This is a genomic window from Myxococcales bacterium (assembly GCA_016706225.1).
Lineage (GTDB): Bacteria > Myxococcota_A > Polyangia > Polyangiales > Polyangiaceae > JADJKB01.
The window spans coordinates 229,481-286,841 of the sequence record JADJKB010000024.1 but is presented as its reverse complement, the minus strand read 5'-3'; the positions used below and the strand labels follow the sequence as shown (position 1 = coordinate 286,841).

General features: G+C 67.5%; 52 protein-coding genes and 1 pseudogene (2 of these 53 cut by a window edge). 34 read left to right on the top strand and 19 right to left on the bottom strand.

What is annotated here, in order from left to right:
- Positions 1-745: the 3' portion of a cystathionine gamma-synthase family protein gene (locus IPI67_37115; GenBank protein ID MBK7585796.1), read on the top strand. The gene continues 536 nt to the left of window position 1, outside the view; only the last 745 of its 1,281 coding nucleotides appear in the window; the start codon falls outside the window, past its left edge; the stop codon is at positions 743-745.
- Between the two features lie 39 nt (positions 746-784).
- Here IPI67_37115 and IPI67_37110 read toward each other — a convergent pair whose 3' ends face one another.
- The 4 genes from IPI67_37110 to IPI67_37095 all read right to left on the bottom strand — a co-directional run bounded on the left by IPI67_37110 (position 785) and on the right by IPI67_37095 (position 4,785).
- The gene (locus IPI67_37110) at positions 785-1,372 is read right to left on the bottom strand and encodes a hypothetical protein (GenBank protein MBK7585795.1); all 588 of its coding nucleotides are present in this window, start codon (positions 1,370-1,372) and stop codon (positions 785-787) included.
- A gap of 47 nt (positions 1,373-1,419) precedes the next feature.
- Positions 1,420-2,202 (bottom strand): murein L,D-transpeptidase catalytic domain family protein, encoded by a 783-nt coding sequence (locus IPI67_37105; protein MBK7585794.1) that lies wholly within the window; start codon positions 2,200-2,202, stop codon positions 1,420-1,422.
- Positions 2,203-2,454: 252 nt separating this feature from the next.
- A complete protein-coding gene (locus IPI67_37100) occupies positions 2,455-4,197 on the bottom strand; it encodes a hypothetical protein (GenBank protein MBK7585793.1) in 1,743 nt (580 codons plus the stop codon).
- An 84-nt stretch (positions 4,198-4,281) separates the two neighbouring features.
- On the bottom strand, positions 4,282-4,785 hold the full coding sequence (locus IPI67_37095) for a hypothetical protein (GenBank protein MBK7585792.1): 504 nt from the start codon (positions 4,783-4,785) through the stop codon (positions 4,282-4,284).
- Between the two features lie 137 nt (positions 4,786-4,922).
- Here IPI67_37095 and IPI67_37090 point away from each other — a divergent pair, with 137 nt between their 5' ends.
- Positions 4,923-6,452 carry a VWA domain-containing protein gene (locus IPI67_37090; protein MBK7585791.1) on the top strand — a complete coding sequence of 510 codons (1,530 nt, stop codon included), beginning with the start codon at positions 4,923-4,925 and terminating at the stop codon, positions 6,450-6,452.
- Positions 6,453-6,477: 25 nt separating this feature from the next.
- Here the strand turns inward: IPI67_37090 and IPI67_37085 are convergent, their stop codons facing one another.
- The gene (locus IPI67_37085; GenBank protein MBK7585790.1) at positions 6,478-7,872 is read right to left on the bottom strand and encodes an acyl-CoA/acyl-ACP dehydrogenase; all 1,395 of its coding nucleotides are present in this window, start codon (positions 7,870-7,872) and stop codon (positions 6,478-6,480) included.
- A 105-nt stretch (positions 7,873-7,977) separates the two neighbouring features.
- On the opposite strand from IPI67_37085, the gene IPI67_37080 reads away from it, so the two are divergent.
- From IPI67_37080 to IPI67_37055, 6 genes are all read left to right on the top strand, one after another.
- Complete coding sequence (locus IPI67_37080; protein ID MBK7585789.1) at positions 7,978-8,700, top strand: acetoacetate decarboxylase family protein; 723 nt, start codon at positions 7,978-7,980, stop codon at positions 8,698-8,700.
- Between the two features lie 124 nt (positions 8,701-8,824).
- A complete protein-coding gene (locus IPI67_37075; GenBank protein ID MBK7585788.1) occupies positions 8,825-9,451 on the top strand; it encodes a class I SAM-dependent methyltransferase in 627 nt (208 codons plus the stop codon).
- A 53-nt stretch (positions 9,452-9,504) separates the two neighbouring features.
- Positions 9,505-9,789, top strand: a complete 285-nt coding sequence (locus tag IPI67_37070) for a hypothetical protein (GenBank protein ID MBK7585787.1) — start codon at positions 9,505-9,507, stop codon at positions 9,787-9,789.
- 43 nt (positions 9,790-9,832) lie between these two features.
- A complete protein-coding gene (locus IPI67_37065; protein MBK7585786.1) occupies positions 9,833-10,162 on the top strand; it encodes a hypothetical protein in 330 nt (109 codons plus the stop codon).
- A gap of 135 nt (positions 10,163-10,297) precedes the next feature.
- A complete protein-coding gene (locus tag IPI67_37060; GenBank protein MBK7585785.1) occupies positions 10,298-11,140 on the top strand; it encodes a hypothetical protein in 843 nt (280 codons plus the stop codon).
- Positions 11,141-11,286: 146 nt separating this feature from the next.
- Entirely contained in the window at positions 11,287-12,756 is a 1,470-nt protein-coding gene (locus tag IPI67_37055; protein MBK7585784.1) for a hypothetical protein, read from the top strand.
- Here IPI67_37055 and IPI67_37050 read toward each other — a convergent pair whose 3' ends face one another.
- Positions 12,757-13,200 (bottom strand): FixH family protein, encoded by a 444-nt coding sequence (locus tag IPI67_37050; GenBank protein MBK7585783.1) that lies wholly within the window; start codon positions 13,198-13,200, stop codon positions 12,757-12,759. It abuts the gene before it with no gap.
- A 100-nt stretch (positions 13,201-13,300) separates the two neighbouring features.
- Between IPI67_37050 and IPI67_37045 the strand changes: the two genes are divergently transcribed.
- Positions 13,301-14,650: a hypothetical protein gene (locus IPI67_37045; protein ID MBK7585782.1), complete on the top strand. Its 1,350-nt coding sequence runs from the start codon at positions 13,301-13,303 to the stop codon at positions 14,648-14,650.
- A 221-nt stretch (positions 14,651-14,871) separates the two neighbouring features.
- On the top strand, positions 14,872-15,840 hold the full coding sequence (locus tag IPI67_37040) for a dienelactone hydrolase family protein (protein MBK7585781.1): 969 nt from the start codon (positions 14,872-14,874) through the stop codon (positions 15,838-15,840).
- 189 nt (positions 15,841-16,029) lie between these two features.
- Here IPI67_37040 and IPI67_37035 read toward each other — a convergent pair whose 3' ends face one another.
- Positions 16,030-16,527 (bottom strand): hypothetical protein, encoded by a 498-nt coding sequence (locus tag IPI67_37035; protein ID MBK7585780.1) that lies wholly within the window; start codon positions 16,525-16,527, stop codon positions 16,030-16,032.
- Positions 16,524-16,673: a hypothetical protein gene (locus IPI67_37030; GenBank protein ID MBK7585779.1), complete on the bottom strand. Its 150-nt coding sequence runs from the start codon at positions 16,671-16,673 to the stop codon at positions 16,524-16,526. Before IPI67_37030 ends, IPI67_37035 begins: the two co-directional genes overlap by 4 nt.
- A gap of 269 nt (positions 16,674-16,942) precedes the next feature.
- On the opposite strand from IPI67_37030, the gene IPI67_37025 reads away from it, so the two are divergent.
- The gene (locus IPI67_37025) at positions 16,943-17,755 is read left to right on the top strand and encodes a hypothetical protein (GenBank protein ID MBK7585778.1); all 813 of its coding nucleotides are present in this window, start codon (positions 16,943-16,945) and stop codon (positions 17,753-17,755) included.
- Positions 17,756-18,276: 521 nt separating this feature from the next.
- Here the strand turns inward: IPI67_37025 and IPI67_37020 are convergent.
- Positions 18,277-22,290 carry an AAA family ATPase gene (locus IPI67_37020; GenBank protein ID MBK7585777.1) on the bottom strand — a complete coding sequence of 1,338 codons (4,014 nt, stop codon included), beginning with the start codon at positions 22,288-22,290 and terminating at the stop codon, positions 18,277-18,279.
- Position 22,291: 1 nt separating this feature from the next.
- Positions 22,292-22,750 carry a hypothetical protein gene (locus IPI67_37015; GenBank protein MBK7585776.1) on the bottom strand — a complete coding sequence of 153 codons (459 nt, stop codon included), beginning with the start codon at positions 22,748-22,750 and terminating at the stop codon, positions 22,292-22,294.
- 423 nt (positions 22,751-23,173) lie between these two features.
- Here IPI67_37015 and IPI67_37010 point away from each other — a divergent pair, with 423 nt between their 5' ends.
- From IPI67_37010 to IPI67_36975, 8 genes are all read left to right on the top strand, one after another.
- Complete coding sequence (locus IPI67_37010; GenBank protein MBK7585775.1) at positions 23,174-24,199, top strand: hypothetical protein; 1,026 nt, start codon at positions 23,174-23,176, stop codon at positions 24,197-24,199.
- 35 nt (positions 24,200-24,234) lie between these two features.
- The gene (locus tag IPI67_37005) at positions 24,235-24,798 is read left to right on the top strand and encodes a sigma-70 family RNA polymerase sigma factor (GenBank protein ID MBK7585774.1); all 564 of its coding nucleotides are present in this window, start codon (positions 24,235-24,237) and stop codon (positions 24,796-24,798) included.
- Complete coding sequence (locus IPI67_37000; protein MBK7585773.1) at positions 24,795-25,511, top strand: hypothetical protein; 717 nt, start codon at positions 24,795-24,797, stop codon at positions 25,509-25,511. Before IPI67_37005 ends, IPI67_37000 begins: the two co-directional genes overlap by 4 nt.
- Before the next feature lie 66 nt (positions 25,512-25,577).
- On the top strand, positions 25,578-27,479 hold the full coding sequence (locus tag IPI67_36995) for an IgGFc-binding protein (GenBank protein ID MBK7585772.1): 1,902 nt from the start codon (positions 25,578-25,580) through the stop codon (positions 27,477-27,479).
- Between the two features lie 449 nt (positions 27,480-27,928).
- Positions 27,929-28,078, top strand: coding sequence for a hypothetical protein (locus IPI67_36990; GenBank protein MBK7585771.1), 150 nt, complete (start codon positions 27,929-27,931; stop codon positions 28,076-28,078).
- 385 nt (positions 28,079-28,463) lie between these two features.
- A complete protein-coding gene (locus IPI67_36985) occupies positions 28,464-28,925 on the top strand; it encodes a thrombospondin type 3 repeat-containing protein (protein ID MBK7585770.1) in 462 nt (153 codons plus the stop codon).
- A gap of 250 nt (positions 28,926-29,175) precedes the next feature.
- Positions 29,176-29,418 (top strand): hypothetical protein, encoded by a 243-nt coding sequence (locus IPI67_36980; GenBank protein ID MBK7585769.1) that lies wholly within the window; start codon positions 29,176-29,178, stop codon positions 29,416-29,418.
- Positions 29,411-29,914 carry a nucleotidyl transferase AbiEii/AbiGii toxin family protein gene (locus IPI67_36975; protein MBK7585768.1) on the top strand — a complete coding sequence of 168 codons (504 nt, stop codon included), beginning with the start codon at positions 29,411-29,413 and terminating at the stop codon, positions 29,912-29,914. Before IPI67_36980 ends, IPI67_36975 begins: the two co-directional genes overlap by 8 nt.
- A 171-nt stretch (positions 29,915-30,085) precedes the next feature.
- On the opposite strand, the gene IPI67_36970 is transcribed toward IPI67_36975, so the two are convergent.
- The gene (locus IPI67_36970) at positions 30,086-30,235 is read right to left on the bottom strand and encodes a hypothetical protein (protein MBK7585767.1); all 150 of its coding nucleotides are present in this window, start codon (positions 30,233-30,235) and stop codon (positions 30,086-30,088) included.
- A 148-nt stretch (positions 30,236-30,383) separates the two neighbouring features.
- On the opposite strand from IPI67_36970, the gene IPI67_36965 reads away from it, so the two are divergent.
- A complete protein-coding gene (locus IPI67_36965; GenBank protein ID MBK7585766.1) occupies positions 30,384-30,899 on the top strand; it encodes a hypothetical protein in 516 nt (171 codons plus the stop codon).
- A 392-nt stretch (positions 30,900-31,291) separates the two neighbouring features.
- On the opposite strand, the gene IPI67_36960 is transcribed toward IPI67_36965, so the two are convergent.
- Positions 31,292-32,089: an ATP-binding cassette domain-containing protein gene (locus IPI67_36960; protein MBK7585765.1), complete on the bottom strand. Its 798-nt coding sequence runs from the start codon at positions 32,087-32,089 to the stop codon at positions 31,292-31,294.
- 178 nt (positions 32,090-32,267) lie between these two features.
- On the opposite strand from IPI67_36960, the gene IPI67_36955 reads away from it, so the two are divergent.
- From IPI67_36955 to IPI67_36945, 3 genes are all read left to right on the top strand, one after another.
- Complete coding sequence (locus IPI67_36955) at positions 32,268-33,002, top strand: hypothetical protein (protein MBK7585764.1); 735 nt, start codon at positions 32,268-32,270, stop codon at positions 33,000-33,002.
- A 234-nt stretch (positions 33,003-33,236) separates the two neighbouring features.
- The gene (locus tag IPI67_36950; GenBank protein ID MBK7585763.1) at positions 33,237-34,535 is read left to right on the top strand and encodes a hypothetical protein; all 1,299 of its coding nucleotides are present in this window, start codon (positions 33,237-33,239) and stop codon (positions 34,533-34,535) included.
- 99 nt (positions 34,536-34,634) lie between these two features.
- Complete coding sequence (locus IPI67_36945; protein MBK7585762.1) at positions 34,635-35,282, top strand: ankyrin repeat domain-containing protein; 648 nt, start codon at positions 34,635-34,637, stop codon at positions 35,280-35,282.
- 469 nt (positions 35,283-35,751) lie between these two features.
- On the opposite strand, the gene IPI67_36940 is transcribed toward IPI67_36945, so the two are convergent.
- Positions 35,752-36,120, bottom strand: a complete 369-nt coding sequence (locus IPI67_36940; GenBank protein ID MBK7585761.1) for a hypothetical protein — start codon at positions 36,118-36,120, stop codon at positions 35,752-35,754.
- Positions 36,121-36,753: 633 nt separating this feature from the next.
- Between IPI67_36940 and hflX the strand changes: the two genes are divergently transcribed.
- Positions 36,754-38,109, top strand: a complete 1,356-nt coding sequence (gene hflX, locus IPI67_36935; protein MBK7585760.1) for a GTPase HflX — start codon at positions 36,754-36,756, stop codon at positions 38,107-38,109.
- A complete protein-coding gene (locus IPI67_36930) occupies positions 38,106-39,515 on the top strand; it encodes an ABC-F family ATP-binding cassette domain-containing protein (GenBank protein MBK7585759.1) in 1,410 nt (469 codons plus the stop codon). Before hflX ends, IPI67_36930 begins: the two co-directional genes overlap by 4 nt.
- Here the strand turns inward: IPI67_36930 and IPI67_36925 are convergent.
- Positions 39,512-39,985, bottom strand: coding sequence for a cupin domain-containing protein (locus IPI67_36925; GenBank protein MBK7585758.1), 474 nt, complete (start codon positions 39,983-39,985; stop codon positions 39,512-39,514). The two genes, IPI67_36930 and IPI67_36925, sit on opposite strands and share 4 nt — an antisense overlap.
- 115 nt (positions 39,986-40,100) lie before the next feature.
- On the opposite strand from IPI67_36925, the gene IPI67_36920 reads away from it, so the two are divergent.
- Both IPI67_36920 and IPI67_36915 read left to right on the top strand, forming a co-directional pair.
- Positions 40,101-40,703 carry a TetR/AcrR family transcriptional regulator gene (locus IPI67_36920; GenBank protein ID MBK7585757.1) on the top strand — a complete coding sequence of 201 codons (603 nt, stop codon included), beginning with the start codon at positions 40,101-40,103 and terminating at the stop codon, positions 40,701-40,703.
- 360 nt (positions 40,704-41,063) lie between these two features.
- Positions 41,064-41,999 (top strand): annotated as a pseudogene (locus tag IPI67_36915) (IS630 family transposase).
- 42 nt (positions 42,000-42,041) lie between these two features.
- Here the strand turns inward: IPI67_36915 and IPI67_36910 are convergent.
- The 3 genes from IPI67_36910 to IPI67_36900 are packed head-to-tail and all read right to left on the bottom strand — an operon-like array spanning position 42,042 to position 47,881.
- A complete protein-coding gene (locus IPI67_36910) occupies positions 42,042-43,547 on the bottom strand; it encodes a hypothetical protein (protein MBK7585756.1) in 1,506 nt (501 codons plus the stop codon).
- A gap of 55 nt (positions 43,548-43,602) precedes the next feature.
- Positions 43,603-45,330, bottom strand: coding sequence for an Hsp70 family protein (locus IPI67_36905; protein MBK7585755.1), 1,728 nt, complete (start codon positions 45,328-45,330; stop codon positions 43,603-43,605).
- 13 nt (positions 45,331-45,343) lie between these two features.
- Entirely contained in the window at positions 45,344-47,881 is a 2,538-nt protein-coding gene (locus IPI67_36900; GenBank protein MBK7585754.1) for a J domain-containing protein, read from the bottom strand.
- Between the two features lie 137 nt (positions 47,882-48,018).
- On the opposite strand from IPI67_36900, the gene IPI67_36895 reads away from it, so the two are divergent.
- Positions 48,019-48,333, top strand: a complete 315-nt coding sequence (locus IPI67_36895) for a hypothetical protein (protein ID MBK7585753.1) — start codon at positions 48,019-48,021, stop codon at positions 48,331-48,333.
- Between the two features lie 82 nt (positions 48,334-48,415).
- Here IPI67_36895 and IPI67_36890 read toward each other — a convergent pair whose 3' ends face one another.
- A complete protein-coding gene (locus tag IPI67_36890; GenBank protein ID MBK7585752.1) occupies positions 48,416-50,131 on the bottom strand; it encodes a peptidase S8 in 1,716 nt (571 codons plus the stop codon).
- 115 nt (positions 50,132-50,246) lie between these two features.
- Here IPI67_36890 and IPI67_36885 point away from each other — a divergent pair, with 115 nt between their 5' ends.
- From IPI67_36885 to IPI67_36860, 6 genes are all read left to right on the top strand, one after another.
- The gene (locus IPI67_36885; protein MBK7585751.1) at positions 50,247-51,086 is read left to right on the top strand and encodes a hypothetical protein; all 840 of its coding nucleotides are present in this window, start codon (positions 50,247-50,249) and stop codon (positions 51,084-51,086) included.
- A 3-nt stretch (positions 51,087-51,089) separates the two neighbouring features.
- A complete protein-coding gene (locus IPI67_36880) occupies positions 51,090-51,872 on the top strand; it encodes an HAD hydrolase family protein (GenBank protein MBK7585750.1) in 783 nt (260 codons plus the stop codon).
- A 119-nt stretch (positions 51,873-51,991) separates the two neighbouring features.
- Positions 51,992-53,194, top strand: coding sequence for an acetylornithine/succinylornithine family transaminase (locus IPI67_36875; protein MBK7585749.1), 1,203 nt, complete (start codon positions 51,992-51,994; stop codon positions 53,192-53,194).
- Complete coding sequence (gene argF / locus IPI67_36870) at positions 53,191-54,108, top strand: ornithine carbamoyltransferase (protein ID MBK7585748.1); 918 nt, start codon at positions 53,191-53,193, stop codon at positions 54,106-54,108. Before IPI67_36875 ends, argF begins: the two co-directional genes overlap by 4 nt.
- A gap of 46 nt (positions 54,109-54,154) precedes the next feature.
- Positions 54,155-56,404 (top strand): cation-translocating P-type ATPase, encoded by a 2,250-nt coding sequence (locus IPI67_36865; GenBank protein ID MBK7585747.1) that lies wholly within the window; start codon positions 54,155-54,157, stop codon positions 56,402-56,404.
- A 123-nt stretch (positions 56,405-56,527) separates the two neighbouring features.
- Positions 56,528-56,965, top strand: coding sequence for a transcriptional repressor (locus IPI67_36860; GenBank protein MBK7585746.1), 438 nt, complete (start codon positions 56,528-56,530; stop codon positions 56,963-56,965).
- Here the strand turns inward: IPI67_36860 and IPI67_36855 are convergent.
- Positions 56,931-57,361, bottom strand: partial view of a 5-formyltetrahydrofolate cyclo-ligase gene (locus tag IPI67_36855; GenBank protein MBK7585745.1) — the 3' portion only. The gene runs 208 nt beyond the window's last position; the window shows 431 of its 639 coding nt (coding positions 209-639); its start codon lies beyond the right edge, outside the window — the gene reads right to left on this strand; its stop codon occupies positions 56,931-56,933. The genes IPI67_36860 and IPI67_36855 overlap by 35 nt on opposite strands.

Sequence of the window (57,361 nt, the reverse complement as noted above, 5' to 3'; positions counted from 1 at the left end):
CGTCGAGACGCCGGCCAATCCGACCAACGCACTCGTCGACATCGCGGCCTGCGCGGCCCTCGCGCGTCGACACTCGAACGAAACCCGCCGGGTCGTCGTGGCCGTGGACAACACCTTCCTCGGACCGCTCTGGCAGCATCCGCTGAAACACGGCGCCGACCTGGTGCTCTATTCGGCGACCAAATACATCGGGGGGCACAGCGACGTGATCGCCGGGGTGTGTCTGGGCGACCGGGCGCTGATGACCGAGGTGCGCGCGATGCGCACCTTCCTCGGCACCATGTGCGGCCCGTGGACGGGATGGTTGCTGCTCCGGAGCCTGGAGACGCTGAAGCTCCGGATGACGAGCCAGATGAAGAACGCGCGCTACGTGGCGGACTTCCTGGCGGACCACCCCAAGGTCGAGGCCGTGCACTACCTCGGGCATCTGGGCGAGAACGAGCCCGGGCACGCCATCTACAAACGGCAGTGTGTGGCGCCAGGCGGCATGGTGAGCTTCTCGATCCACGGCGGCGAGCTCGAGGCGTTTCGCTTCTTGAACGCGCTCCAGCTGTTCAAGCTGGCGGTGAGCCTGGGCGGCACCGAGTCACTGGCCGAGCACCCGGCCAGCATGACCCACTCGGACATTCCTCCGCCGGAGCGGGCGCGCATGGGCATCGGCGAGAACATGGTGCGGCTCAGCATCGGTGTGGAGCACCCCGAAGATCTGATCGCGGATCTGTCCCAGGCGCTCGACGGCGTGTGACGGTTCCCCGCGTTACTCGCGGCCGAGCGTGCTGGCGCTTCAGGGCAGCACGATCGAGCGGCAAACGTCGAGCGCTTCCTTGGCTGGCGGACTCTTCGTCTTGAACGTGAACGAGCACTTCAGGCTGAGGGGCGGCTTGCCCTTCACGACCGTGAGGAGTCGCGAGTATTCCTGGTGCGTTCCTTCGTACCACTTGCCGCCACCAGGCAGGTTGCCTTGCTTCGAGATCTTGTCCCCACCGAACTTCATCTCGCTCTCGGCCTCTTTGCTCTGCTCCGCGACGGACTTCGAGTCGTAGGAGATCATGAGGCTCTCGGTGGGCGAGCCGGTCTCGTAGGAGATCGACCCGCGCTCGGGCAGCGTGCGGGCGTCTTTGACGGCGTAACCGCCGGGCAGCTTGATGCAGTACTCGGGGAGCGCGTTGCCCGTGAGCCCCGCCGGACACTTGGGCAGATCTGCCGCAGCGCTCGCGGAAGGCGCCGCAGTGGCGCTTGGTTTCGGAGCCGCGGCGGTCGCGGCCGGTGTAACGGTCGCGGTGGCGGTCGGCGCCGCGGCCTTCGGTTTTTCGTCATCACAACCGAACAGGGGGACACAGATCAGCCAGGTGGCAACGAGGGCGAGGCGCATGGTGGCAGCGAGCCTAGCATGGGTTCTTCTGCGCTTTGTGGCGGACCTCAGTGCTCCGCCCTCTCGGCGTAGATCAGGCTGCCGGCTTTCAGCTGTGTGATCACCGCGTCGCGGTCGGGCATCGGGATCGCAGGGCAACCCCACGAGCGTCCCTGCTTCGATTTCCCATCGACGACGTAACTTGCCCCATGCATCACGATGGCCCGCGGCCTCGCGTCCGAGTTCGTCTCGGAGAGGCCATCCAGCTTCAACGAGAGCCCCCACTTGCCGCTGTAGGTCTCGGCCGTGAGGTAGAAACCGAGCGAGGACTGGTGCGAGTTGTTCAAGTTGCTGAAGCTCGACGGGATGCCGTCGTCGTCCGGGTCACTGCCCGACCCATGCGCCACGACGTGTCGTTCGAGCTCTCCGCTCTCCATGTCGACGAGGTAAAGGCGCCGCTTGGATGAGTGCTGCGAGAAGTCGATGACGGTGACGAAGCGTGGATTCTCCAGGAGCTCGAGGTTCAAGTCGTAATAGAAGAGCGCGCGCTCCAGCAGCACGCGGGGGACTTCGTGACCCGTGTCGATGTGCGAGTATCGCCCCAACACTTCCTCGGCCTCGGCGTCCGTCAGCGCCGGCTGCTCGAACTTCGCGGCCAGCGCCCTGCGAGCCGCGAGCAGCTCATCCGAGCTCGAGCTGTCCGCCTTGCCGAGCGACTGTTCCCCCCCGCTCTCGTCTGCTTCGTCGCCCGCGACTTCGTCGCCATCCGCGACCGACGCAGTGCAGCCGGACACCACGCTGGCGATGGTCAAGGTCGCCGCAAGAGTTCCAGCACGCAGCAGAGCGCTCATTCGAAGACCTCACCAACGGCAGCAACCACGCGCACCAACAACGCAAGGCGCGTGCCGTTTGCGCGCCGCGACGACGTCCGCGCACAGCGCCAGGGATCTGCGACAAAAGGCGCACCTCGGGAGCTGAAATGGACGCACCAGCGCTCTGCTCGCTGTCCTTCGATTCCGAGGCCGTCCGAATTCCGTCCGGACGTGCTCCGGCGATTCGAGGCGAGCGGGGTGGGCGTGGCCCGAGAAGCAAGAGCGCGGCGGCTACTTGGCCAGGTCAGCCAGGTACTCTTCGAGGTTGGTGTAACCGTCTCCATCCAGGTCGCCGTTACGGTCGGCGGCGTTGGTCGGGTCGAGGCCGGCTGCCAGCTCCCACGCGTCCGCCATGCCGTCCCGGTCCACGTCGGCCACCGGTGTGCCCGACTGCAACTTCGGAAAGCCCCCCACCTCTGCCTGGGAGTGCAGGTAGTTGCTCCACTTGCGGTTGACCACATTCTGGACGATGCGCTGATCCACGGCGTCTCGTTTCTTCCACGCTCCCACCTGCTGGAGGATGGCGTCGTACGCCGCCTGGGGTGATTGCTCCGTCACCGGGACCGGTGGCGTGAACAGGGCAGTATTCGACATCTGCGCCTTCACGTTGCTGGCTGCGCTCGTGATGACCGTGCTCGGGTTCGTGTTGTCCGTCCAGACCAGCGACCACTCGCTACCGGAGTCGCTCGGCCGATGCGGCCCGATGTTGCCCGCGACGTGCACCTTCACCTTGCTGGCCACCCCGTGTTTCAGCTCTGTGTGGATCTCGGCGCGCGGCGAGCCGGTCGGGTCGTACAGGTACAGGTTCTTCCGGAAGTGGAAGGAGAAGTTGATGTTGCTGGCCGCACTCGGGTTGGTCTCGATGCCGGCCGTGTAACGCGACCCCGAGCGCTCGTAGTCGAAGAAGACGTTGTTCACCGCCTCCATTTGCACCTGATAACCCTGGTTGTTCGTGGCATCGTTGGCCTCGAACTGGGGGCCGCGCATGACATAGTTCGCCAGCAGCGAGTGGTGCAGACTCAGCGTGTTTGCGCTCAGGTTGAGTCCGTAGGCGTGCTCGTCCCCGTAGGGGTGTAGCTTGGGATCTCCCAGCGGCTCGGCCATGAGCGCCCACTGGATAGTGACGTTCTGGTTCTGAACCACGCCGAATAGCTCGTCGCAGCTCCACGACAGCGACACGTGATCCAAGATGACATTGGCGGAGTCGTCGATGGACACGGTGTCCAGACCAATGGAGCCCGTCGGTTTGCCGCTGGCGAGGATGTCGCTGTCACCGCGGCGCATGCGCAAGAATCGGATCACGATGTCCTTGGCCTTGGCGATATCGACGCTGCGATCGCGAATCGTGATCCCGTCACCCGGCGCGGTCTGTCCCGCGATCGTCAGGTTGTTCTTGTCGATGATGAGTCGCGACTTGAGCTTGATCTCACCGCCGACCTCGAACACGATCGTGCGCGGCCCGGTCGCCGACTGGATCCCGGTGCGCAACGAGCCTGGCCCGCTGTCGGCGAGGGTGGTCACATGGTAGACGTCGCCGCCGCGACCGCCCTTGGTGTTGGCGCCAAAACCTTCTGCACCTGGGAAGGCGCGAAGCGGGCCGGTCGCACCCCCGCCGCTGCCGCCGGAGCCCGCGGTCCCGCCCGAGCCCGCGGTCGCGCCCGTGCCTGCTGTCGCACCGGAGCCCGCGACACCCCCCGCGCCAGCGATGCCTCCCGCACCGGCGCTCGCGCCCGCACCCGCGCCACCGCCGGCTCCCGCGGTCGCACCCGCGCCAGCGACGCCACCTGCACCTGCACCCGCCGCTCCGCCCGCTCCTGCCCCACCCGCGTTCGATGCGTCGCCGCCGGCGGCATCACCGCAGCCGAACATCGCAACACAGATGATCCCAGCGAGTCCCTGTGCCGCCCGAGGTTTCATGCGTCCAAAGGTGAACGTGGGCCGCCGCCGTAGCAACACCTTTCCGGCATGGCGCACCGCGGCAGCTCAGCCTCGACCCCAAGTAGCGCGGTCGTTCCCGAGCGTGCGGGATGGCTGCGCGCACCTCCGAGCAGACGAAGCTCAGCGTTCGTGTTCCTGAATGAAGGACTGAAGGGACAGCCCCAGGAGATGAGCGGCGGGGTGCTCCGCGTCGTGGCGGGTGATGAAGGCCGCGGCGTCGAATGGGCTCGAGCTCGCTTTGATCGGGACCCTTCCGCTGTGCATGCGCAGGACGGCGGTGGTCAGGCTGCGCTGGATGGCCCCGCCCAGAGTCGATGCGCCGAACACGATGACGGCACAAGCCAGGTGTGGCTCGAGGCGCCTCCATTCGGCCAGCAGCGTCCTGGTGGCCTTGGCGGACAAGGCGGGTCGTGGGGCACGGGGCGCGAACACGAGGGACACACCCTTGGGGTACTTCGGCCACAGAGCGTCGAGCTGAACGCTGACATCCAGCGTGGACTCCACCGTCGGCGGCTCACGGCTGACCGCGACCACCAGGTTGCCCAGGGTTCCGATGCTGTAGCCGGGTTTGACCAGCGTGCTTCGGAGCGCGCGCCGACTCGCGGCTGCAGGCTCGTGGTCCATGACACACCCTTGATCGCACCGAGCGCGGCTCGAGCCAAGGGTCGTGCTCGGTGGCGGGACCGGTTGGGCACTTTGGGAAGGATTTCAGACGGGTTTCCAGAGCCAAGCTTTCGCCCGGTCAGCGCATCCAATGCGCCATGCGCGTGGGCACACTGCTTGGGTTGTCCATTCTGGGCATGGTCTCGTCGAGTGGAGCGGTGGTCTGGAGAACCGCGCCATTGACGCAGGCGCCCGGGGGCGAGCGCGAGACAAGGACACCCTCGGCCGAGGCAGCAGTTGTCGTCACGATACCAGGGCCCCTCGAGCTCGAGGCTCGGATCGGGCATGCGGTATTGACGAGCGCTGGCCGAGCCGAGACGTATCTGCTGTTCAAGCTGCGGGCTCCCGCAGCGACAGCGACGGCGCAGCCCGTGCACGTGGTCACGCTCATCGACCGCTCGGGTTCGATGCGGGGTCGCCGCCTCGCCAACGCACTCTCGGCCGCCCGCGGGCTGGTGTCCCGCATGCGCGATGGGGACCGCTTGACGCTGCTGGCCTATGACACCCGCGTGAGCACGCTGCTGCCCGCGACGACGCTGAACCCGGAGTCTCGGAAGCGGGCGCTGTCACGCCTTGATTCCGGCGCCGCATCGGGAAATACCTGCATCTCGTGCGGGCTGGAGTCGGCGTTGGCGGACCTGGCCTCGAGCGAAGGTCACGTGCTCCACGTGCTCTTGCTCAGCGATGGAGAAGCTACGGCGGGCGAGCGGAGCTTGGCGGGGTTTCAGCGCATCGCGGGCCGGGCACGCGAGCAGGGGATCAGCGTCAGCTCCATTGGTATCGACCTGGACTACAACGAAGCGCTGCTCTCGACCTTGGCGCGGTTTTCCAACGGCGAGCACCACTTCGCTCGCGACAGAGCGGAGCTAGCGAAGGCGTTCGAACGCGAAATCTCCGGGCTGACGAAGACGGCGACGACGAACGCTACACTCGAGCTGGACCTCGCCGATGGCGCCGAGCTCGTGCAGGTGTTCGACCGCGAGGTCGAGCAGAACGGTCGGCACCTCACCGTTCGACTTGGCAGCTTCGGTGCCGCGGAAGAGAAGACTTTGTTGGTGAAGGTTCGCTTGCCCGAGGGGGGTCCCCGAGAGCTCACGGTCGCGGAGTTTTCCTCGAGCTATCGCCTTGGCGAGCGCTCGCTCCGTGCGTCCGGCAGGCTGCGAGTCCGCACGAGCGACTCGGGCACGGAGCTCTCTCTTCTCGACCCCGTTGTGGCGACGCGCTTGGCGAGGAGTCACACCGGCGCGACGCTGTTCGAAGCCGGGAAGCTGTTCAAGTCGGGGACGCCAGCCGACTTCGCCGCCGCCGACCGACGACTCGGCGACGAGCTCGACCGCGTCCGCGCCGGTGCCCGTGCTGGCGGCGACGGGCGCGACCTGCACGCACAGGCGGCGGCGCTGGAGGACACACGCAAGCGCCTGCGTGAAGCTCGCGGCGGCCACTGTGCCTGTGCGCCGGGTGACCTCTCGTGCGCGATGACGTGCTCTGCGGGCCCCAAGGCCCGCCCAGCTCCCGGCGCCCGCTGCGCACCAAGCGATCCGCTCTGTGCCGAAGAGGGCAGCCTGTCCGCTGGAGAGAAGGCGGCGGCCAAGGAGTCCGTGAGCGCGTCGAATCCGTTTCGGAAATAGGGGTCGGTGCCAACGAGCATCGTCGCTAGTCACCGAGCAGCTGTTCCCCGACGAGCAGCCGATTGATCTGGTTCGTGCCCTCGTAGATCTGCGCGAGCTTCGCGTCTCGAAACGCCTTGTCCACTGCCCAGCGCTCCGGGTCGCTCGGGGGCACGAGATCACAGGCGCGCTCGCATACCCACATCGCCGCGTCCGCGCAGAAGACCTTGGCGGACGACGCGCGCGCGAGCTGCTGACGCAGGGCTCCACTGTCCGTCAGGCGCTTCAGGAAGCGAGAGAACCCCACCTCGCAGCCGCGCTTGAGCCGAGTCTCCGGAATCAACCGAGCAGCGCCAGGCGCGGCGGAGGCGAACGCCGCTTGCAGACGACCCGCGGGCGCTACCTGCGAGTCGAACGACAGCGTGGCGTCGAGGTAGGTGAGTCGCGCCGCGTGGAGGCGTAGCGCCATTTCGGCGACGGTGTCCTTCACCCATGGCTGTGCCGCAGAGCACGGGTGCCCTTCCGGCAGGCGGGCGACCACCCGTAGCGACGCCTCCAGCGCACCGCGCGCAATACCCGTCGCAATGGCGCCGACCGGGCCGCGCGATCCGGCGAGGATCAGCTCGGTCAGCTCGAATCCGAGGCCTTCGGGCCCCACCCGATCGAGCTCCGGCACGAACACCCCATCGAACGCGGTCTCGGTCGCCGGCGACGCCCGCTGCCCGAGCTTCATCTCATCGCGAGCTGCGCTGAATCCGTCGCGCCTCGTGTCGACCAGGAACGCGGTCCAGCTCTCGCGCGGGTGCGACCGATCGAGGGCTGCGTGAACGACGATGTAACGCGCGATCGAACCATTCGAGGTGAACGCCTTGCGACCATGGAGCTCATACCCACCGGGCACCCGAGCCGCCCACGTGGGTGAGACGACACGCTCGAGCCCGAGCGCATGTTCGACGTCGGACCCGCTCGACGGTTCGGTGATGGCCCAGGCAAACAGCGTCGGTCGCTCCGGGGGACTGCGTCGCTCACAGGCAGCCGGGCGCACCACACGGGCCCAGAGCCCGAGGTCCATGCTGAAGAGTAGCGCGGACAAGCCGAGGGAGTTGGCACCGACCAGCAGACCGAGTCCCCCGCAGACTGCGCAGAGCTCCTCCATGGCCACGGCCACCTCGGTCGAGCGCGCGCCGTCACCGCCCAACGCGCGCGGCGCCATGCCGGTGAGCCAACCTGCGGCGGCGGCCTCGCGCAGGAAGGCCCAATCCGCGCTCCCGAGCGGATGCGAGTGCTGAGCCTCGCTGTCGATGCGGCGCGCCCGCGGCTTCAGCGCGCGCTCGGCGAACACCCGAGCCCGGGCACGGGCGTGGCTCGCCCGTGGCGGTTCGATCCACGGGCCAGGGTTCCGGAGGAGATCGAGCTCGACCACCGCTTCACGCGCCAGCATGTGGACAGCGTGCCGACGTCGTCCCGCCAGGGCCAATGACATCCCGCATGTCGCGATGCGGCTCGCATTGACGTCCCCCGCGTCGCGGACTCCGATGCTCGCGACATGTCGACCGCACTGCCCATCGTCTACCGCAAGGCCCGCGCTTGGATCGCGGGGTTTCCAGCTCCGACCCGCGAGCTCGCGAAGCTTCTGCCGGATGCGCGCCTCGACGTGATCGAGGTCCGGCCCGGGACCTCCGTGCTGGTGGCCGCAGCCTTCGAGTACGTGGACACCAGCATCGGCCCGTACCTCGAGGCGGCCCTCTCGATCCCCTGTCGATGGGGGCGTCACCTTCGAGTACCGCTGCTACCGCTGATGGCCGAACGCTGGCTCGGTGACGTCGGACACTGGGTGCAGCTCCTGCCCGTGACGACGTCGGCGGCGGACGTCGCCGGGCGAACCATCTGGGGTTACCCGAAGTTCGTGGGGGACATCCAGGTCGATGCCGGTCCTTCGCACATGCGCTGTCGCGTCTCGGAGGCGGGGCAGCTGGTGTTTGGTTTCGAGGTCGAGCGACCCGGCCCCTCGCGTCCCATGCGCTTTCCGGTACGCACGTACTCTCGCCTGGACGACGAGATCCACTTCACCGAGATCGACGTCGACGCGGTCGGTTGCCGAAAGACCCGAGGTGCTCGCGGGTCGCTCGAGCTCTCCGGCCACCCGCGCCTCGCTGGCCTGCCTCCCCCCTCCCGCATCCGGCCGACTCCGCTCGAGGTGCGCTGGTTCGACGAGTACCGTCTGGAGCTCGACCGCGCGAGCACACGTTACCGGATCCCAGCCCGCTAGCGCTTCACTGTGGCCGAGCGTCGGCGCCGACATCCGCGCGTGGGGTGACAGCCTTTCCCGCCACAACCACCCGACCAGGCCCACCAGCGTTGACACCGCGCCATCGGTGCACAACGGGTCGGGCATGAGTCGAGCGCTGTGGGAAGAACGTTATCGGAGCAACTGCACACCCTGGGACATCGGCATGCCGGACCCGCACCTGACCGAGCTCGTCGAGCGCGGACGGGTCGTGCCGGGGCGAGCCCTCGAGATTGGCTGTGGCACCGGCAGCGATGCACGCTGGCTCGCGGAGCGCGGCTTTGCAGTCGTTGCCCTGGATCTCGCGCCGCTGGCGATCGAACGAGCGAAACAAGCTGAGCCCCCGAACGCGGGCTCCGTCGAGTTTCACTGCCTGGACTTCCTGACCGAGGAGGTGCCCGGCGGTCCGTTCGATCTGGTGTTCGACCGTGGTTGTTTTCACATCTTCGACGGCGCCGAAGAGCGTGCACGCTTCGCCGCACGCGTCGCCGAGCTGCTTGCCCCGGGCGGAGCTTGGCTCAGTTTGCTCGGCAGCACCGAAGGTCCGGCCCGCGAGGAAGGTCCGCCCCGGCGGTCCGCCGCCGAGGTCCTGGCCGCCATCGAACCCAGCCTCGCGCTCGAAGAGCTGCGCGCCACGGAGTTCCGCATCGAGCGCGCCCCGCTGCCGGCCGCGTGGGCATGCCTGGCGCGTCGGCGCGCCAGGCCGGCTCAGCCGTCGACGCGACGGGAGTAGGTCGCGCGCACCCCGACGACGCAGGTTCCCGGCGAATGAGCTAGACTCCGACCGTGCCGTCACCGGACGAAAAGGATCGGCCCGCCCCGGAGAAACCGCGCTCGAGCCAGTTCGATCTGGGTGAGCTCCCGGACTTCTCCGGAGAAGAGCTGCCGGATCTGTCCGGCTCGGCCGTGACGGGCGGCGAGGTGGCGGAGCTCAGTCCCGAGGACCAGATCGTCGTGGAGATCTCGGTGCCCGAGTCCGAGCCCAAGACATCCAAACAAGCGAACGCGGAGCACGGACCCATCCCGGAGCGCGCCGCGGGCGAAGCGCCGGATGCCCCGGAAGACGAGTGAGCCGGAGTTGCGACGTGGCCGAAGATCTGACAATAACGCCCTTATGAAGGCATGGCAGCTCGCGTGCGTGAGTCTTAGTAGCGTCCTTGCCCTCTGGGCCTGCAGCTCGGATGAAGCCGCCGCGCACTCGCATCAGACACCGGACGAGTGTGTGCCCATCATCGAGGCGTGTCACCTCATCGACGACGGCACCGCGGGACCGGTGCACGACTGCCACGAGAACGCCCACGAGGTGTGGAGCGCCGCCCAGTGCACTGCGAACGGGGCGCAGTGCATCGCTCTGTGCGAGGCCGCCACGCCGGACGGCGGGACAGGCGGAAGCGCGGGCGGGATGGGCGCGGACGCCAGCTCCGACGCCGCCGACGCGGACTGAAGCTCCGCTGGGAGCGCGAGAAGGTGTGCTCTGCCTCGCATTCGAGCCCTGACGCTGTTCGCGCTCGTTTCGCTCGGCGCGTCTCGAGCCCGCGCCCAGGCTTGCTGCAGCTCCGGCGCGCCGAGTGAGCTCGTCGTGGCGGCCAGCTGCGACGACGGCGTCATCGCGTCTCAGCTCGGGTACGAACACGCCTACGGGAGCGCCGACTCGAGCGGGCGCTACCGCGCCCTCGACGGGGTGTCCGTCGACGACGCGACGCTGACCCTTGGAGCTGCGGTCCGCCTCGTCCCGAAGAGCGTTCAGCTCGGCGCCGCGCTGCCTCTGAGGCTCGGACATCGTCGCATTCGTTCGATCGGTTCGGCTACGGCGCTGGGTGTCGGGGACGCCAGCCTCGCGCTGCGCTGGACGGCCCTGGGGGCGGGGTCCGGCATCTTCGCGCCCGGCGGCCTGTTCCCGTCCATCGACCTCATCGCCGGTCTCGCAGTTCCGACGGGGCGCCCGCCGGAGGACTCCACCGAACCGACTCAGGCCGACGTGACCAGCGACGGCAGCCTAAAACCATCGCTGGGCGTCAAGCTGACCTTCCAGGTCACGCCGCTCGATTCCGTCTACCTCCGAGCCCAACACACGCTGCGTCTGCCCCGCGACGTGAAGATCGGAATCAGCACGCGCCGCGTGGATCTGGGCGACGAAACCAGCGTGCAGCTCGGCTACATGCGCTCGCTCAGCATGCAGTGGTCGGCCGGCGCGCTGCTCGACGCACGCTTCACCGGCAGCGCGCGAACCGACGGCGTTCAGGCAACAGACGCGGACGAGCGCCGTGTGCGTGCCGGCGCGTGGCTCTCGTGGATGTGGCACTGGCCGACCTGGGATTCGACCCTGGCCGTGCTCGCAGATCCATTCTGGAGCGGAGTCGAGAAGAACATCGAGTACGCCGGGCTCTCGACGACGCTGAGCATTCGTCGCGTGTTCCATTGAACGACCGAGAACCACGCGTTCGATTCGCACCCGAAGCGCGGAGAGATCGGCGCCGATCGGGCTGCGGGCGCGGCCGCTCGCACGCTCGAAATGCAACGGTGCCGACTTCGTGCTATCCGCTGATCGCGAGAACTCGTACGGCTCGGATGAAACAATCGGCGCTCCTCGGTCTCTGCTTCGTCTTCTTCAGCTGCGGCAACGAAGACAGCGTTGGCCAGCAGAAGACGTTCACGCGGGACGAGCTCCTCGACCCCGGGACCTGCGAGACTTGTCACAGCGAGCACTACCGCGAGTGGTCGGGCAGCATGCACGCCTACGCCGCTGAAGACCCCGTGTTCCTGGCGATGAATCGCCGCGGGCAGGAGGAGACTCAGGGCGCGCTGGGGAGTTTCTGCGTGCAGTGTCACGCCCCCATGGCGGTCCGAGAGGGCCTGACCACCGATGGCTTGAACCTGGCTCAGCTGCCGGCGCCGATGCGCGGGATCACCTGCTATTTCTGCCACGATGCGACGGGCGTCGAGGGCACTCACAACGCGCCCATCGTGCTCGCCGGCTCTACGACGATGCACGGCGGCATCGAGGATCCGGTCGAGAACCCCGCCCACGCATCGAAGCACTCGAAGCTGCACGACCGGCGCTACCCGGAAGAGAGCGCCGCGTTTTGTGGCTCGTGCCACGACATCGTGACGCCCTCCCCTCCCGCTCCGGCGGTGGTCGCGCTCGAGCGCACCTACGCCGAGTGGCTGGGAACCGTGTTTCATGGAGCACCCCAGGATGGCGGGCTCGCGTGTACGTCCTGCCACATGCCCGGCAGCGATGGTCTGGCCGCCGATTTCCCCGGCACCAGGCCCCGGCGCGTTCATGATCACTCGACGCCGGGCGTCGATCTCGCATTGACGCCGTTCCCGGAGGCGGAGGCGCAAAAGGCCCTGGTGGAGCAGGAGCTCGACCAGACCTTGCGCTTCGAGATCTGCGTGCGCCAGCTGCCGGGGGCCTTCACGCTGCAGGTGACCCTCGAGAACGTGGCTGCGGGCCACCACTTTCCCAGCGGCGCGGCGCAGGACCGGCGCATGTGGGCCGAGCTCGCGGCCTCGAGCGCGGGCGCGCTGCTCTACGAGAGTGGCAACGTGCCGAAGGCGCAGGCCGCGGCCACCTTCGCTGATCCCGATCTGTGGCTGATCCGCGACGTTGCTCTCGGCAGCGACGGCAAGGAAGCCCACATGTTCTGGGACATCGCCAAATACGAGAGCCGAACCATTCCGGGCGCCGTCACCTTCGAGGTCACCCACCCAGACTACCTGGCGACCCACTTGCCGCGTCGTTATCCGCTGGACGAGACCAAGACGATCCCTGGCGCTCCGGACCGGGTCACTCTGAAACTGTGGGTCGAGCCCATCGGACGCGAGGTGCTCGACGATCTCGTAGAGAGCGGGCATCTCGATGCGGCAATACGCGACGCCATGCCGCGCCACGCACTGCTCCCGGCCCGCGGCACGAGTGAGCTCGCGCTCGAGTGGACGCCGGAGCTCACCAAGGACCCAGCCCTCGGCTACGTGAAGCAGGTCGAAGGCATCAACTCCAAGTGTGTGTCCAGCGCGCCGACCGCCAGCCGCTGATCAGTCGGCGATGCAGAGGGTGAACAGCGCCTTGTCCGTCTGACCGTCCGCGAGCTTCACGTCGATGGTGACCTCCCAGACGCCGGCCATGACGAAGTTCACCGGGTCGAGCTCGTACAGCCCGTCGCCCATCCGTGTCACGACCGCTTTGACACTCGTGCCGTGCCCGTGTTTCGGCATGTACGGCGTGACGGTCACCTCGGCATCGGAAATCGGAGCACCCGTCGCGTCGAGGACGCGCACCATCCAGTCGTTGTTGGCACGAGCGGGTGGCGCGGGGGTCGATGACTCGAGCACCACGGAGACCAGCCCGGCGTCGCTCTTCTTGGTGAGACCCTCCGAGTAAGTGTCGCACTGGCTGTCGGGCTTGCCCGCGTCGTCGGAGCTCCCGCACGCAACGAGTAGAGTGCCGGCGATCAAGCTGGCAGAAATCCACCGATTCATCAGGCGAAGAGCATGAACCCCGTCGCGGCGTCCATCAACCGAACGCGCGCATTTTGCATTCATTGCAGCGTGTACGCTCGGCGGTAGACTGCCGCTCGCCATGCGGCAACCTCTCTTTATCCTGGCAGTAGCCCTCGGGTCGTTCCTGACCTGCGCCCGAGCCGAGGCGCACGGCGCGTTCCCCGAGGGCCGCCAGCTCATGGCTGATCCAACGAACGCGCAGCGTCTCTGGCTCAGGACGACCTACGGCATCTTGTTGAGCGAGGACCGCGGGACCGCGTGGCAGTGGATCTGCTACGAGGCTCCCGGCTACACCACTGCCGAGGAACCCGTCTTTGGTGTGACGGGCAACGGCACGCTGCTCGGCGCCATGTTCGATGGGCTGCACAGGACAACGGACGGCTGTGGATGGGAGCCCGTGTCCACTGAGCTGTCGCGGACCACCAACGGCCTGGCCATCGATCCGAGCAACCCGAACCACGTCTGGGCGCTGATCTCCCGCGGCGCCGGCGACGGAGGGTTCGAGAGCGAGCTCTGGGGATCCAACGACGGTGGAGACAGCTTCGCCCTGGTAGGCGCACCCTACGGATCGGACGGCCTCCTGCTCAGCCTGGCGATGACGCCGGCGGATCCCAAGCGCCTGTACATTTCGGGCACCTTTGCGGCCGGCGGAGGCGCGTTGGTGAACGGAGTCCTGGCCTCGAAGGATGCTGGCAAGACCTGGACGCGCTCCGACATCGACGCACCCGCGGGGTCATCGGCGTTCATCGCCGCGGCAGATCCCAAGGTCCCCGACACGGTCTACGTCCGCTTCGAGCGCTCGACGGCCTCCACCCAAGAAGTGTCGGAGAGCTGGCTGATGGTCAGCCTCGACGGCGGGCAGACCTTCAAGGAGGTCTTGAGGAAGAAGGCCATCCTGTTCGGGTTCACCTTCACGCCGGACGCTTCGAAGGTGATGGTCGGCTTCGGCGATCCACAGGGTTCTTTCAAGATCGAGCCGGCGGATCTGGGGCTCTACGCGGCGCCCACCGGAAGTGCGGATTTTCAGCAGCTGCATCCGAACCACATCTCGTGCCTGTCGTTCATCGGCAATGACCTGTACGCCTGCACGAGCCAGTTCAGTGACGGCTTCGAGCTCGGGCTGTCCGTCGACCAGGGCCTCTCATTCACCCCCGTGATGGAGCTCGGGCAGGTGACGCCACTCCAATGTGCCGCGGGCAGCAGAACCGGCGACCTCTGCGCCGCGCCCTGGTCGGGGCACGTGTGCAACGACATCGGTGCGTGTTCCCCGGCGGACGCCGGCCCCAACGGCGGAAATGCCAGCGACGACGGCGGCGGGTGCGGCTGTCGCATCAGCGAGGCTTCGGATACTCACACTCTCTTCGGGCTGCTCTCGGCGGGGCTCGCGGCTGCGTTTGCGCTCCGACGGCGGCGTCACCTACTTCGCTGAAGCCCCGGCGCTGCCTGCGGACATGGCTGGCACCGCTCCTCACCCACAGCCTGGCCGCGACCTACGCGCTGGGGATTCACGCACTTGGCGGAGACGCAGCCCAAGGCGCGAGGGGCCCGAAAGCGCCCGTGCTCGGACGGCGAGAACATTTTTTTCTCGTGCCGCCTCCGAGTTTGTTGTTTCGATGGCGCGAGAGCACGGACCAAAGGGAGCCACCGCTGATGTGCGACGACACGACCGAAGAGGAGAACAAGCGCCACCTGGAGAAGATTGGGCGACGCGAGTTCAGCGCCGGCGCCGGGGCTGTCGCGGCGGCCTTGATCACCGGGTGTGACGGCCCGGCTGCGGTGGCGCCGCCAGCTTCGGCCGCACCTCCTCACCCGCAACCGGCACCGACCCCCGAGCCACCCGTGACCAAGCCGAAGCCCGAACCGGAAGCAGCGACCGATCCCAAGCTCACGCAGCGGAAGGTGAACGTCCCCACTCCAGAAGGGACTGCGGAAGGCTTCCTCGTCGCACCCAAGGAAGGGAAGCATCCGGGGGTGATCGTATGGCCGGACGTCGCCGGCCTGCGACCGGCGTTCGAGAAGATGGCAACGCGGCTGGCCAGCGACGGCTACGCCGTCTTGGTCGTCAATCACTACTACCGGTCGTCGAAGCTGCCGATCCTGAAGAACTTCGCCGAATGGCGCACGGAAGAGGGCAAGGCCAAGATTGCGCCGATGCGCGAAGCGCTGACCCCGGAGGCCATCGCCAAGGATGGCGCTGCTTACGCGAAGTGGCTCGACGAGCAACCCGAGGTAGACACCTCTCGCAAGCTGGCCACTACCGGCTACTGCATGGGCGGCCCGTTCACCTTCCGCACGGCCGCCGCCGCGCCGAACCGCGTGGGGGCCATCGGGTCATTTCACGGTGGCGGGTTGGTCACCAAGGAGCCCAGCAGTCCACACAAGCTCCTGCCCAAGATGAAGGCGGCGGCACTGATCTGCATCGCGCAGAACGACGACGAGCGGGAGCCGGATGCGAAGACCACGTTGAAGAAGGCTGCGGACGCCGCGAAGCTCACTGCCGAGATCGAGGTCTACCCGGCGCAGCACGGCTGGTGTGCCATCGACTCACCCGTCTACGACGCGCAGCAGGCCGAGCGCGCCCACGGCCGCCTGCTCGCTCTGCTGCAGAAGCACCTGTGAGCGGGCGGCGCGCGAATCCCGGCGCGGACGCGTGCACGAGGTTCCGCAGCCGAGGCTGGCCCGAGCGCCGAACCACACCCAGTGACGACGGATCGGAGTCCGCGCGCCCGGGGCTTTAGGAGCACCGGCGATGCTGATCTTGGCGACGACTGGACCAATGACGACGGGCAGCAGCCCTGAGCGGCGCTATCAGTCCCAGGCGCACTCGGCGTCCACCGGAGCCCCGCCGTCGAGTCGGAGCTTCGCGTGCTCGCCCTGCACGAGCACCTCCACGCGGACCGTGCTGATCGGACCGTAGTGCTGAAGCACGCCGCCGCCGGTGATCTCTTCCGGGTAACGCTCGCTCTGCCAGCGCACGGGCACGTCGATCCTTTGCCAGCGTCCGGCCCAGATATCCAGCTCGTCCACCGGATGCTCGGCTTTGCCCGAGCCGCCGAGGACCGACGATTCTTCCTCGATGTCGACGTGCACGACGCGTCCGTCCTCGAAGGTCACGAGCACCTGGCGGCCAGCGAAGCGCGAATCGCCGTCGCCGCCGCAGGCGGGCTCGTCGTGGCCCAGAGCAGCGCCGCAGCTGCCGCTCGCGGAGAACGCTCCGTGCTCGGCGAAGCGCGGTGGACCCCCGCAGCTGGAGAGGAACCAGGCTGCGACCAGAGGCGACCACCGGAGTGAGCTCGAGTGATTCACTTCAGGTGACATCCCGTGATGCAGCGCCGGCTCCCATTGCTCCCACTCTCCATGCCTTCGTCCGTAATGGCGCAGTGCTCGGGGATCACGTTCTTGATCATCATGTTCAGGACTTGCACGAGGAAGAAGCCGAGCGGCCCTCGCATCAGGCGGAAAGGTAGCCGAAATTTCGGGGCGAGATCTTCGGCGCAGATGAATGTCCAGAGGAACGTCTCCACTGCCGGACGAGTCCGAATGGCGCGCCATCCCCGCTCAGGCCCGCACCTCTTCCCACCACGGGGAGGGCCCCTCCAGCGCATCTCATGGAGCTGAAGCCTGAATTTGTCTGAGCATGGCGACCCCGAGCAGAGCTGTCGATTCTTTGGAGGGGGCGCTAAGATTATTGCCCTTGCTCCGTTGTAGTAACGTGATCGCAGTGAAAGCCCGAAAGTTCGCGGCATTTTCCCTGGTGGTCGGGCTGGCGCTCGGCGCCTGCACCGAGAAGCCCACGCCCACCCCCTCGCCGCCTGCCGAGCCCAGTGTGCCCAGCGCTCCAGCGCAACCCTCAGCCGACCCAAGCGGCACGGCAGCGGCACCGGTTCCAGCAAAAGGCTCGCTCGACACCTGGCTGGTCGTCACCAAGGGCGGCGTCGAGCTCGGCGTGATCGAGTTGCGCGCCGGCAAGCCGCCGAAGCTGGCCCTCGAGACTGAAAACGCGGACTCGGCTGCGCTGAGGGACAAGCTCACCGAGATTAGCGGGCCCGAGGGGATCGGCCTGAACATGCACCTCCCTTCGCCCACCGGTACCGGACGCGGGCCGTACGGCACGCGCATCATCAAGTCCGACGACAAGCTGTATCGGCACGCGGTGACCGAGGCGCTGGAGCCCGAGTTCACGGTGCGCGAAGTCCCGGAACTGGTCGATCGCCTCCCACCCGAGAACCTGCGAAGACTCCGGGTACGCCGAGAGGGCAAAGAGGTCGGCTCGCTCGACTTCAGCAGCAAGCCACCCAAGCTGAGCGCGAGGCTCGAAGAATCCGACGGTCGAACGCTGAGAAACGACTGGGAGCGCCTGCAAGAGAGGCCCGAGCTGAAGCTGCGGTACCGCCTGACCAAGGACGGCGTGGCAACGCTGGTCGTCGCCCGGGCGAAACCCGGTGACGTGAACTATGGCCAGACGGTCGCGCTCACCCTGATCTTGCTCAGCAGCTACCAGACCCGGTACGCCTACTACCTCGAATACTCCTGAGCCCGGGGCCAATGCAGATGGACGCTGTAGCCACCGGGCAAGACACCGGCGACGCTCCCACCCGGGTACAGCCCGGCGCTGGGGTCGATAGAGAGCAGCGTCACCCCCGCTGAAGCCAGTGAGATGCTGCCAGCAGACACCTGGTCGGGTAGAGCACCGACGTCTTTCACCGCAGTCGACGACCCAGCAGCCCTCGACCTTGTCCATACGACAGCGTTCTCCGGACTTTGCCTTGAAGCCCAGATAGATCAGGTTGGTCGTCGTTCCACCGCCGAAAACGCCCGAGGTCACCAGCAACTTGTTGTCGGTGGTGACGGCTCCCGCGGCGCTCCCCGCTGCACCGGAGCTCCCCGACGCGCCGCCGGTTCCTCCCGAACCCCCACCGCTCGCGCCGCCGGTTCCACCGCCCGTCACGCCCGCGGACCCGCCGCGGCACGGTGTACCCGAGGTCTCCTCGCGACCCAAGCCGGCATGGAGCGCGGCGCGACCGCCGCCGCGACACGTCCCCGCGGCGCCCGGCGTCAAGCGAGCAGGGATTGCAGGGCAGCGACCTTCGCGTGGGCACCCCAGCGGGCGTAGCCGTCCTTCGCTTGCGCCAGGAGTTGGCGCCCGTGGTCGACGTCGGTGGCTAGATGAAAGCGGCCCGCAAGCTCGGCGACGAGCCCCTCGTCGTTCACGTAGGCCGTGCGACGCACAGCCTCGAGCGCCTGGTCGTAGAAGCTTCGCGCTGCAGCGGCCTCGTGACGAGCCTGCGCCCGTTCGGCTCGGACCAGGAGCAAACGATGCGCGAAGTTGGCTGCGCCCGCCGCATTCCAGGCTTCGAGCTGGCTGATGCTGGCGTCGATGCGCGCCCAGAGCCGTGCTTCGAGCTCCGCATCGGCCCGAGAGAGGCAGCGCGACGCCGCGAGGGGTGCGTACAGATGGTAGGTCGAGAGGTGATGGGTCGAAGCAGCTCCACCCATGAAAGGCAGCGCCCGCGTTGCCACGACCCAGGCCGCCTCGGGAGACCCGAAGTGGTAGCGAGCCACTAGCATGTCGCTGAGCGTGACGAACGACACGCTCGCACTGCCGGCGGCCTCCGCGGCGGCGAGGGTCTGCTCCTCGTCGAACCCGTCGCCAGACAGTGAGTCCGGCGTCGCCGTCGTTCCTCGCATGCAGCCGACCAAGCGCTCGAGCGGGCGGTGCAGGAGAAGCGCGTTATTTTGCTGGTGGGCTCGCATGAAAGTCGCGAGCTCGCCGGCCGTGCGCTCGACCTCGTCCAGAGGCCGCCCGGCCACGAACGCGTTCGTCGCCCAGCACTGCGCCGCGATGGCCGCGAATTCGAAGTCGCCGGTTGCCCGGCCGAGCTGATACGTGGCGAGCAGGTCGTCGAGTGTGCTTTCGAGTGGAACCGTCCAGCTGCAGACGTTGTTGTGCACCACGAGTCGGGTGCGGACCTCCAACCGACGATCCGGCCAGCGTTCGATCATCCGATGGGCGAGCCGGCCGGTCTCGTGGGCTTGGGCCTGCATGCCGATCGCGTTCTGCACGATGCCGAACACCGCGAGACCGAAGGGCGTGGCCGCCGACGGCCCCTTTTGAACCGAAGACACGATGAGCTCGCACGCGAGGATGGGTAGGAGCGCCGGGAGCGCGTAGTACGCCGACGAGGACAGATCGACGAGCAGCATCATCGCTGCCTGCACCAACGGGTCTTCGACCGCAGGCAGGGACTCGAGGCGTCCCGCACCCTCGTCGCCCAGCGCACCCATCGCGCGCTGGACCGCTGCGCCGACGTCGTCGTCGCTTGGCGCGACCGGGAGCGTGACGTCCAGCTCGGCGAGGCCGCCGCGGCCGACCGCAATCGCGCCGAGCAGATCCTGTTGGGCAATGCGTGCCGCGATGTCGACATGCCAGGCTCGGACGCGATCGAGCGTGGACCGTGCACTGACATAGACCTCGTCCAAGCGGGCTCGTGCGCGCTCGAAGTCACCTGAAAGCCAGGCGCACTCCGCGGAGGCCACGGCGGTCGTAAGGGCGATCTCGTAGGCAGAGTTCCAAGCATTCGTGGGCAAGAATCGGCGGACGGCTTCGAAGCAGCGGAGCGCCAGCGGAAACGCCGCGGCGCGTTGCGCCCTCTGGCCTGCCGCGAGCAGGATCCGGCTGGCCCTCTGCCGCTCCCCAGGCTCGTCGATCAGCCCTTCGGCTGCGTCGAGGTGGCGCGCAGCGTCGAACAGCCAGGGAGAGTCGCTGCCGTCTTGCGCGTCGGTGCCGACGTCAGCACAGCGTGTCGCGAACGACCGACCCAGTTCCAAGTGCCGGCGTTGCACGGACGCCGGGTCGATCGCCGCCAGGACGGCTTCGCGGATCCGATCGTGGTAGCTCGAGACGAGGTCTTCCGGGCCGGCCCCCGCCCACTGCAGCAAGGACGCGGAACATACGGCCAAGAGCTCTGGTAACGCGCCCGCGTCGAGCCGTGCGGCTTCGAACACGATGGCTTGGGGGACGGGACGGTCGGAAACCGCAACCAGCTCCACGAGCGCACGCTGGGTGGTCGGGAGCGCGTCGAGCCGTGTGAGCAAAGCATCGGCCAATGACACGTCGTCCAGCGTGATGCTCGATGCACTACCGCCCGTGCTGGCCTCGGTGAGATAGCGCGCCAGAAATTCGATGAAAAAAGGCATTTGCCCGGATTCACGCGCGATGCGTTCGGCGAGCTTCTCCCCGTCCGAGGCCCCCAGGCCGCGCAACGTCTCGCGTGCGAGGACTTCCGCGTCGTCGAGCGGCAGCGCGCCGATTGGCACTTCCACGAGCGCGCCCGCCTCGCGCAAGCCTCGGCAGTCCGAGAAGTAGCCGGCCAAGTCGGGACACGATGAGGCTTCCTGTTCGCGGAAGGACGCGAGCAGGAGCAGCGAGCGCTCCGACGAACCCCTGGCCAGGGTTTGGAGCACGGTCGTGCTATCCGCGTCGGTCCACTGCAGGTCGTCGATGAAGAGCACGAGCGGGCGGCGGCGACTCACGTTGTCGATCAGCTCCGCCAGGGCGCTCCACGTTCGTCGGCGATGCTCCTGTGCTTCCGGGCGGGGCCCCAGGGCAGCGTGGGCGGCGGCGAAGGGCGGCACGCTCGCGAGGACTGGAAAAGCATCCGTTAGTTCGCCGGCCCAGGTCGGGAGGAGGGGAGAGACGCTGTCCTCGTCGAGGCCGTCGAGCCAGCCCGCGAGCGAGTCGACGATCCCGTCGAACGCCTTGTAAGGAACATTCTCGCGCTCGTAGCAACACCCGCGCAGCACGAGCGCCAGGTCGAGATCTTCGGTGGCGCGCAGGAACTGGCGCACCAGGGCCGACTTCCCGATGCCGGAGGGCCCGGAGGCGTGAGCCAGCGTCGAGCAGCCGGCTCGCGCTCGCGCCAGCGCCTGCTCGAGCTGGTCGAGCTCCACACGGCGCCCGATGAACGGCGTCCGGAAGGTCCGGCGCGCGTCGCGGTTGGGCGCGGGGAAACCCCCACTAAAGAGTTTGGCGAGCGCATCGGCGTCGGGGCGTTCAACTGGGACTGGCGACAGCAGCACCGCGCACGCGGCGCTGAGGTCATCAGGCGCCTCTGCCACTAGTTCTTGTACAGACGTTGGTGGACCGGACGACCGAATGCAGAGCAGCTCGAAGATGCTCCCGCTGTCTCGAGTGGGAACGACCCCGGTCAACAGCTCGTACAGCATGATACCCAGCGCGTACCAGTCGGACGACGGCCCGCCCTCGGCGCCTTTGTTCGTCAGCAGCTCGGGCGCCATGTAGAGCGGCGTCCCACCGTGGATGCCGCTTTCGCCAACCGGTTGGGTGAGACCAAAGTCGACGACGACGACGCGGCCGTCGGGGCGCACGAGCACGTTGGCAGGCTTGAGATCGCCATGACGAAGTCCAACGTCGTGCAAGGCCCGAACGCCAGCCACCAGCTGGAGCAGCGCGCTGCGCAGCTCGGCCGGGCTGCGCAATGGCGGAGCCACGGTTTGCCCACTCCTTCCAAGCAGCGTCCGTGCCGATGGGCTGGTCGCCGACCCGTCCACGACCGTGTCCGCCGTTTCGGGGCTGCGCGTCGGCGCGTTCAGAATGTCGAAGCGGCCCTGCGGCGCGCGCCTCGGCGAGCCGTCGGACGGGCCATCGCGCACCGTGATCGCCGCGCTGAGGAGCGGCAGCTCGGGAGCGTCGCGCTTCCTGCGTGGTCCGCGTGCCCAGGTCGTGAGATCGATGCCATCGACCAATTCCATGACGAAGAACCAGATGCCGTCTGCCCAGGCGAGCTCGTAGACCTGCGCCAAGTTGGGGTGCGAGAGCCCTGCGACCACGCGGAACTCGCGCTTGAGCTGCACGCCGGCGGTTGCGTCGGCTGCGAGCACCGTCTTCAGCGCGACGGGTACGCCGCGAGCGCGATCCAGCGCACGATACACCGCGCCCATACCGCCGCGGCCGAGCACGCCAGTGACGTCGTAACCAGCCAGCGCTGCGGGACGATCGGGCGTCGCGCGGGCGAGGCGCTCCCTGAGGGCCACGGACTCGTCTGCCATCTCAGCTTTTGTCACGCAGGTCGCGAATGTGCCGCAGGTAGTCGTCCACGCTGCGGAACGCGCCGATCGGCAGCGGTTTGCTGGCGCCGAGCACCGTCTTCATCTGCTGCGGATCGAAGCGCTGGCCGGTGTTCACGTCGCGCGTCGCGGACTGGCTCACTCCGGTATCGGCGAGCGATGCGGGCAGCGCGCCGCCGAAACACTCGACGTACCACTCGACGGGCGCGGAGGGCGGTTCGGTCAGCGAGGGATCGAGCTCACCTTGCTCGACCGCATCCATGCCGACCGACTTCGCGAGCTCGCTCACGAGATATGCCGGCAACCAATCGCCGAGGCCGGTGTGCCACACCAGCACGAAGGGCGGCAACGCCGACAGCGACAGCGAAGCTCGCAGCGCCGCCACGCTGGCCGCGCGCGGGGTGCCGTCGGCCTCTGCCCAGTACCAGTTCGTGTCGGTCATGTCTCGGTGAAGGTCCTCCTGGACCATGCCCCAGTCAACGCGTGGTGGCTACTCCCAGACCGAGATCCAGGTTCAAGCCGTCCGGGCGGGCGCAGTACGAAGCCTTTGCTGATTCGGACCCGATCGCAGACGCGGCTCAGCGTGAGGCGGCGCGGAGGAGCCCGCTGCCATCGAGATTGATCACGGTTGCTGCGATTGGCCCATCGGCGATGGCGACGTCGCTGCGCCCGAGCGCATCGCCAGCTCGCTCGAGGACGAGGCTGTTGGCGTGGCATTGCGTCAGCCGCTACGCGCTCGGCGGCCCGTCTCGAATCCGACGCCGGGGGGCGAATCCTCCGACCCGTGGTTTCACGCGCCGCTTCCGCAGCCCCCCAGACGCCCCGCGAGTTCCGACACGCCAGGCGGACGAGTAAGCTGCCGCGCATGGGGCGCGGGTCGGGTTTTCGAAGATGGGTCGGGGCCGCCCTCGCCATGTTCTGGCTGACCATCCCGTCCCGCGCGCGCGCCGACGAACCCGAGACCTGGCCCCTCACCGAGGCCATCCGCGTCGCGGACAACCGTTGTATGACGCAGACCGAGCTGGTCCAGAACGTCCAGCTCTGGCTGACGCGCCCGGCGATCGATCGACGCATCGCCATCGTGGTCGAGCCCGTCGGCGACGACGGACTACGCTTCGTCGTCAGTCGCAACGACAAGTTGGCGGCGGAAAGGCGCTTCCACACGAACGACGTCCCGTGCAACGATCTGCGCGCCGCGGTGGCGCTTGCGATCGCACTCTCCATCGACGCCACGGTGATGCAGGCCATTCTGGAGCCACTTCCGCCCGCGGAACCGCCGCCCAAACCAGCGCTGGCTCCCGCTCCGCGAGCCACACCCAATCGATCAACACGACCCAGCGTCCTGCCGAGCCCGCCGCCCAAACCAGAGGAGCGCGCCACGCTGGACGCCGAGCTCCACGGCCTGCTGCTGTTCGGGGTAATGCCAGCGCCGGCGTGGGGCGCGTCCGTGGCCGCGCTGGTACCTGTCACCGAGGAGCTCTCCCTGCGCCTATCGGGCTTCGGCACCGCGGCGCAGAACGTCGACGTCGGCTCGGGTCGCTCCGAGGTTGCGATGGTCGCGGGCCAGCTCTCGCTCTGCCTGGAACAACCCGAAGCGCAAGCGCGACTGCGCGGTTGCTTCGGACCGAGCGCAGGCCGCTGGTCCGCCTCGGGCGACGGATTCGAGCAAGATCGTCGCACCGCGTTGCCCTGGGCGGCGCTGGTCGCCGAGCTCGGCGCCAGCGCCCCGCTCGCGGAGCCCGTCGCCCTCTCCGCTGCGGTCCAGGGCTACATCCCCTTCGTCCGCCCAGTGCTCGAAGAGCGGAACCCCCGCGGCGAAGTGCTTTCGACGAGCGAAGCGCCACCCGCGGGTCTGGGGGTCAGCCTCGGGCTCTCGGTACGATTTCAGTGAAGGATTGTGTGCGAGGCGACATGGTAGGGGGCAGGATGGGCGTTTCTTCCGAGGATCCCGCGTCAATCGACGCGGAGGCGCTCTTCCGCCGCCACGCCGAGTGGGCCGCCCGCTACGTGACGCAGCTCGGATTCAGAGGACAGGACGTGGAAGACATCGTGCAGGAGACGTTCTTGGTGGTGCACAAGAAGGGTGGCTTTCGCCCGGGCGCGGCCAAACCCACCACCTGGCTCGCGGAAATCGCGATGCGGGTCGGCATGGCGCACCGACGCTCGCTCCGCCGCGCGCCGATCTCGGACGAAGCCGTCGTCGAACGCGCTCCCGGCTCGACCGCAGATCCCCTCGCGAACACCATCAACACCGAAGCTCTCGCGAACACCCAGCGCGCGCTCGATACACTCTCCCTCGAACAGCGCGCACTGTTCGTCTTGTTCGAGCTCGAGGGGGAGGGTTGTGACGCTCTGGCCGTGACGTTCGGCGTGCCCATTGGCACCATCTATTCGCGCTTGCACCGGGCCCGGGCGGAGTTCTTGACCGAGTATCGACGCCTCAGCAGCGACAAGAAGAATCAACGCCAGATCGCGAGCCCCGCACCATGAGCCAGCCTCCCACCCGGATGGTCGACGATCCGGAGCTCGAACCCGAGCTCAAGCAGGCTCTCGGTCAGCTCGGCGCGACCAACGTCCCCTTCGACGTAGGCGGCGGCCTCGATCGCTTGCAGGACGCCATCACGACGGGCCCGGCACCGAGCGCAGATCCGTCCTGGTTCGCGCGCCACAAACTCTGGCTCATCGGTGGGGGCGGCGCGGGGCTCATCGCGGGCGCGGCGTTCCTGTCTTCACCGACATCCCCGTCACCGGTCGCACCACCAGCCGCGCTGCCGATGGTCGCGAGCGCAGCCTCCGCAAACACGCTGCCCGCGCCGATCATCGAGCCCGCACCCGAGCCCATCGTCGACCCCATCGAGGCCCCGCCCGTCGTTGCATCCGCGAAGACCAAAGCCGGCGCCCCTGCCCCATCAGCAAGCGCCCCGCCGGAACGCCCAACGCTCGCCGAAGAGGTCCGGCAGCTGGCGGAAGTCCGCGCTCTCGCTGCCACGAACCCCGCTCTCGCCGCGCAAAAAGCCGACGAAGGCCACCGGCGTTTTGCCAAGGGCATGCTCTATCAAGAGCGCGAGGCGGTCGCGATCTCTGCGCTCTCCCGCGCCGGTCGCCCCGGTGAAGCCGCGTCACGCGCCACGCGTTTTCTCGCTCAGTTCCCCAAGAGCCCGTTCGCGGATCAGGTGCGCGCCGCGGTGCCGAAGGCCCCATGACGATTTTGGTGAAGGAGATCTCGCGGAGCGACATGTAGGCCCGTTCCCTGCTCGAGAGGAAAGCCCATGACCCGATTCGTTCACATCAAGCTCCCGCTCGTCGCCCTCACGCTCAGCTTCGTGGCGAGCGCGCTGGGCGTGGGCGCCTGCTCGGCCAACGGCGCCGTCGGGACCTCGAGCACGGGTGGAGCCGGCGGCGCGGGCGGCAGCGTGAACCTCGACGCCGGCGGCACGGGAGGCATGTGCGGCGTCTGCATCGGCTCGAGCTACCTGTCCTGCGAGAACGGCCAGACGACGACCGAGCTCTGCCCCCACGCCTGCACGCCGGGCCAGGGCTGCACGGGCTGCTCCGGCACCGGAACCATCTGCGTCGGCAACGCGGTGCACAAGTGCAGCGGTGACGGGGTCGCCGGCGAGCAGATCAAGACCTGCGACGCCGCGGCCGGCGAGCTCTGCCACAACGGCGCCTGCGAGAACGGCTGCGCCATCGCCGAGGCCGAGTCCTCCAACGTCGGCTGCGAGTTCTACGCGGTCGATCTCGATCTCTCCGACGGCGTGAGCGACCCGGCCGCGGGTCCCTGGGGCGTCGCGCTGGCGAACGCGGGCATCGCCCCCGCCAGCGTGGTGATCGAGCTGAACGACGAGCCCCTCGGTGCGCCGCCCATCGCTACCACCATCAAGACCTTCACCATTCAACCCGGCGCCCTGGCCGAGTACGAGATGCCGACGCGCGAGATCGATTGCGCGCAGAAGCCCGGCGATTGGGCCTCGCCCGGCTCGTGCATCAGCTCCCGGGCGTTCCGCATCACGAGCACGGTGCCGATCGTCGTCTACCAGTTCAACAACCTGAGCCACGGTTTCTCGACCGACGCGTCGTTGCTCCTGCCGACCACATCCGTGGGCACCAAGTACCGCGTGACGGGCTGGGCCGCGTCGCACTCGTTCCCTTCACCCGGCGCCTTCGTGCAGCGTGCCTACGTCACGATCGTCGGCACGCAGACCAACACCCTGGTCAAGGTCAAACCCAGCTGGCGCATCAAGGGCAACGGGCTCGTGCCTGCCACCGCTGCTGGCAGCACCCTCGAGATGACCCTCGGACCGTTCGACGTGCTGAACCTGGAGAGCGACGACTCGACGCTGCAAGAGTGTCTCGCCATGCAGACTCCGCCCTACTGCGCGGACATGACCGGCACCATCGTCGATTCGAACAAACCCGTGGTGGTCTTCAGCGGCACGGAGGAGTCTGGCGTCGGCTTGCCCGAGGGCGCGCCGAATCCGCCGAGCTGGAATGAGAACTCGAACGGCTGCTGCTACCAGCACCTCGAGGAGCAGCTGGCGCCGGTCGAGTCGTTCGGCAAGAAGTTCCTGGTCACCCGCAGCCCGATCCGCTCGAACGCCGAGTTCACGAACTGGGAGGAGCCGGACGTGCTGCGCTTCGTCGGCGCGGCGGCCCCCGCGGTCGTCACGACCAGCCTGCCCGCGCCCTTCGACACCTTCACGCTGCAGCCCGGCGAGGTGAAGGACACCTGGACGCAGAAGGACGTCGTGGTCTCCGCCAGCGAGCCCATCGTGGTCGCGCAGTTCCTGATCGGCGAGGGCTACGTCGAGCCGCAGCCGAAGGGCGACCCATCGTTCACGATCTTCCCTGCCATCGAGCAAGCGCGCACCGAGTACGTGTTCTTGTCCATGGCAGGCTGGAAGGAGAGCTGGGTGGTAATCGGCGCAGAGGTCGGCACCCAGGTCACCCTCGACGGCGGCCCGGTCACCGGGTGCAAGAGCTACCCCGCCGGCACCCTCGACGGCAAACAGTACGAGTCCCGCCGCTGCGCCCTTCAAGGCGGCGTCCACCGCCTCACCGGCAACCAACCCTTCCAGATCATGGCCTACGGCTACGCCAGCGCCGACACCTACTCCTTCCCCGGCGGCGCCGGCACGAAGAAGATCTACGAACCGCCGATTCTGAAGTGAAGGGTTGCGAGAGTCGACCTGGGCAGTCTTGCGAGAGCACTCCGTTCGCTGCGCAAAAGCGCACGGACTTAGGGGGTCGCACCAATGATACGGGCGCGCCGTGCGGCGAGGTGCAGCTGAGCGCCCGCGCGGGGCGCCAAGGAGCGGCGCGCAGCCGCGCATGCGCGGGGAATCACGAGGCCCTGCAACACTGACCAAGCGAAGTGAAATGACGCAACGTGATGTCGGATGATCGCTCACCAACGCGGACACTCACCGTGATGCGTCCTTGACTGTTCGAGTCGCGAGCCCGTAGCATCAGTCCTAACTTCGGGGAGGTCGCCAAGGCGAGCGTATTCCGCTACAACCTCTGGGTTCACGGCTTGCTGGGTGGGGCGACAAGATCCGGGTGCGCCGAGTTTGGCGGCAACGACTTCGTCGTGTCGTTGCCCGGCGAAAACGTCGCTGACGTGAGCACGAAGTGGTACTTCGACGAGCCCGCCGGGAGCTTCATGCACGAGCTCGGCCACACGCTCCACCTGGAACACGGGGGCGCGGACAGCCTGAACTACAAGCCGAACTACCCGAGCGTGATGAACTACAGCTCCAGTCCGATCTGAATTCGAAGCGGCGCCTCGACTACTCGCGCGCCGAGCTTCTGCTCCTGGACGAGGCGAACCTGAACGAAAGCATCGGGGTGCCCGGTTTCCCGACCGATACCAATGGCAACGTGGGGAGGACGCAGGTGTGCAGGTGCGCTCCGTCGAAGTCACCTCCTTGTCCGTGTTTCGCCAAATTAACGTCGCCGTACACGGTTGGAATCTGAACGGCCCCGAGAGGGTTCATCTCTCCGGACATCAACGGTGATCTTGCCATTGCGAGCAAGCTCAAGAGCCACGGCGACTGGACCAACATCCAGGTGAACTTTCGGGGAGCTTCGAGGCCCTGGACGGCGTGCGGCTGACGTCGGTGGACGAGACGCCGCGCCCACCGTTCTTTGACGACATGGATGGCGACGGCGTTGGCGTCGGCACGGACAACTGCTCCCCCGTGTTCAACCCATCGCAGACCGACTCGGACGGAGACGGCGTCGGGGACGCCTGTGACTTGCCAGTTCCCGTTGATCCGCCTCGACCCACTCTGGGATCCGCCCCGACTGAGCGGAGCACGTTCGTCGGGTCTCTCACGCGCGCTGCCAAGCCCAGACCGACGCGCCCCCTCCGTCCGCGCAAGCGCCGGCGGCGCTGCTTGCGGTGTGCGACCACGCAGCCCAGCCCCGCGCGTCGCTGTCACTCGAAGCACCGCCGGCGCTTGCCGGACAAGGAGGGGGCAGGCCGGCGCGCACCGGCGCGTCAGCGCCGGGAGCACCGCCCCGGGGGAGGCAGCACTGACGCCAGCGCCGACACCTACTCCTTCCCCGGCGGCGCCGGCACGAAGAAGATCTACGAGCCGCCGATTCTGAAGTGAGGGTTGCGAGAGTCGACCTGGGCAGTCGCGATAGCGTTTTTTCGCTGCCGCAAAAGCGCACGGGTCGAAGCTATGGGCCGCACCACGACAAGGACGGCAGCTTGGATTGCTGGGAAACGCTCGGCGGCGTCGACTGGGATCTGGACGGAACGCTCGACTATAGGTCTCGGAGGCCACGCCCGCCGCGGGCGTCGAGCGAGCGACGACGCATCCCCTCTCGGCCAAGTGGCGTGCTACGCTCCGGGCACCCATGCGTCGCTCCTCGAACGCGCCCGGCGAACTGTTCTTGCGTGTGATCGGGAAACGTACACCGCCGCGAGCAAACCAACTGCCTCCGCTGGAAACGCGGCAGGCACTCGCGGCGATGGCGCAGTATCTGACGCGAGCGCCAAAGGGCCTCTTCATCTACCCGAGCCACGAAGCCGCCAACCGAGACCGCGACGGCTGGCAAGTCGAGGCGATGGTTGCGGCCGCCAAACAACGCCATGGCTGAGTTCACGCGTCCAGCGACTTGGGACGATCTCCGGACTCTCGCGCGGTACCTGAACGAAGCCGAGGCGCGCTACGCGCTCGTCGGAGGCTATGCGATCGCAGCACATGGCTTTGTCCGCTTTTCAGAGGACATCGACATCCTCGTCGATCCCGCGCCCGACAACACGCCGAGCTGGGTCGCTGCCTTATCGAGGCTTCCCGACGCCGCCGCAAAGGAGCTGGCCGACGATCCCGACATCTTCCAACGCGAGGGCAACTACGCGATCCGGGTCAACGACGAGTTCACCGTCGACGTACTGCCCGCCGCTTGCGGCCACTCGTGGCGGGAGCTCTCGGCGTACGTCGAAGAGGTCGAGCTCGAGGGCGTGCCGCTACGTGTCCTGAGCCTCGAGGGGCTCCTGCTGACCAAGGAAGGTCTCCGCGATCGCGACCGAGCGGATGCCGCCGTCTTGAAGCAAGCCATCGCGAAAATCCGCGCTCGGGATACCCACGAATGACCCGCAGGCCCACGGGCTCGCAATCAGCGCGAGCCCCTTTCTCTAGGGCGCGGGGCTGGCGCGCGTCTAGCCCAACCAAAGCGATCGTGCGAGGCTAGCAGCGTGCTCCTCGAGCATGATGGCCGCGCGACTCGCGGAGCGTGCTGTCGCTTTGGAGCAGAGTCGGCGAGCTCACCGGTGCCATCCCTCTGCGACGGCGTCCGACCCACAGTGTTTGGCGCACTCGGTACCGCCGTTGCCCGGGCAGGTGGCGTCACTCTCTTCCCCCGAACATGCTGCAATTGTTGCGAGCACCGCAATCAACGCGCCAACACGCCGCATACCCTCTCTCTAGCATGGCCGGGCCAGACCGCTGTCCACCTGACTGGTGCTCCCGACGGGCGCGGCCCTGCCATCGCGCTCGCGGGAGAGCGCGGTTTCGTCATGTAGCTCGAGGAATGCGACCGTCCGGCCCCGGGTTGACGCTTCAGTGAGCTCCCGCGCGCGCCTCTTTTTGTTGTGCTGCTCGGTCCCGACGCTCGCACTCGGCGCGAACACGCCCAGCAACCCGCAGAGTCCGCCCTCGTCGTTCGAGTCCCCGGACGAGACGGCGCGGGTCGTCTTCGAGCATACGGAGCGGCGCGCTCGCCGCTGCGATGACGACCACAGCGAAAACTGTTTTGGTGCCTACCTTCGCCGGCCCATGGTCAACGCGCTTCTACTCGAGGCAATACCTATTCCCGAGCTGCGGCTCGGCCAGAAGGACGTGCGACAGCCCAAACGCGCCAGCATTCCCGCGGGCCGCACTCCCGGTCGCGCAGCCCTCCGGCTCGCCCCGGGGACCTGGGACCTTCGAGTTCATCACGGGCGAATCCGGCGCATCGGGCTGCGTAGTGGCGACACGCTCAAGCTCGAGGTCTGGACCCTGATCGGCAGGTGTGTGCGCGGCGAACGGATGTGCCTGTTTCAGCCAGACGTTTTGTGGCGCTGGATCCAACGACCGTGACCGCATTGCTCCCGACGAGCGCCGGCTCTCACGAACTTATCGTTCCGCGCCCGCGGGCGAAGACGCCAACGCGGCACTCGGCCGCCGGCAATCGCCGACCGCGGTCGCGCGGCGCCAGTGCGGCGTTGCCGACTGCGGTCAAGACGACGACGCCCACGACCGCGCTGCCGATGATGACCGGCAGGTCGCCGCTATCACGGTGGACGACCGCTGCGCGGGAGTAACTGCTGGCCTCGAAGGGAATGGGTGAGTAGGACCGAGCCAACGCCAACTCGACGGGCAGTGAATTCGAACACGAAAAGCCTGCGCGTCGTCGCCGGTCCACCGCAGCCCGTGCGTCAGGGCCAAGCGCAACAGTTCGCGATGGGCGCGCAGCTCCCCTGCTCGTCGGGTCACGTCCACGGCTCCGGCGGCTGCGACACCCGCGGGTCCAGCTCTTCCTCCGGAGGATGGCCGATCACGAAGTCTCGGACGGCAGGGTTGTCGCTTTCCACCAGCTCCGCCGGTGCCCCGGTTTGCTGGATCCGCCCGGCGTCCAAGAACGCCACGCGATCGCACACCGTGAATACCGTCCGGAGATCGTGCGCGACGATCAAGGCAGTGAGCCCGAGCCGGGCTCTCAGATCCACGATCAGGTCCGAGATCCGGTGCGCGTTCGGTGGGTCGAGCCCCTGCGTCGGCTCGTCGAGCAGGACCACCTCCGGGCGCGTGATGATCGTGCGCGCGATGCCAACGCGCTTCTGCATGCCGCCGGAGAGGTCCGCCGGCATCGTATCGCCCTCGCTCGGCGAGAGTCCCACCGCCTCGAGCGCCCAGTCCGCCCGCTGCCGCAGTTCTTGCTCGGAGATGCGGTCGAAGAACCGCTCGCGCAGGCTGTACTCGAGGTTCCCTCGGACGGTCATCGAGTCGAACAGCGCGCCCGCTTGGAACAGGAAGCCCACGCGCCCGCGCATGCGGGTCTGTTCGTCCGGGCTCATGTCGGGGACGCTCGCACCCTCGAACAGCAGCTGACCGGAGTCGATGCTGCGGAGCCCGATCATACACTTGAGCAGCACGCTCTTGCCGGAGCCCGAAGGTCCGATGAGCCCGAGGGTCTCACCGCGCTCCAGAACGAGGTCGACGCCAGAGAGCACTGGGGTCTCTTCGAAGCGTTTCCAGACGTCGCGGAGCTCGTAGATGCGATCGCTCACACGCTTGAATCCAGCAAGAGGGATGCCAGCCGCGGGAATCGCGCCCGAGGGGCGCGGCCCGAAAGCAGCGTGCCCCGCCGGCTCGTGATGCCGGGCGTGGGGGCCAATTCCGCCCATCTCGCTGAGCGCGGAGTTGCGCCTCGTCGCACACTGGGAGCTGCTATCGTGATTTGGAGTGGTGTCTCGATTCGGGCTCGGAGTGGGCGTTGCTCTCTGTCTCGTCGCCGGCGGCCTCGCGACGGCGTGCAAGCTCGAGCTCGACCCCAGCCTGATCGACGACCACGACGCCGGCATCGAGAACCCCGATGGCGCGGGCGGGTCGACACTGGGGGACGGCTCATGGGGGGACGGCGCCGGCGGCACGGGCGGCACGGGCGGCACGACCGCCACGGGTGGCAGTGCGGGCTCGGACGCCTCGAGTGACGCGGGCGACGCGAGCGCTGGCGCTGGAGGCTGCGCGCCAGCGACCGAAGACTGCACCAACGGCAGCGACGACGACTGCGACCTCAAGACCGACTGCGACGACCCCGACTGCGATCTGTCCGCCTGCGGTAGCGACAGCAAGTGCAAGGCGGGCACGTGCACCAGCGTGTTCCTCACGGAGACGGTCAAGTGCAGCAACACCGGCCAAACCGGTGACTCGCTGTGCAAGGCCGCGGGCTGGTCGGGGTGCGCCGATTCCACCGGCTACTGGTGGTTTCAGTGCGCGGGCCCCGGAGATTGCCCAAGCGCCTGGTCGGGACTCACGTGCTCTTCCTACGCGTCCAAGGACGACTGCACCAGCACCTCGCTGAACAGCTCCGAGTTCCACACCACGAACAAAGGCTGCACGACTGCCTACGAGGCGACCGAGTTCGGCTACAACTGCTCGACGTACAATCCGGGTTTCACGGTGCGTCTGCAGTGTCAGTGATAGGTTGCAACCTGGCCACCCTCACCTTCTTCGGGGCATCCCAGGATCTTCGCAGCCTGGGATGACGGGTGAAGCGCTAGCGCAGGGAAAGCTCACGCTCGTCACCAATGCAATGCGGCATTCACAGCGTTGAGTTCGTCCGAGCACGTACCGGGGTCCCACTTCACGCAAAACGAATCACAACCTTCCTGATAAGATGTCGGGCAAGTGTGCCTCTCCGGCTCTACCCTCGCAGTGCGGCGGCGTCCCCCGGCGTGGCGCTCGGGCCTCACTGCCCAGGGGCTCCTCGCAGCGGTGCTTGGCTGCGGTGGGCAGACCACAGAAAATGCCCAGGACGACGGCGGAATCGCCGCGGACTCGAGCGCCCAGGACTCGCCGAGCAGCGGCGGCAGCGCGGGCACGGGCGGTTCCGCCGGAGTCGGTGGAGCAACGCTCGACGCAGGGGGCGGCGGGGCCTGTGTGCTTCAGCTGGCTGCGGGTTGGGAGCACACCTGTGCCGTGAAGGGCGACCACTCGCTCTGGTGCTGGGGCAACAACGACTCGGGTCAGATCGGCGATGGCACCAAGGGGACGCGGATCACGGCCGTCCGCGTGGACGGGGTTGGCCCGAGCGTGTCCACGGTGTCCGCCGGTGGAGGACACACCTGCGCAGTCGACGCAGCCGGTACGCTCTGGTGCTGGGGTGCCAACTGGCGAGGGCAGCTTGGCGACGGAACGAAGGACGTGGGCACGTCCCAGCCGGTCCAGATCTCGGCGCTGGGCTCGAGTGTTTCCCGCGTCTCCGCTGGGTACCTTTACACATGCGCGGTGAAGGTCGACGGGACCCTCTGGTGTTGGGGGGCCAATTCCCACGGTCAGGCGGGGGTCGGAACGAAGGCGGACCAGCTCTTGCCGGCGCAGGTTGCCTCGGGCGTGAGCGAAGTGGCGACCGGTGACGAGCGCACCTGTGCGGTCAAGACCGACGGCACGCTGTGGTGCTGGGGCGCGATCACGAGCAGCGACGGGACCTACGTCGACAAGACCTTTCCCGAGCAAATCCCGGCCGACGCTCAGCACTTTTCCCATGTGACCGTGGGAACGAGTCATAACTGCGCGATCAACGTCGCCGGCAAGCTCTCGTGCTGGGGTTGGAACTGGGACGGGCAGCTCGGGAACGGCACCTTTGGAAGCAGCACCGCGTCGGCGACGCCGGTCGAAGTGACCTCACTGGGAGGGGCGGTGGTGGGGCTTGCCGCCGGGCAGACTCACTCCTGCGCCGTGGAGCAAGGCGGAACGCTCTCGTGCTGGGGCTCGAATGCGGTTGGCCAGCTGGGCAACGGCGCAGCGGCCGGGGGAAGCTTGGAATCCACGCCAGTGTTGATCGACTCGCTCGGGCCGAGCGGCTCGCGCGTTTCCACGCGCTTCTACCACACGTGCGCTCTGAGGGGAGACGGTACGCCATGGTGCTGGGGTGCGAACGTCGACGGCCGGTTGGGAGACGGAACGGTCGTGTCCAAATACACTCCCGTGCCGGTGGTGAAGCTGTGTCCATGATTGGTCGCGTGGGTCGTCGTCATGAGCGCGCGCTGAAGGGTTTTGGCACCTCGACTCGTCATGGCTCGCCGGCTCGAGCATGGGGTAGATTGCGGGTGCATGCTCGATCCGTGGGGGCTGTTTAGCGCGGCAAAGTCCGGTAAGGTCGCCGTCGTCCGCGACGCGCTAGCGCGCGGCTTCGATCCGAACACGGCTTGCGAGCACACGGGTACCACCGCGCTCTTGGCTGCGTGCGAGGGTGAGCAAATCGCAGTAGTACGGCTGCTTCTCGAGAGTGGAGCGAACCCAAACGTCCAACATCGGGACGGATTCGACTGCTGGGATAGCGCACGCTCGCGCACCGTTCACGAAGCGCTTCTACGGAGCGGATTCAGCCTCGTACTGGACGCGACGACGGAGGCCAGCGGTCTTTGCGCTCGCCGCCTGCTCGCGCCGCGCGAGCCCATGTCAGAAGAGTGGGAGCGCACGCTCGAAGGAGCGGACCTGTTCGTGGAGGTCGCACGCAGGGACTTTCCACGCTCGTCGGGCAACGTGCGTGTCCGCGTATCGGGCGCAAGCACTGAGATCGAGCTGCGACCGGAGCCGGCAAGCCACGTGACGCTGCCGGCAGGCACTGGCAATGCACGGGTCACGCTCACCCTTTCAGGGTTCGTCGGTGAGCTCCGACTTCGGCTGTGGGCCAACGAGGTCATCTCCGCGAAGCCCGGTCCGAGAGCATTCTGGTTGCCTTCATGGACCGATTCGTAGCGGGCTCTCGCTTGGGGACACGCACTGACGCGCGCTCGAGAAGGCCCGGATCCGCTCGGAGTTCACCGAGGCCCTCGTCTGGAGCGATGCACATCTCGGTGACGGAGCACGACGTGCGCGTCGCACGAGAATTGCCCGGTCGCGAGTCGATGTCGACATGATGCGCGCGCCTGCGAGCGCGTAGCGCGAGTCCGGGAGCGGCGCGGGGTGAAGGCGCGAACGAGCGCTGGGTCGTCAGCGACGGGCGAGGGTTGCGCGTCGCCGGCCGAGAACCAGCGCCAGAGCGAGCGCGAGCGCGAGCTGCGTCCTGGCGCGCGGCGAGCGCTGACCGCCCGACAGCCACACGACCCGTCGTCGTCCGTCTGACGTAGCAGTTGTAGCTGCCGTGGCTCGCCTGCGTACACGGAGAGCTTACACGTTTGTCGCCGGGCGCGGGTGTGTGCGAGGCCGGCCGCGACGGGCAGTGGCGTCAGCGCAGTGACGCTTCGATGAGTGCGTCAGCCGCCGCGCGGAAGGCCGTCTGGTGACGGCGCACGATGTGCTCGTCGCACGGGTGGCCATCCGCACGAAGCGTGCAGAGTCGGCCGCACCGGGCCACGAGGCGGTCGGGGAGTGTGGTGTCTGAGGTCATCAGCTCTTTGGCCATGCTGATGCTGGTGAACAGCATGATGAAAAAGCCGGCTACAATCGCCGCGGTCGGCGCGAGGCGGAAGGGTGTCGTGCCCAGAGCCGCGCCGAGCGGTGGGGCCAGCGCGAAGCACACGCTCGGAATGAGCCAGGTGACGAATGCGTTGCGCTTGGTGGGGCGTGATTGCGGCATTTCGGTTTGAGCCGTCATGCGTGAATTTCCTCCTCACATCGTCGTCCAATAGCGCCGCGGCCTCGCGGGAGCGTGCAGCGCGTGCCTGGAGGCCGACGCCCAGCTCGTCGCGCCCAGCGCGGGAGACTTTCACACAAAAGCCACGAGCCCCGCCGTGAACAGCGGCGTGACCCCAGCCTCGTGGGCAACCTTCCAGACCCTGTTCGGCCAGAGTCTCGCCACGGACATCGCGGGAGCCGCGCGCCCTCAGGGCAGCGCGGTCGATCGCGGGGCGTACGAGCAGTGAAGCGCTCACCGGTTGGGGAAACTCCGAGACCGATGCTTGCTCTCGCGCTGCGCCCGGCTATAATGCGGGCACCATGTCGTTCTCCACGCGCTTCGTCTAATTCGAGCTCCTCTCCGAGGCGCTAGGCAGCTCCAATCGAGCGCCCGGCGCTGGCAGAATCGAATTACCAGGGCTCTAGCGCGGCGTTCTGCCGGCGCGTGAGCAGCGGATCTCTGCGCCCGAAGCGCGGGATCATTCGAGCAAAGAGCGCACGGCCTCTCCGCCCGGCTTTTGCCAGGGGCGTGAGCGAGACCGGCGCGCGCGAACGGCGCGACCCCGCTTGCAACAGGCGTGAGCGGAGGTGCGCCCTCACGGAGTCATGCGTCATGAAATTTCAATCGACACCCATCGAAGAGCACGAAGAAGCGCCCCTCGCGGACGAAGGGCGGCTGGAGAACCTCGTCACACACTGGACCGAACGCGAAGCGAGCGTGCGCGCCAACGGCAACCGGTGTTACGTCGTGGCGGTCCGGCTACGCGGACAAACCACCAATCTCGCGGAGATCTTGGGCTTGGTCGAGGCCCAGGGCGACAGCATCGTGGGGCAGGAGGAGCACGAGCTCGTCAAGCCCGACCCGCGCACCCTGATCCGGAGCGGCACTGCCAACCGAATCGGAAACTCCGCGCGCGAATGTGGGGCGAACTTGCTGGTGTTCGACGCGGAGCTGAGCCCATCTCAAGCGCGCAACCTGGAGGACGCAACGGGGCTGCCGGTTTGTGATCGCGAGGCGGTGATCCTGAATGTGTTTCAGCGTCATGCCCGAACGACGCGGGCGCGCATCCAGGTGGAGCTTGCTCACCTTCAGTACCTGCGACCCCGCATTCGCGGCATCGGTCTGAACATGGACCAGCAGGCCGGGGGCATGACGGCCGCACGAGGCCCCGGCGAGACCGCATCGGAGCTCTTGGCTCGACGACTCGACGGGCGCCTCGCGGTCCTCCGACGCGAGCTCGAGCGATTGCAACATGCCGATGACGGCCGGCGCAAACACCGCGCCCGATGCCACCGGGTTGTGCTCGTTGGTTACACCAACGCCGGCAAGACCTCGCTGATGAACGCGCTCACCAGCGCGGAGCTGTCAGTCCGAGACCGTCCGTTCGAGACCCTCGACACGACAGCGCGCTGCCTGACGCGCCACGGGGGAGATGTCCTGCTCAGCGACACGGTGGGGTTCATTCGCCGACTGCCCGAGCGGCTCTTGGAGAGCTTCGACTCCACGCTGGCCGAGATCCGCGAAGCCTCGCTGCTGCTCTTGGTCATAGACGCTGCGGATCCCGAGATCCACGTGCACCTGCAGACCACACGGCAGGTGCTGACCAGGCTCGGCGCCGAGGCGGTCCCGCGTCTCCTGGTGTTCAACAAGGCGGATCTACTGAACAGGCCGCTCGACGGGCGCACCCTCGAACAATGGAGCGACGGTCACCCGTACCTGGCGCTGAGCAGCCACGACCGGGACGCGGTCTCGGGGCTCAGAGAGTCCGTGCTGAAGATCGCGCGCCAGACGCGGGCGTCGAGGTCGGTTTTTGTCCCTTACGAAGCGACCGCCGCCACGAAGCTCATCTACGCACGCTGCCGCGTAACCGAGACAACTCCCGAAGAGGCCGGCATGCGCTTCGGGATCGAGGCTGAAGTGAGCACCCTGGCCGAGCTCGACGAGCTGATCGGGAGGGTGCGCGCATGAGCCGCGCTCCGATCCTGAAGGTCGAGGATCTCTGGCTCGACGCTCCTGGTGGGCGGCCCCTGATCCGCGAGCTCCGCCTGAGCATGGGAGCGGACCGCGTCGCTCTCGTGGGGCGCAACGGCGTGGGCAAGTCGACGCTGCTCGAGGTCCTGTCGGGCGAAGAGCTGCCGCGCCAGGGCCTCGTCACCTGCAATGGCCGGCGAGTCCTGGTCCGACAGAACCTCGGGTCGACAACCGCGCTCAGCCCAGGCGAGCGGCGCAAGCTGGCGCTCGAAGACGCATTCCAGGTCCGACCCGCGCTCTTGCTGCTCGACGAGCCCACTCGCGACCTCGACGCGCGCAGTGTCGAGTGGCTCGTCGAGCGGCTGAGGACGTGGCGCGGAGCGTTGATTGTGATGACCCACGACCGGCGAGTGTTGCGTCAGTTTCGCGATTTCTTCGTCGTCGCCGAGTCCGGCTGCCAGGCCTTCACGGGGACCTTCGACGAGCTGGTCGACGAGCTCGAGCGAACGGACGCCGCTTGCACGCGGAAGTACGTGCAGAATCTCGCGCGGCTGCTGGACAAGGAGCAACACAACGCGACGGTCCGACGTCGGCGCGCGCGCAAGAAGAACGTTGGACGCATCCGCGAGCTCCGGCGCTGCCCGGCGCGCATCCGCCTCAACGGAAAACGCAGCTACAAACAGGTGAGCCAGGGGACCCGCGCGGTCCTGCAACGCGAACGCATCTCCGGACTGCGCGAGTGGGCGAAGTCGGCGCGACGAGCTCTCTCGGTGGTGTTGCCGCTGGAGGTCGTGATTCCGCCGCTTCCGGCGGACAGCGGAGCGCCGATCGTGACGCTGAAGGGCGTCTCGGCTCATGCTCACGGCCGTTGCCTGTTCGAGGGAATCGGCCTTGAAATCCGGCGCGAACGCCTGGCGGTCACCGGTCCAAACGGCTCGGGCAAGACGACCCTCTTGAACATCATCGCGGGGGCGCGACGGCCCGACTCCGGACAGGTCTCAGCCGAGCCGGCGCGGCTCGGATTCATCGCCCAGAACGCTGAGAATTGGTGCTCGCCAGACTCCCTTCTGGAGCGACTGGTCACCGGCTCCGAAGCCTCCACGATCGACGACGCCGCGAAGCTGCTGGTGAGCCACAAGTTCCCGTTGGCCCTGGCCGAGCGTCCACTCGCCTCGCTGAGCCCCGGCGAACGGGTCCGGGCAGCACTGATCTGCCTGTTTCAGCGGCGGCCAGCCGTGGAGCTGCTCGTTCTGGACGAACCCACCGACGATCTGGATCTGCTGGCGATCTCAGCACTCGAAGCCACGCTGCGCGCTTGGCCGGGCGGACTCTTGATCGCGAGTCACGATGCCGAGTTCTTGCGGGCCGTGAGAGTGCGGCACTATCGGCGGCTCATTGCCTAGAGCTTGAGCGGCGGGCCGAGCACCTCGACTGAGTGCTCCTTCGCGAGCATGACCAGCTTCTGCATGTCGGGTCCGCCCTCGGCCTGCAAGAGCGGTACTGCTTGGCGCTGCAGCGAGGGAAAACGCCCATCCGACAAGTTGACTCCGACCGTGTGGGCGCGCTCGCTGAGCACCACGTAGGTGTGCGCTGCGTTCGGTGGAACGTAGATCGAGTCGCCAGCGCCGAGCGTGTACTCGTTACCGTCGATCACCATCCGCACCTCGCCCGAGATGATCAGCTCCCACGACGCCCACGGATGTCGGTGCAAGGGCGCGCTGTCGCCACGGCCGGCGTGATCTTCACAGAAGTCCGGCAGCCCCGGCGCGCCATCGAAGACCATGCGAAAGCGGCTGCTCGGGGAGTAGTTGATGCGCTCGACTTCGGCGCCACGCTGAATCACCGGCTGGGTTGGAAGGGCATTCTGGGTCATGAAATCTCCTTGCTGACACTGTGTACTGTACCGTACAGTACACTTCAACTCGAAATTGCCTCTCGAACCCGAAACCGCGCGCGAACTGCCGAAGAATGGGCATGCTCCGCCCGCCATGGACCGTCGCGAGCGCTACTTGAACGCGGCCCTGCAGCGTTTCTCTCAGCACGGCTTCGCGGGCACGACGATGGACATGATCGTCGCGGATGTCGGCGGCTCCAAGGCGACCCTGTACAAGTACTTCCCCGCCAAGGACACCCTCATCGCTGGCCTCATGGACCAGGTCGCGCAGTCGGTGGTGAACGTCGGAGCCGTTCTCGACGACGCTCAGCCGCTGGAGCAAGCGCTCGAACAGTTCGCGCACTTGCTGCTGCGGGGGGTGAGCAGCGAGCGTGCAGTGACCTTGCTGCGAGTCTGCCTCGGGGAGTACGGCCGATTCCCCGATCTCTCTCGAGTCGTTTGGACCCACGGGCCCGTCGTCACCTATGGGCGATTCCGAGAGTTCCTTGCCGCGCGCACGGCTCGGGGTGAGCTGAAGGTGGAAGACACGCAGCTTGCCGCTGAGCATTTCATGGCCGGTCTCGTCGGCCACGTGCAAATCAAGATCGCGATGGGCCAAGCGGGCCAGCTGGACGACGCCGAGATCGCCCGTCGAGTGCGAGCGATCACAGAGCTGTTTCTGGCTCGGTACCGCGTGCGCCGCACAGTCGCCGAGTGAGCAAGAGCGCCGTTCCACTCCAGCGAGAGACCCGCCGCCCTCGCTAAATGACCGGTCGCGATTGTCGATCGCGGACGGCTGTTAGGAGTTGAAGTTGCCCCCCCACGCCCGTGCTCGGCTGCGCCTGCGCGCGGGCTTCCCCCCCAAATCGGCCGCTGCGCGGCCTCAGGGGGAAAACGTCGTGGGATGGATTGAAAAGTTGGGAACCATCGACGATGACGGAGTTGCAAGACAACCAACATCGGAGGTTCCGTGGGCATCTTACCGCGTTTGCCGCGACACGAACGACGACGATTGCTACACATCGGGCGCAGCAGTGGCGACCCCGCCACAGCCCTGCGATTTCAGGCCGTTTACAAGCTGCTCTGCGGTCAGCGCACCGTCGCGGTTGCTCGTGCGCTCGACCTTGCCGTTTCGACCGTCGTCAAGGCCGCGAATCGATTCTCCGAGCAGGGCATCTTCGGCCTCTACGACCAGCGCAAAGGAAACGGGGCGCCCAAGGTCGATGCTGACTTCCGCGACGAGCTCTGGCGGGTGCTCGAGCGCGTTCCCCTCGACTTCGGCTGGGAACGTCCCAGCTGGACCCGCGAGCTGCTCTGTCTCGAGTTGGAGCGGCGCGGCTTCGGCCGCATTGCCGTTTGCACCATGGGCCGCGCACTGCGCGCGATCGGGGCGCGACTCGGCGCCCCAAAGCCCATCGTGCTCTGCCCCTGGCGCAAGGCCAAGCGCGAGCACCGCCTTCGCGCGCTTCGGCGCCTGGCGGAGACCGCATCTGCCCGGCAGCCCGTCTTCTACTGCGATGAGGTCGACATCCACCTCAACCCGAAAAATCGGCCGCGACTGGATGCTCCCCGGGGTCCAACGCCGGGTGGTCACGCCGGGCAAGAACCATAAGGCCTACATCGCCGGCGCTCTCGACGCCCGAACCGGCCAGCTCGTCTGGGTCGACGCCGAGAGCAAGGCGAGCTGGCTTTCTGCAAGCTCCTCTGGCGCTTGGTGGAGCAGAACCCGCAAGCCCGCACCATCCACCTCATCGTCGACAACTACGTCATCCACAGCAGCAAGGTCACACGCGAGGTCCTCGCTCACTTCGCCGACAAGATCCAGCTACACTTCCTGCCTCCCTACTGCCCGGACGCCAACCGCATCGAGCGCGTTTGGCTCGACCTCCACGCCAATGTCACCAGGAACCATCGCTGCGTCACACTTCCCGAGTTGATGCGCCATGTCCGACGCTTCCTCAATGACTTCAACCGTCGCCACACTCGCGGCCTCGCGCTGCGGCGGGCGGCCTGACGCAGCCGATCGCAAATCGCTACGCGAATTGCGATCGGTCATTTAGGACGCCAGCGTACGCCGCGCCTGGCCGCGTCGACGTCTCGCCAGCACGAGCAGTGTGAGACAGCCAACGCCGACGATCGCGAACGGACTTGGTGCTGTCCTGCCCGCCCGACAGCCGCAGCCGTGGTCCGAGGCCGAGCTGCCGCCGCTCGTCGCGCCGCTGCCCGCTGCCCCGCTGCCCGTTGCGCCGCTGCCCGCTGCCCCGCTGCCCGTTGCGCCGCTGCCGGTCGCGCCGCTGCCCGTTGCGCCGCTGCCCGCTGCGCCGCCGCTGCTGCTGGCGTCCGGCGCGCCGCCACCGCCATCGACGACGCCGGCATCACTGCCGCCAGAGACGAGCGGATGCGGGTAGGCATAGGGAGCGTACGTGTAGGTCGAAGCGCAGGTGTCCGCGCTCAGTTGCTGTCCTGAAAGCGTCGCCGGTTTCGCGGGCCACACGACGTAATCCCTGCCCTCCACGACCTTGCTGGCGGTCTGACTCCCGATCTCGATCTTGGGGTCATTGCCCCACAGATGAACGGGGCTGCTGTTCTTCGCCGAGGTGCACGCTGGGTGCTGATCCGTGTGACCGTTGATGCCGCTGCCCACCTGATAAGCCAGCGGCCAGGCGCCCGTGTCTTCTTCGTAGAAGTCGAACCCGGCGGGCCCCCATTGCGGCGCGCCAAGGACGTGGTTGTCGAAGACCAAGCCCGAGCCCGCGCGAATTCCACCGTAACAACACTGATTCAACCCGTTCGGCTTGAAGGTGTTCTCGTAGATCTCGAACCAGCGAGCCCCGATCATGCCCGCCGTTCCGTGCTGATCGACCTGCGCGAAATTCAGCACGTTGTAACGGAAGACCGTCCTCGCCCCGTAGTAGGACTGGACGGCCGAGTAGATGTAGGTCGTATCCGTGTTGTTGAACGTGTTGTCCTCGATGAAGACCATCTGGGGGCCCCCGGGGATCACGTCGTCCTTCCAGCCGGAGTCGTCCGTCGGCCCTAGCCCCACGTTGTGGATGATTTCGGAGGCGCCGCCTGCGGTGAAGGTGTTGTGGTCGATCAGCCCCGGGCCGTTGCCGCTGACGGCGATGAACACACTCTGTCCAGAGTTGGTGAAGTCGTTGTGGTCGATCCGGTAGGGCGCCGACGTGCTCGACCCGCCGACGCTCACGTCTCCGGCATTGTTGGTGCCAATGCCGGTGAACGTGAAGCCGGTGATCCGCGTCGAAGTGGCCGCATTCGATGCGACGCTGATGGCGGCCGCCCCATCGATGGTCGTGGCCCCTCCCCCATCACCGGCCAGGGTGATGCCTTTGCTGCTCGGGATGCTCAACGACGACCACGAACACTTGCCCGCCGGCACGTGCACCGTGTCGCCGTTGCCAGCTGCGTCGATGGCCTTCTGGACCTCGGACTGGGAACACGACGCGGCCTCAATCGTGGCCGCCCACGCCACACCGGGAGCCGCGAATGACGGAAGGAGAGCCAGACTCCAAGCTGCCGACCACCGTCGTCCCCTGGTCATTTCTGCATCAGAGCGCGCGGACGCTGGCTACGCAAGGGTGCACGCTCCGGGGCGCTCAGCGCGAGAGCAGGCTCTGACAGAGGCGTTTGAGGATCTCCCGACGGCGCTCGATGATCGACCCTTCCTGGTTCTCGAGCGCGGCGCGAAAATCGGCAATGCAACCGCCCAGGCGGCTGCGCGCCTCCCCGGTGAGCTCGACATAGAGTGCCTCGGCGCGACCGAGGGCGGCGGTGTTCGGTAGCGCATCGCGCGGATGTAGCTTGAGGCGCTGGAAGGCCGCGCGCGCGCGCGCGACCTCGTCCTTGCTGAGCAGGCCGGGCGAGCGCTCGATCACCAGGGTCTGCGTGACTCCGGTGGAGACGATGGTGGTGTCGACCTCCAGGAGCCCGTTCAGGTCGTACGTGAAACGGATGGCAATCGTCTGCTTTCCGGCGAGGTCCGGCGGAATCCCCTTCACGAGGTATTTGCCAAGTAGTTGGTTGTGCTCACACCGCGCGTGCTCCCCTTGGTACACGTCGACCGAAGTCGAAGTCTGGCCATCCGCCGACATCGCGTAGGTCTGCACACGGCTTGCCGGAAGGGGTGTGCCGCGCTCGATGATCGGTGAGTAGATGCCGTCCACGCGCGAGTCCCCAAGGCGCTCACCCACCGCTGTGCCCAGCGTGAAGGGGGCGACATCGGTCGCCACGACGTCCTCCACCGCGACATCCCCCGCCTTGAGTGCGGCCTGCACGGCAGCTCCCAAGGCCACCGCTTCGTCCACCGGGAGGGTTCGGAGCGGGAGGCGCTTGAGGAGCTTGGAAGCCAGGCGGACGACGCAGGGCATGCGTGTGGCACCGCCCACCAGGATGACCTCGTCGATGTCTGCGGCAACGGCAGAGGCATCGCGCAGCGCCCGCAAGATGGGCAGCTCGAGCCGCTCCAGCACGGGCTTCCACGCCTCTTCTGCTTCGGCAATGTCGAGCTCGAGCTCGACCGACTTCTGATTTCCCTTTGCATCGCGGAGCTCGGGCAGGGCGATACGCGCGGTATCGGTGCTGGAGAGGGCAAGCTTGGCTTGCTCGGCGGCCTCGCGAAGTCTTGCATGAGCTTCGGTGTTCGGGGCGACCTGGAGGCCGTGTTCACGCGCGATGCGCCCGCTCAACCGCTGGGTCAGACAGTCCACGAAGTCTTCCCCGCCCAGCCGGGCGTCCCCGGCGGACGCCTGAATCTCGATCACACCCTCCATGATCTCGAGCACGGTCACATCGAAAGTGCCGCCACCCAGGTCGAGCACGATGGCGCGCAGCTCTCGGTCGCGATGCTGAAGGCCGTAAGCCAACGCTGCTGCGGTGGGCTCGTTGATGATGCGCTCGACGTGCAGCCCGGCAATTTCACACGCATCTCGGGTTGCGCGCCGCTGCAGCTCGCCGAAGTACGCCGGCACCGTCACCACCGCCTCGTCCACCGTCCGACCGAGCGCCGCTTCGGCGTCTTTGCGGAGCTCGGACAGCACCAAGGCAGAGAGCTCCTCGGGGCGCATCTTCATTCCGCCCAGGTCGTAGCTACGGTCGCTGCCCATGTCGCGCTTGAACCACATCGCCGTGCGAGAAGGATGGGTCGTGGCGCGTGCGCGCGCGGGCGCACCCACCAGCACCGTACCGTCCTCCGTCACCGAAACCGCGCTCGGCGTGAGAACCTCGCCGAGGCGGTTTGTGAGCACGCGCGGCACGCCGCCTTCGACCACGGCGACCAGCGAGTAGGTCGTTCCCAAATCGATTCCGATGTACGTGCCTTCGGGCATGTTCACTCCTCGGTCACGGGCAGATGGCTTGGGCCTCGTCGATTAGGTCCATGGACAGGTTGGAGAGTCGATAGTCGTAGCTCGAGGATGCGGGGGCCATCGCCAGCAGCAGGTTGTGGCTGGCTCTCCGCGCGCCCTCACAGTCCTTGTTGCGGACGGCACGCACGATGGTTCTAGCGTCATCCGCGGCGCTGTCGTGCCGGGTTTCTCGCGCACGAGCGATGACCTTGCGGGCCTTCTTCTCGAGCTCGGGATGGGTGTGCTCGGGGTCGGCGTCGGCCGGTTCGATGTCCGCGTCGTCTTCCGGGTCGAGCTCCGCGTCGGCTTCCGGGTCGACCCCGGACGCTGTTGCCGCAGGCGGCGGATAGGCACCTTGGCTCCGAAATGGAGGAGTCTCGCGGTCTCTCCGCTTGGGGCCCAACAACAGAAACACGAACGTTGCCAGCACTGCGATGCCTGCGAGCACCGCCCAGGAGGGCGCCGGCAGGCCCACCGGAGCGGGGTCGTCCGTCGACTCCGGCTGCTCATCATTCACGGGGTCTGCCTCCACCCGACCGACCGGAGCTGTGGGCGCTTCGATGCCGAAGAGGGCCGCGAGCACCGGCGCCCGCCGCGCGATGCGACGCCGGGATTTCGGGCGCTTCCGCAGCAAACAATCCAGCTCCGTCCGAACGGAGGACACGTCCTGTTCGAGGAGCGCGATCGCGATGGCCTTGCGTATGGCCGGCTGTAACCACGGCAGCATGTGGACGAGCTCGGCGGCGAGCAGCCAGTGCGCGCTCATGCCGCTCGACCGAAGTTCCTTCGGCGCCTGCTCCACGTACCGCGCGACGGCGTCGTGGAGCGCTGTTGCCTGGGTATTTTTTCCCTCCTTCGCCAGCCCAATCTGTGTGCGGATGCAATCCTCCAGCGAGAGACGGACCTCCGCAGAGCGCATGGCGCGACTGAGGTCTCGCTCTGCGACCTCCGCCGCGCGATCCCATTCCTCTCTCTGCACCCAAGCGTCGAGCACGGGAGCCAGAAGCTCGTCGTCGTTGGCGGCCCGCACGAGCAGGTCTTCGGGCACATCCGCCCGGTGCGCCGTCACCAGAAGACCAAGAAACCCGTCGAAACCCGCGCGAACCGCCTCGATCATTGCCACGCCAGCTTCGCGATCGTGTCCGCTGGCGACCAGCGCGGCGTACAGCTCCTGACGCGCCGCGGGACTGTCGGGCACCTCGTCGATCGCAGCGCGCCACACCGTGATGGCCTCGGGATCGCCACGGCGCAGCTTGCGCGTGCGCTCGTAAAACGGGGCGAGCGGAGAGGTCGAGGCGACTGGCGCGGCGGCACGACTGCGCAACGCTCCGACGTCGCGGCCGGTCGGGCTGGGTGCCGCGAGTCCAATCGGGGCTCCATCCGAAGTCTCACGCAGTCGGTCGTACGCAGCGCGAACCCGCTGAAATCCCTCCGGATCGCGCTCGGGACGGTGGCGTTTGACCTGCCGCAAGTACGCGCGCTTGACCGACTGCGGTGACGCATCGCGCTCGAGCTCGAGCAGCTCCCGGGCGAGCTTCAGCGACGCAGGGATGTAGTCGTCTTCGTCGTCTTCGTCGTCTTCGTCGTCTTCGTCGTCATTGCTCGCCGCGCCTATTTCGTCTGGTTCGGTTGGCGCCTCCCGCAGCGAAGTGAGCACCTCGCGAATGTTCTGCATGAGCGCGACCCACTCGGCGCCATCCGGCGCATTCGGGCCGGCGAGCTTTCCCTGGAGCCAGCAGCGAATCTGCCGCAGATGGATGTCTTCCCAGACTTCGCGCCGTTGGAGGGGAGAGCCGCCTTCCAGGTCAGGGTGTTGCTCGACGCTGACACGAGCCAGCGACCGAGCCAGGGCATCGCCGTCGACCGTCACGCCGACCCGCTCGTGCACGAGCACTACGACGCGCTCCGCGACTAGCTGGATGACGCTGACTGGATACTCGTCGACGAAGTCGCCGAGCGTGTAGTTATCCGGGTGCTCGTTGTACCAACACAAGAGCTCCATCATCACGAGTGCGTTCGCTCCGAACACCGTACGGTCCAGGTTCGCGTGGTAGAACACACCTCGACCTGCAGCGGCCAGCGCAACGGCGAGCGCCGATGGCAGCAGGTCGCCCTCCTCTTTGCCAAGGTTGATGTGAGCTTGCCAGCGAGCACGGCTCAGGTACTCAACCTCCCGAACTTCCGCGTCCGCCATCCCGACGTGAGCTCCTTCCGGAGTCGCCTCAAGCCGAACCTCGAGCTTCAGCGAATGCGCGCCCGCCCGCGCCAGGTGCGCGGCGTTCGGCAGCAATGCGTCCGGGAGAAGTTCGACGGCAAGCCCGAGCCGAGTCGAGCCGGAAGTCTCCGTCACGCGATCCGGAGTCTCGAACAGGACTCCGAGCGCCTTCGCCTGTGCTTGCCAAGCCTCGTGCGCCGGCCACTCGGCGATGCTGACGACAAAGCGCGCGCCGGGAGTGAACAGAATCAGCGCGTCGTCGACCACCCAGTTCCTTGGCTCGCTACCAGAGCCGGAGAGGATAACGAGAGTCGCCACGCCCCGCCAGCGCGCGCCTGGCGTGAGGCCGCGGCAGCTGATGGCCGCCTGCAAACGGCGCGCGCTACGGCGCTCGGAGTGCGACGCTCGCGAAGCCGGAAATCACGGCACCCGCGCTCGGCGTCGCGGAGTAGGAAATGGTTCCTGACTGCACGTTCGGTGGCGGTAGCGATCAGACCCCGTTCGGTCCGGGCACCTACGGCTTCAACTGGTGGTTCAATGCGAAGGTTGGCACCACCTCGAGCGTGGCTTGGCCCAGTGCTCCGGCTGACACCTTCCAAGCCAACGGGCATTGGAACAAAGAAGTCATGACGGTGATCCCCAGCTTGAAGCTGGTGGTCGCGGCGCGCGGCAACTGGGACTCGGGGCAGAACACCTTCGCGCCCGAGGACACGTCGTGGAAGATGAACCAGAATCTGAAGCTTCTGGCGGATGCGGCGGCGGGGAACTGAGCGGCCGGGCCACCGGCAGCGCGGCGCTTGGGGGAGCCGTGCAACTGAGCTTTTCGCGCGCAGCCCGGCGAATGACAAGCCGCTACTTCTCCGTCAGCACCAGCCGCGCGAGCACCAGACACGCGACCGCGTTGAACATGGCGAACAGCGCGAGGCCCCAGCGACCCATCGCCGAGTACACACCACCCTGCGCCGCCGCGGCGAACAGGTAGGCCGCGATGCCGACCGCGAGGCCCGCGAGCAACGGGCGCGCGCCGCGAGCACCGAACAAGAGCAGGGTCAGGCCAAACGGCAGCGCCACGTTGCCGAGCGTCAGGTACCCGTGGAGTGACGAGCTGAAGAGGATGTCCCAATCCGGGAGCGGACGCGCGAGTAGATCCACCAGGTCGTTGTGGCGACCGACGATGAACGGCGCGAAAAACAGCAGGCCCGGGCCCGCGAGCAGGGCCGGCCCCAGGAAACGCGGTGTCCACGGCGACGGCCCGACGCCGCGCCGACGGAGCGGGCGGAAGACCACGAAGATTGCCAGGGCGAGGGCGATGAGCCGCGCCACGAGCTGATTGAGCGCGACGCGAGTGGCCGCGCCGCCGGCGTGGAGCGCACCGGCACCAAAGAGCGCCCGCCCCTTCGCGGAGTCGTCCAGCTTGCGTGCGCTCTTCACGAGCGCTCGCTCCACCTGAGCTGGATCGGATAGACCCAGCGAAACCAGCAGCGCCGCCGCGCCCGCCACGTGCGGGGCCGCCATGCTGGTGCCGTTGTAACTCGGGAATCGCTCACAGCGATCGTGACCGCCGTTGCAGATCGTCTGCTGCACCACGTCCACACCCGGCGCCGCGACATCGACCCCGGGACCGCGTGACGAGAACCACGCCAGCTCGTCGCTCTGGGCGAGCGCGCTCACCCCGATCACCCCCGCGCTGCCTCCGGGATAACCCACGGCTCCACCGCTGTTGCCCGCCGCCGCCACGATTGTCACACCTTGTTTGCGGGCGTGGTCGATGGCCTTCTGCAACACCAGCGAATTGCGCGGCCCGCCCAGGCTGAGGTTGATGACCTGCGCGCCATGATCGGCGGCCCAGCGGATGCCGTCCGCAACGTCGGTGGTGGTGCCCCACCCGTCGGCCGAGAGCACCTTCACCGGCATCAGCCGGGCGTCGAACGCCATGCCCGCCGCGCCGAGGCCGTTGTTCGTGCTCTGGGCGATGGTGCCGGCGACGTGGGTGCCATGACCATGATCGTCGTTGGCGTGCTCCGTCCGGTCGACGAAGTTGAACCCGCCGACGCAGCGGGTCTCGTTCAGATCCGTCGCCTTGTCGAAGGGACCAAACTTCTCACACGCAATTCCGGTGTCGATCACCGCCACCGTGACGCCGCGTCCGGTGGAAAAATCCCAGGCCCGCTCGGCCCCCACCCGGCTCAGGTGCCACTGCTCCTTCAAGAGCGGGTCGTTGGGCACGAACATCGCCCGGACCCGCGCGTGAGGCTCGACGAAATCGATGCGAGCGTCCTTCTCGAGTGCGGCACGCACCGCGTCCATGCCCTCGCCGAACACCCGCACGACTTCGACGCGGGTCTCCGCTTCGAGCACCGACGGTCGGAAGCTGACGGTCAAGTGCGACAGGATCTCACTGATGACCGACGGCGCGACGTCGTCCGCGAAGTCGACGACCAGCTCACCGGGGATGTCCTCCGCGGTCTCGTCGGTGGCCGATGCTGTCGGGCTCCCCGGCGCACCAGCGAGCGCCGGGCTCGACGCGAGCACAGCGGCGAGCGCCAGAGAGACTGCAGCGGACCTCATGCCGGCGAGCTTAGCGCAGACGGGCTCGCCCGCCATCGACCCATCCGGCACGCGGAGTTTGCGCTCGCTTCGGGAGGCCATGCCAGCGCGAGAAGAGATGGTGTATGAGCCGAGCATGCTCTCGCGTAGAAGTGTCGTGGGACTCGGGGCACTCGCCAGCCTTTCGGCGGCTTGCGAAGCCATCGGGCTGAAAGCAACGGTAATCACGACCAAGACCCAGAACGGCCACACCACCACCAAGGTGCGTGAAGCCAAGAACTGGGACGAGTTCGAGGAGGCCATGGGTGAGGTGGCCACCGACTTCAGTGACTTCGCCAAGGAGGTCGGCGCGACGACCGCGGAGCTCGCCAAGAAGCTGGTGTCGGTCCCGCCGCAGGGGCAGGTGCAGCTTGGTCAGCTCGCCTCGTCGCTGAAACCCTACGAGGGCGACGTGCGCTACGACTACCTCAAGGTCGCGCGCATGAACCCCAACGCCAAGTACGACTTCAAGTACGTGCAGATCGGCATGGCGGAGTACGACAACTTCTTCCGCGCCTCGGCGGAGATGTACGCTACCGCGTATCAGCTGATGGAGACCGGGCGGCACGTTCACCTCGCCGCCGCCAAGGTCAAGGGCGAAGATGCGCCGTCGGACGTCGAGAACGGGCAGAAGAAGATCAAAAAGGGCGAGGTCCAGAGCGCGCTTTCAGAGCTGAAGTCGGGGGCTTCCGGCGGCATGGAGAAGGGCGTCGAGAAGCTCGAGAGTCTGTGGCTCACCACCGCTGAACTGGGCGTGAAGCTCGGCGCCAAGGCCGCGGAGACTGCCTCGGCAGGCGTCGCGCTGATTGCCAGCGCGCCGACCCAGATCTTGAATCCGAAGCTCTTGCTTCACCTCAAGTTGATCGTGAAGGGGCTCGACCAGAGCGTGAGCATGGTCAAGGACACGGGCAAGTTGCTCGGGGACATCGTCGGCTGAGACATGCGCTCACTCGATTTTCTGTCGGAGAGCCAAGCCCGCTCCCTCGACGGTTTGTTGTTCGATCTCGACGACACTCTGCTGGACCACGGGCGCCTGTCGCTCGAGGCCTACACTTCTCTGTTCCGCCTGCGTGAGAGCGGCCTCGAGCTGATCGCCGCTACCGGACGTCCGGCAGGCTGGGGCGAGGTGATCGCCCGGCAGTGGCCCATCGCCGGCGTGGTCAGCGAGAACGGGGCAGTCTCGCTCTATCGCAAGGCTGACGTGCTCTGTCGACTCGACGCGGTCGATGAGGCGGAGCGGCAGCGCCGGCGCAAACGTGTCGCGGTCGTCGTCGCGAAGATCCGCGAAGCGTTCCCGAAACTGCAGCCCGCCGACGACGTGGCCGCTCGGGTCAGCGACTTCACCTTCGACATCGGCGAAAATACCCAAGCCGCGCCCGAGCTCGTGCGTGCCGCTGCTGCACTCGCGCGCCAGGCAGGAGCCCGCACGCAGACATCGAGCGTGCACCTTCACATAACCTTCGACGCCGACGACAAAGCGACCGGTTCCGTGCGCCTGATTCGCCTGCTGTTTGGCACGGACCCAACGCTGGCCCGCTGGCGTTACGCCTTCATCGGCGACAGCGAGAACGACTCCACGTGCTTCGCAGCATTTCGCACCAGCTTGACGGTGAAGAACTTCCGCGGGCGGCCGACCGTCACACCGCGCTACCAGACCCTCGGTGTTGGCGGTGCGGGGTTCGCCGAGGCTGCGGCGCACCTGGTGAAACTACGGGGCGCGTGAGCTCTGCGGTTCTCCGGCGCGGAGACGCGCGAACGCCGGCTCGCGGCACGGCTTCGAAATGGCCGCGCCCGATGCCGGGTTGGCAGCAGCGCTCGGGCTAGGGTACGTCCTCGGTTGTCATGACCCGCGAAGCCGAGCTCGTCGCCACCGCCAGTCGTTACCTGTATCCGAACTACCGCCAGCCGCCGCTGGTCATCGAACGCGGCAAGGGGCTGGAGCTCTGGGATAAGTCGGGCAAACGCTACCTCGACATGCACGGCGGGATCGCCGTCAGCACCCTCGGCCACGCGCACCCGCGGCTGGTCGAGGCGATCTCGAAACAGGCCGCCGAGGTCATTCACCTCTCCAACTATTTCTACAACGAGCCAAACATCTTGCTCGCCGAGCGTCTGTGCCGCCTGACCGGCATGGCGCGCGCGTTCTTCTGCAACTCCGGCGCGGAAGCGATGGAGGGCATGCTGAAGCTGGCGCGCCGCCATTTCTTCAGCCGCAACGAGCCGGATCGTTACCGGGTCATCGCCTTCGACAACTCGTTCCACGGCCGCACCCTCGGCGCCCTGGCCGCGACCGGGCAGAAGAAGTACCGCGACGGTTTCGGACCGCTCCCGGGGATCACCCACGTGCCCTACGGCGATGCGGCGGCCGTGCGCGCCGCCATGGGGCCGGACGTGGCTGGGATCTTGTTCGAGCCGGTTCAAGGCGAAGGCGGAGTGTTGCCGGCGCCCGCCGGCTTCGTGGCCGAGCTGCGGAGGATTGCCGATGAGCACGGCGCGCTGCTCCTGGCCGACGAGATCCAGACGGGCATCGGTCGCACCGGAAAGTTCCTGGCGGTTCAGCACGACGGCGTCGTGCCGGACGCCGTGTGCCTCGCGAAAGGACTCGCCGGCGGAGTGCCGATCGGCAGCATGCTGTGCCTCGCCCACCTCGAGAACGTGCTCCCGCCCGGTAGCCACGGCTCGACCTTCGGCGGCAACCCCCTCGCCTCTGCCGCAGCGCTGGCCGTGCTCGACACGCTGGAGACCGAACACATCATCGACAACGTGAACGCACGCGGCGACGAGCTCAGCGCGGGGTTGAGCCGGCTGGCAAAGACTCACGAGCGCTTGATCACCACGTCACGCGGTCGCGGGTTGCTGCAAGCGCTGATCTTGAGGGACGGCATCGACCCTCGGGCGATCCTCGAACAGCTGCGGGACGCGGGGCTCTTGCTCAGCATCGCCGGCGCGGCGGGCCTGCGTTTCTCGCCACCGCTCGTGGCCACCAAAGCCAACCTGGAAGAGGCCCTCGGGATCGTGGACCGAGTGCTGGGAGCGCAGCCGTGATCCGACATTTTCTGTCTCTGTCCGATCTGGGCCCGGCCGGACTGATCCGGCTCCTCGACGCCTCGGACCGCTGGAAAGAGCGACGCCACCAGGCGAACGCACCGCGACACCTCGCTGACCAGTCCGTGGCGCTGGTGTTCGAGAAGGCGTCGACCCGCACCCGTATCTCACTGGAGGTCGCGGTGGCGGAGCTCGGAGGTCATCCCGTCGTGGTGACGGCCCAGGGTTCGCAGATGGGACGCGGTGAACCCATCGCCGACATGGCGCGTGTGTTGTCGCGCATGGTCCACGCCATCACCTTCCGCACCGCTGGCGAAGAGCGCCTGCTCGACATGGTGAAACACAGCTCGGTGCCGGTGCTCAACGCGCTCACCGACCAGAGCCATCCGATGCAGCTGTTGGCCGATCTGATGACGGTGCGGCGGGTCAGGGGCAAGCTCGCCGGGCTCAAGTTCGTGTGGCTCGGGGACGGCAACAACATGGCCAACTCGTGGATCGAGGCCGCGGGACTGCTCGGGCTCGACCTGACCCTCGCGTGCCCGGAGGGTTACGACCCGAGCGGGGAGGAGCTCGACCGGGCCAGGGAGCGCGGCGGGCGCATCGAGGTCGTGCGCAGCCCGAAGGCTGCGGTCGAGGGCGCCGACGTCATCAGCACGGATGTGTTCGCGAGCATGGGGCAGGAGGCCGAGCAGCAGAAACGCATGGCCGACTTCCAGGGTTACCTGCTCGATCAAAAACTCCTGTCCGGTGCTGCGAAAGAGGTCGTTGTGCTGCACTGCCTGCCGGCACACCGCGGCGAAGAGATCGCCGACGACGTGATCGAAGGACCGCGCAGCTTCGTGTGGGACGAAGCCGAGGCTCGTTTGCACACCGCCAAGGCGGCGCTGGTCTGGTCGATGGGTATCGATGAGTGAGCAGGCCCGAGCGGAGAGACCCTCGGAGCCCCAGGCCGGTCCGCGGGTGAGGCCCGTGCGCTGTGCGGCGTGCGGCACCCCCGTCGATCCGCTGCGCGCCGCCCGGGTTGCAATCTTCAACGACAAATTTCGCTATTTCTGCAGCGCAGAGTGTCGCGAGCACTACGACCCGGCATCTCGCGAGACTCCGCTACCGGTACCCAAACGGCGCCGTACGCCCACGCCGCCGACCGCCGTGGTGGCCACACGGCGAGAGGCCAGCGAGGCACTCGACCAACGTCGGCAGGTCGCCGCGCTCGCGGACGTGACGACCGCGGAGCTCACGCCTGCCTACGATGCCAGTCACCTCGAGACGCTCTCGGATCCAGACGCCGATCCTCACGACACCGCACCCGCGGCTCGGCTCGAGACGCCTGATCTCGCAGGTCCGACCGAAATTGGCTCTTTGCTCCTCGGGCTCAGCATCGCCGGAGGCCTGCTCTCGGTCGCCTTGAGCCTGGCCGGCAGCTCACCCGGCGCGCTCAGCGCACGACTCGTCGTGGTGTGTGTCGCGGCGGCCGCTCTGATCGCGGAGGGGGTGACGCGCGAACGAGAGCCAACCGAGGCCCATCCCGGCGCCCTGCTCGCGGCCCCGATCGCCGCGGTGGCCATCGCCATCGTGGCTCGCGTCGCAGGCGCCAAAGAAGGCAACTCGGCCGCGACGCTGGCAGGTGTAGTGCTCGCCTGCGTCGCCGGCGGGATCTGGATCGCTCGACGGGCGCGCCGCCCGTTCGATCTCGAACGCCTCATGATCGCCGACGCGCTTTCGAGCCCGGGTCGGCGGGTGATCGGCGACGAGACAGCCAGTGTACGCGCGCTCGATCTCCGGCCGGGGGAAGAGATCGTGATTGAAGCTGGGGAGGTCGTGCCGGTGGACGCGACCATCACCGCCGGCAGCGGCGTGATCGCACCTTGGCTCGGCTCGAAGTCCAGCACGCCCCGCGGCGAAGGAGATCACATCGTCGCCGGCGCGACCGTGCTCGAAGGCCGGCTGCGGGCCGTCGCGGCGTGGACCGGCTTCGATCGTGCCTGGATGCGCGTCACCAATGACCCGCGCCGCCGCGCCGATCTCTTCTCGTCCGGCGCCCGCGTCGGACGCCTGACCGCGGAGCGCGCCGCACCTCTGGCCGCGGGCCTCGCAGCGCTGGCGGGTTACGCTGAGGACCAGTCCACCCTGACGATCGCGATGTTCGCCGTAGCCGCCCAGTGTGCGCTCGCGAGCGCGGGCGTGGCCCAGGTCGGTGCGCTGTCGGTGATGGACACCGTGCTCGGCGCCTTGCGCCGGGGCATCGTCTTTCGCTCCGCCGAGGCCCTCGACAAGGCCGGGCGCGTCTCGGTCGCCGCGTTCTGCGCTCGCGGAACGCTCCTGCTCGGCGAACCGGAGGTCGCGAACGTGGAACCCATCGGCGGCGTGGAGCCCGAGCGAGTGCTGGCTCTGGTGGCCGGCGCCGAGAGCGGCGCTGTCAATCCGGTCGCAACCGCAGTCCTTCGGGCCGCACGCGTGCGAGGTGTTCGGCCCGACGGCGTGCGCAGTCACAGCGTGCAGCCCGGCCTCGGCGTGACTGCGGTTGCCTCGAGTGGACAGCCCCTGGTGGTCGGGAGTCGAGCGTTGATGCTCAAGGAGCGGATCTCGGTTGCGACCGCTGAGCCCAAGATCATCGAGCTCGAGGCCATGGGCCGCGCCGCCATCTTGGTCGCGCTGGGTGGTCGCCTGGTGGGTGTGCTCGGCCTTCAAGACGGCCTGCGTCCCGGCGCGCGCGCGGCCGTGCAGCACCTGCTCGACGTTGGGGTGGAGCCCGTATTGCTCTCGGGTGATGCGCGCGAGACCTGTGAGGCCATCGGCCGCGCGCTGGACATCGAGCACATCCGCCCGGAGGTCTTGCCGGCGGATCGCGGGGACGAAGTGCGCCGCCTCGCGGACGGCGGAGCAACGGTGGCGGTGGTTGGGCGCAGCCCGGGCGACGACATCGCCCTCGGCGCCGCTGATGTGTCCGCCGCGCTGAGCTCTGCCGGTTCGAGCACCGCCGAGTGGGGGATCCAGCTGGCGAGCGACGATGTGAGAGATGCCGCGTACGCCGTACGTCTGGCACACCGCGCCAAGAGCGAGGCCCGGCTTGGCCTCTTGCTCACGCTGATCCCGGGCGTCGCGGGCGCGCTGGGGGTCGCTTTTGCGCTGATTCCGCCGGCAATTGCGCCGCTCGCGGCGTTGCTCGGTACGATCGCCGCCTTGTTCCGGCTTCGAGCGCGAGAGGGCTGACACCCGCTTGACCCCACGGCTTGCGGGCGCGATGTAGTGGGAGTGAAGCGAGGGGAACCAGCCGCCGCAAGCGAGGCACGCGAGCCGGACCGTGAGCGCTTGCGCGCAGAGCTGACGACGTTCATGGAGCAGCGTGGGCTGCGGAGCACCGGGCAGCGGCGGGTGATCATCGAGAAGCTGTTCGAGTCTTCGGACCACGTGACCATCGACGAGCTGCTCGAGGCAGTGCGAGCCGACGATCCACGCGTGGGCTACGCCACCGTCTATCGCACCATGAAGCTACTCGCCGACGGCGGGCTCGTTCACGAGCGCAAGTTCGGCGATGGGTTCACCCGTTACGAGCTCGCGGACCACCAGACCCACCACGATCACTTGATCTGTCTGGACTGCGGCAAGATCACCGAGTTCGAGGAGCCCGAGATCGAGGATCTCCAGGATCGCATCGCGGCCCGTCACGGGTTCGTGGTGCAGCACCACAAACACGAGCTCTACGGCTCGTGTGCGGAATGCAACGCAAAACGTGAGCTCAAACCAGCGCGCGCGCGGCCCGGCAGTCGCTGACCCGCTCGTCGGTGACCAGCCTGTCGCAGGCGAAATCGCCCGCGTGCCTGGGAGCCTCGGCCAGAAGCTGGAACGAAAACGCGACCACGATGCTCGTCGCCGGCGGGCACACGTCGGGCAGAGTCACGTCGTAAAATCCAATACCGTATCCGATGCGGTAACCGTCCGCGGAGACCGCCAGCGCCGGCACGATGACCACATCGACGTCCCCGCGGCCGGCTTCCTCGGCGTCCCTTGGGGGTTCGGAGAACCCGCGCCCGCGCCGCGCCAGCGTGCCGACGTCGGTAACACGGCGAAAGCCCGTGTGATGCCCGGTCTCGGTCGGGGTCATGAACGGGTAGAACATGCGTTTGCCCTGAGCCCTCAGCTGCTGGTCCAGGAGCGTGAGATCGACCT

Bases quoted from the DNA above. Each gene is read 5' to 3' on its own strand.
- IPI67_37110 (MBK7585795.1), bottom strand. From the start codon at position 1,372: ATGCGCCTCGCCCTCGTTGCCACCTGGCTGATCTGTGTCCCCCTGTTC.
- IPI67_37105 (MBK7585794.1), bottom strand. From the start codon at position 2,202: ATGAGCGCTCTGCTGCGTGCTGGAACTCTTGCGGCGACCTTGACCATC.
- IPI67_37095 (MBK7585792.1), bottom strand. From the start codon at position 4,785: ATGGACCACGAGCCTGCAGCCGCGAGTCGGCGCGCGCTCCGAAGCACG.
- IPI67_37090 (MBK7585791.1), top strand. From the start codon at position 4,923: ATGCGCGTGGGCACACTGCTTGGGTTGTCCATTCTGGGCATGGTCTCG.
- IPI67_37085 (MBK7585790.1), bottom strand. From the start codon at position 7,872: ATGCTGGCGCGTGAAGCGGTGGTCGAGCTCGATCTCCTCCGGAACCCT.
- IPI67_37080 (MBK7585789.1), top strand. From the start codon at position 7,978: ATGTCGACCGCACTGCCCATCGTCTACCGCAAGGCCCGCGCTTGGATC.
- IPI67_37075 (MBK7585788.1), top strand. From the start codon at position 8,825: ATGAGTCGAGCGCTGTGGGAAGAACGTTATCGGAGCAACTGCACACCC.
- IPI67_37065 (MBK7585786.1), top strand. From the start codon at position 9,833: ATGAAGGCATGGCAGCTCGCGTGCGTGAGTCTTAGTAGCGTCCTTGCC.
- IPI67_37055 (MBK7585784.1), top strand. From the start codon at position 11,287: ATGAAACAATCGGCGCTCCTCGGTCTCTGCTTCGTCTTCTTCAGCTGC.
- IPI67_37050 (MBK7585783.1), bottom strand. From the start codon at position 13,200: ATGAATCGGTGGATTTCTGCCAGCTTGATCGCCGGCACTCTACTCGTT.
- IPI67_37045 (MBK7585782.1), top strand. From the start codon at position 13,301: ATGCGGCAACCTCTCTTTATCCTGGCAGTAGCCCTCGGGTCGTTCCTG.
- IPI67_37040 (MBK7585781.1), top strand. From the start codon at position 14,872: ATGTGCGACGACACGACCGAAGAGGAGAACAAGCGCCACCTGGAGAAG.
- IPI67_37030 (MBK7585779.1), bottom strand. From the start codon at position 16,673: ATGCGAGGGCCGCTCGGCTTCTTCCTCGTGCAAGTCCTGAACATGATG.
- IPI67_37020 (MBK7585777.1), bottom strand. From the start codon at position 22,290: ATGGCAGACGAGTCCGTGGCCCTCAGGGAGCGCCTCGCCCGCGCGACG.
- IPI67_37015 (MBK7585776.1), bottom strand. From the start codon at position 22,750: ATGACCGACACGAACTGGTACTGGGCAGAGGCCGACGGCACCCCGCGC.
- IPI67_37010 (MBK7585775.1), top strand. From the start codon at position 23,174: ATGGGGCGCGGGTCGGGTTTTCGAAGATGGGTCGGGGCCGCCCTCGCC.
- IPI67_37005 (MBK7585774.1), top strand. From the start codon at position 24,235: ATGGGCGTTTCTTCCGAGGATCCCGCGTCAATCGACGCGGAGGCGCTC.
- IPI67_37000 (MBK7585773.1), top strand. From the start codon at position 24,795: ATGAGCCAGCCTCCCACCCGGATGGTCGACGATCCGGAGCTCGAACCC.
- IPI67_36995 (MBK7585772.1), top strand. From the start codon at position 25,578: ATGACCCGATTCGTTCACATCAAGCTCCCGCTCGTCGCCCTCACGCTC.
- IPI67_36985 (MBK7585770.1), top strand. From the start codon at position 28,464: ATGGATGGCGACGGCGTTGGCGTCGGCACGGACAACTGCTCCCCCGTG.
- IPI67_36980 (MBK7585769.1), top strand. From the start codon at position 29,176: ATGCGTCGCTCCTCGAACGCGCCCGGCGAACTGTTCTTGCGTGTGATC.
- IPI67_36975 (MBK7585768.1), top strand. From the start codon at position 29,411: ATGGCTGAGTTCACGCGTCCAGCGACTTGGGACGATCTCCGGACTCTC.
- IPI67_36970 (MBK7585767.1), bottom strand. From the start codon at position 30,235: ATGCGGCGTGTTGGCGCGTTGATTGCGGTGCTCGCAACAATTGCAGCA.
- IPI67_36945 (MBK7585762.1), top strand. From the start codon at position 34,635: ATGCTCGATCCGTGGGGGCTGTTTAGCGCGGCAAAGTCCGGTAAGGTC.
- IPI67_36940 (MBK7585761.1), bottom strand. From the start codon at position 36,120: ATGACGGCTCAAACCGAAATGCCGCAATCACGCCCCACCAAGCGCAAC.
- hflX (MBK7585760.1), top strand. From the start codon at position 36,754: ATGAAATTTCAATCGACACCCATCGAAGAGCACGAAGAAGCGCCCCTC.
- IPI67_36930 (MBK7585759.1), top strand. From the start codon at position 38,106: ATGAGCCGCGCTCCGATCCTGAAGGTCGAGGATCTCTGGCTCGACGCT.
- IPI67_36925 (MBK7585758.1), bottom strand. From the start codon at position 39,985: ATGACCCAGAATGCCCTTCCAACCCAGCCGGTGATTCAGCGTGGCGCC.
- IPI67_36920 (MBK7585757.1), top strand. From the start codon at position 40,101: ATGGACCGTCGCGAGCGCTACTTGAACGCGGCCCTGCAGCGTTTCTCT.
- IPI67_36910 (MBK7585756.1), bottom strand. From the start codon at position 43,547: ATGACCAGGGGACGACGGTGGTCGGCAGCTTGGAGTCTGGCTCTCCTT.
- IPI67_36905 (MBK7585755.1), bottom strand. From the start codon at position 45,330: ATGCCCGAAGGCACGTACATCGGAATCGATTTGGGAACGACCTACTCG.
- IPI67_36895 (MBK7585753.1), top strand. From the start codon at position 48,019: ATGGTTCCTGACTGCACGTTCGGTGGCGGTAGCGATCAGACCCCGTTC.
- IPI67_36890 (MBK7585752.1), bottom strand. From the start codon at position 50,131: ATGAGGTCCGCTGCAGTCTCTCTGGCGCTCGCCGCTGTGCTCGCGTCG.
- IPI67_36885 (MBK7585751.1), top strand. From the start codon at position 50,247: ATGCTCTCGCGTAGAAGTGTCGTGGGACTCGGGGCACTCGCCAGCCTT.
- IPI67_36880 (MBK7585750.1), top strand. From the start codon at position 51,090: ATGCGCTCACTCGATTTTCTGTCGGAGAGCCAAGCCCGCTCCCTCGAC.
- IPI67_36875 (MBK7585749.1), top strand. From the start codon at position 51,992: ATGACCCGCGAAGCCGAGCTCGTCGCCACCGCCAGTCGTTACCTGTAT.
- IPI67_36860 (MBK7585746.1), top strand. From the start codon at position 56,528: ATGGAGCAGCGTGGGCTGCGGAGCACCGGGCAGCGGCGGGTGATCATC.